This window comes from Alteromonas alvinellae, from assembly GCF_902705805.1.
Window position 1 is genome coordinate 1 of the sequence record NZ_CACSIH010000200.1, and the last position, 57,485, is coordinate 57,485.

Annotated in this window: 56 protein-coding genes and 1 pseudogene (1 of these 57 running past the window's edge); 36 read left to right on the top strand and 21 right to left on the bottom strand. The window is 45.1% G+C overall.

The genetic code is table 11. The features are described from left to right. Window positions 1–121 precede the first annotated feature (121 nt). Complete coding sequence (gene orn / locus ACX5KA_RS14160) at window positions 122–667, bottom strand: oligoribonuclease (RefSeq protein ID WP_458731475.1); 546 nt, start codon at window positions 665–667, stop codon at window positions 122–124. 86 nt (window positions 668–753) lie between these two features. On the opposite strand from orn, the gene rsgA reads away from it, so the two are divergent. The 4 genes from rsgA (at window position 754) to ACX5KA_RS14180 (ending at window position 4,597) form a co-directional block, all read left to right on the top strand. Further along, window positions 754–1,797: a small ribosomal subunit biogenesis GTPase RsgA gene (gene rsgA, locus ACX5KA_RS14165; RefSeq protein WP_039219288.1), complete on the top strand. Its 1,044-nt coding sequence runs from the start codon at window positions 754–756 to the stop codon at window positions 1,795–1,797. A gap of 248 nt (window positions 1,798–2,045) precedes the next feature. Next, window positions 2,046–2,993: an archaetidylserine decarboxylase gene (gene asd, locus ACX5KA_RS14170; protein ID WP_039219285.1), complete on the top strand. Its 948-nt coding sequence runs from the start codon at window positions 2,046–2,048 to the stop codon at window positions 2,991–2,993. Window positions 2,994–2,996: 3 nt separating this feature from the next. Beyond that, window positions 2,997–3,872, top strand: a complete 876-nt coding sequence (locus ACX5KA_RS14175) for a DMT family transporter (protein ID WP_039219283.1) — start codon at window positions 2,997–2,999, stop codon at window positions 3,870–3,872. Window positions 3,873–3,904: 32 nt separating this feature from the next. Beyond that, a complete protein-coding gene (locus tag ACX5KA_RS14180; RefSeq protein WP_039219282.1) occupies window positions 3,905–4,597 on the top strand; it encodes a glycerophosphodiester phosphodiesterase in 693 nt (230 codons plus the stop codon). Between the two features lie 118 nt (window positions 4,598–4,715). Here ACX5KA_RS14180 and ACX5KA_RS14185 read toward each other — a convergent pair whose 3' ends face one another. The 3 genes from ACX5KA_RS14185 to ACX5KA_RS14195 form a co-directional block, all read right to left on the bottom strand. Further along, window positions 4,716–5,144 (bottom strand): MerC domain-containing protein, encoded by a 429-nt coding sequence (locus tag ACX5KA_RS14185; protein WP_014948073.1) that lies wholly within the window; start codon window positions 5,142–5,144, stop codon window positions 4,716–4,718. 156 nt (window positions 5,145–5,300) lie between these two features. Then, the gene (locus ACX5KA_RS14190; protein WP_458731476.1) at window positions 5,301–6,209 is read right to left on the bottom strand and encodes a divergent polysaccharide deacetylase family protein; all 909 of its coding nucleotides are present in this window, start codon (window positions 6,207–6,209) and stop codon (window positions 5,301–5,303) included. Window positions 6,210–6,389: 180 nt separating this feature from the next. Next, window positions 6,390–7,553: a murein hydrolase activator EnvC family protein gene (locus ACX5KA_RS14195; RefSeq protein WP_039219277.1), complete on the bottom strand. Its 1,164-nt coding sequence runs from the start codon at window positions 7,551–7,553 to the stop codon at window positions 6,390–6,392. 253 nt (window positions 7,554–7,806) lie between these two features. Between ACX5KA_RS14195 and ACX5KA_RS14200 the strand changes: the two genes are divergently transcribed. The 4 genes from ACX5KA_RS14200 to gpsA all read left to right on the top strand — a co-directional run bounded on the left by ACX5KA_RS14200 (window position 7,807) and on the right by gpsA (window position 10,119). Then, complete coding sequence (locus tag ACX5KA_RS14200; protein ID WP_287498394.1) at window positions 7,807–8,232, top strand: rhodanese-like domain-containing protein; 426 nt, start codon at window positions 7,807–7,809, stop codon at window positions 8,230–8,232. Between the two features lie 12 nt (window positions 8,233–8,244). Continuing rightward, a complete protein-coding gene (grxC, locus tag ACX5KA_RS14205) occupies window positions 8,245–8,505 on the top strand; it encodes a glutaredoxin 3 (protein WP_014948069.1) in 261 nt (86 codons plus the stop codon). Between the two features lie 62 nt (window positions 8,506–8,567). Continuing rightward, window positions 8,568–9,077, top strand: a complete 510-nt coding sequence (gene secB, locus ACX5KA_RS14210) for a protein-export chaperone SecB (RefSeq protein ID WP_014948068.1) — start codon at window positions 8,568–8,570, stop codon at window positions 9,075–9,077. Between the two features lie 10 nt (window positions 9,078–9,087). Beyond that, window positions 9,088–10,119 (top strand): NAD(P)H-dependent glycerol-3-phosphate dehydrogenase, encoded by a 1,032-nt coding sequence (gpsA, locus tag ACX5KA_RS14215; RefSeq protein ID WP_052235437.1) that lies wholly within the window; start codon window positions 9,088–9,090, stop codon window positions 10,117–10,119. A 90-nt stretch (window positions 10,120–10,209) separates the two neighbouring features. Here the strand turns inward: gpsA and ACX5KA_RS14220 are convergent, their stop codons facing one another. The 5 genes from ACX5KA_RS14220 to ACX5KA_RS14240 all read right to left on the bottom strand — a co-directional run bounded on the left by ACX5KA_RS14220 (window position 10,210) and on the right by ACX5KA_RS14240 (window position 14,459). Beyond that, entirely contained in the window at window positions 10,210–10,602 is a 393-nt protein-coding gene (locus ACX5KA_RS14220; protein WP_039219269.1) for a hypothetical protein, read from the bottom strand. A 168-nt stretch (window positions 10,603–10,770) separates the two neighbouring features. Continuing rightward, a complete protein-coding gene (trmL, locus tag ACX5KA_RS14225; RefSeq protein WP_039219267.1) occupies window positions 10,771–11,235 on the bottom strand; it encodes a tRNA (uridine(34)/cytosine(34)/5-carboxymethylaminomethyluridine(34)-2'-O)-methyltransferase TrmL in 465 nt (154 codons plus the stop codon). An 81-nt stretch (window positions 11,236–11,316) separates the two neighbouring features. Beyond that, entirely contained in the window at window positions 11,317–12,297 is a 981-nt protein-coding gene (locus tag ACX5KA_RS14230) for an alpha/beta fold hydrolase (protein WP_458731477.1), read from the bottom strand. A 57-nt stretch (window positions 12,298–12,354) separates the two neighbouring features. After that, window positions 12,355–13,716, bottom strand: coding sequence for an ATP-binding protein (locus ACX5KA_RS14235; RefSeq protein WP_039219263.1), 1,362 nt, complete (start codon window positions 13,714–13,716; stop codon window positions 12,355–12,357). Then, window positions 13,716–14,459, bottom strand: coding sequence for a response regulator (locus ACX5KA_RS14240; protein ID WP_458731478.1), 744 nt, complete (start codon window positions 14,457–14,459; stop codon window positions 13,716–13,718). Before ACX5KA_RS14240 ends, ACX5KA_RS14235 begins: the two co-directional genes overlap by 1 nt. A gap of 211 nt (window positions 14,460–14,670) precedes the next feature. On the opposite strand from ACX5KA_RS14240, the gene ACX5KA_RS14245 reads away from it, so the two are divergent. Further along, window positions 14,671–15,501, top strand: coding sequence for a Spy/CpxP family protein refolding chaperone (locus tag ACX5KA_RS14245; RefSeq protein ID WP_039219261.1), 831 nt, complete (start codon window positions 14,671–14,673; stop codon window positions 15,499–15,501). A gap of 87 nt (window positions 15,502–15,588) precedes the next feature. Here ACX5KA_RS14245 and ACX5KA_RS14250 read toward each other — a convergent pair whose 3' ends face one another. Then, a complete protein-coding gene (locus ACX5KA_RS14250) occupies window positions 15,589–15,999 on the bottom strand; it encodes a methylglyoxal synthase (protein ID WP_458731479.1) in 411 nt (136 codons plus the stop codon). Window positions 16,000–16,420: 421 nt separating this feature from the next. Here ACX5KA_RS14250 and ACX5KA_RS14255 point away from each other — a divergent pair, with 421 nt between their 5' ends. The 8 genes from ACX5KA_RS14255 to ACX5KA_RS14290 all read left to right on the top strand — a co-directional run bounded on the left by ACX5KA_RS14255 (window position 16,421) and on the right by ACX5KA_RS14290 (window position 24,499). Continuing rightward, window positions 16,421–16,546, top strand: coding sequence for a hypothetical protein (locus tag ACX5KA_RS14255; protein WP_276203235.1), 126 nt, complete (start codon window positions 16,421–16,423; stop codon window positions 16,544–16,546). Between the two features lie 107 nt (window positions 16,547–16,653). Beyond that, window positions 16,654–17,667: an N-acetyl-gamma-glutamyl-phosphate reductase gene (argC, locus tag ACX5KA_RS14260; protein WP_458731480.1), complete on the top strand. Its 1,014-nt coding sequence runs from the start codon at window positions 16,654–16,656 to the stop codon at window positions 17,665–17,667. Continuing rightward, window positions 17,664–18,509: an acetylglutamate kinase gene (gene argB, locus ACX5KA_RS14265; protein ID WP_458731481.1), complete on the top strand. Its 846-nt coding sequence runs from the start codon at window positions 17,664–17,666 to the stop codon at window positions 18,507–18,509. The genes argC and argB overlap by 4 nt, the downstream gene beginning before the upstream one ends. After that, entirely contained in the window at window positions 18,506–19,417 is a 912-nt protein-coding gene (locus ACX5KA_RS14270; protein WP_423078790.1) for an ornithine carbamoyltransferase, read from the top strand. The genes argB and ACX5KA_RS14270 overlap by 4 nt, the downstream gene beginning before the upstream one ends. A gap of 37 nt (window positions 19,418–19,454) precedes the next feature. Further along, the gene (locus ACX5KA_RS14275) at window positions 19,455–20,666 is read left to right on the top strand and encodes an argininosuccinate synthase (RefSeq protein ID WP_458731482.1); all 1,212 of its coding nucleotides are present in this window, start codon (window positions 19,455–19,457) and stop codon (window positions 20,664–20,666) included. 53 nt (window positions 20,667–20,719) lie between these two features. Further along, window positions 20,720–22,102, top strand: coding sequence for an argininosuccinate lyase (argH, locus tag ACX5KA_RS14280; RefSeq protein WP_014948049.1), 1,383 nt, complete (start codon window positions 20,720–20,722; stop codon window positions 22,100–22,102). 18 nt (window positions 22,103–22,120) lie between these two features. Next, window positions 22,121–23,431 (top strand): amino-acid N-acetyltransferase, encoded by a 1,311-nt coding sequence (gene argA, locus ACX5KA_RS14285; protein WP_039219249.1) that lies wholly within the window; start codon window positions 22,121–22,123, stop codon window positions 23,429–23,431. A 171-nt stretch (window positions 23,432–23,602) separates the two neighbouring features. Next, window positions 23,603–24,499 carry an alpha/beta hydrolase family protein gene (locus tag ACX5KA_RS14290; RefSeq protein ID WP_458731483.1) on the top strand — a complete coding sequence of 299 codons (897 nt, stop codon included), beginning with the start codon at window positions 23,603–23,605 and terminating at the stop codon, window positions 24,497–24,499. Between the two features lie 65 nt (window positions 24,500–24,564). On the opposite strand, the gene ACX5KA_RS14295 is transcribed toward ACX5KA_RS14290, so the two are convergent. Next, window positions 24,565–25,515 carry a DUF2855 family protein gene (locus ACX5KA_RS14295; RefSeq protein WP_458731484.1) on the bottom strand — a complete coding sequence of 317 codons (951 nt, stop codon included), beginning with the start codon at window positions 25,513–25,515 and terminating at the stop codon, window positions 24,565–24,567. A 14-nt stretch (window positions 25,516–25,529) separates the two neighbouring features. Continuing rightward, window positions 25,530–26,193: pseudogene (locus ACX5KA_RS14300) on the bottom strand (NAD(P)-binding protein); the annotation flags it as partial. 124 nt (window positions 26,194–26,317) lie between these two features. Between ACX5KA_RS14300 and ACX5KA_RS14305 the strand changes: the two are divergent. Next, entirely contained in the window at window positions 26,318–26,896 is a 579-nt protein-coding gene (locus tag ACX5KA_RS14305; RefSeq protein ID WP_039219244.1) for a TetR/AcrR family transcriptional regulator, read from the top strand. 50 nt (window positions 26,897–26,946) lie between these two features. On the opposite strand, the gene ACX5KA_RS14310 is transcribed toward ACX5KA_RS14305, so the two are convergent. Further along, window positions 26,947–28,422: a catalase gene (locus ACX5KA_RS14310; RefSeq protein ID WP_458731485.1), complete on the bottom strand. Its 1,476-nt coding sequence runs from the start codon at window positions 28,420–28,422 to the stop codon at window positions 26,947–26,949. Window positions 28,423–28,931: 509 nt separating this feature from the next. Here ACX5KA_RS14310 and ACX5KA_RS14315 point away from each other — a divergent pair. Further along, window positions 28,932–29,459, top strand: coding sequence for a hypothetical protein (locus ACX5KA_RS14315; RefSeq protein ID WP_458731486.1), 528 nt, complete (start codon window positions 28,932–28,934; stop codon window positions 29,457–29,459). A gap of 47 nt (window positions 29,460–29,506) precedes the next feature. Here the strand turns inward: ACX5KA_RS14315 and yghU are convergent, their stop codons facing one another. The 4 genes from yghU to ACX5KA_RS14335 form a co-directional block, all read right to left on the bottom strand. Beyond that, window positions 29,507–30,364, bottom strand: a complete 858-nt coding sequence (gene yghU, locus ACX5KA_RS14320) for a glutathione-dependent disulfide-bond oxidoreductase (protein ID WP_458731487.1) — start codon at window positions 30,362–30,364, stop codon at window positions 29,507–29,509. A 280-nt stretch (window positions 30,365–30,644) separates the two neighbouring features. Beyond that, a complete protein-coding gene (locus tag ACX5KA_RS14325) occupies window positions 30,645–30,902 on the bottom strand; it encodes a hypothetical protein (protein ID WP_039217612.1) in 258 nt (85 codons plus the stop codon). Window positions 30,903–31,212: 310 nt separating this feature from the next. Continuing rightward, the gene (locus tag ACX5KA_RS14330) at window positions 31,213–32,904 is read right to left on the bottom strand and encodes an NAD-dependent malic enzyme (RefSeq protein WP_039217614.1); all 1,692 of its coding nucleotides are present in this window, start codon (window positions 32,902–32,904) and stop codon (window positions 31,213–31,215) included. 78 nt (window positions 32,905–32,982) lie between these two features. Further along, window positions 32,983–35,646 (bottom strand): penicillin-binding protein 1A, encoded by a 2,664-nt coding sequence (locus ACX5KA_RS14335; RefSeq protein ID WP_458731488.1) that lies wholly within the window; start codon window positions 35,644–35,646, stop codon window positions 32,983–32,985. A 136-nt stretch (window positions 35,647–35,782) separates the two neighbouring features. Between ACX5KA_RS14335 and pilM the strand changes: the two genes are divergently transcribed. From pilM to ACX5KA_RS14380, 9 genes are all read left to right on the top strand, one after another. Further along, the gene (gene pilM / locus ACX5KA_RS14340; RefSeq protein WP_039217774.1) at window positions 35,783–36,850 is read left to right on the top strand and encodes a type IV pilus assembly protein PilM; all 1,068 of its coding nucleotides are present in this window, start codon (window positions 35,783–35,785) and stop codon (window positions 36,848–36,850) included. Beyond that, window positions 36,838–37,416 carry a PilN domain-containing protein gene (locus ACX5KA_RS14345; RefSeq protein ID WP_039217624.1) on the top strand — a complete coding sequence of 193 codons (579 nt, stop codon included), beginning with the start codon at window positions 36,838–36,840 and terminating at the stop codon, window positions 37,414–37,416. Before pilM ends, ACX5KA_RS14345 begins: the two co-directional genes overlap by 13 nt. Window positions 37,417–37,418: 2 nt before the next feature. Then, window positions 37,419–38,030, top strand: a complete 612-nt coding sequence (locus ACX5KA_RS14350; protein WP_039217627.1) for a type IV pilus inner membrane component PilO — start codon at window positions 37,419–37,421, stop codon at window positions 38,028–38,030. Further along, window positions 38,027–38,554: a pilus assembly protein PilP gene (locus tag ACX5KA_RS14355; protein WP_039217629.1), complete on the top strand. Its 528-nt coding sequence runs from the start codon at window positions 38,027–38,029 to the stop codon at window positions 38,552–38,554. Before ACX5KA_RS14350 ends, ACX5KA_RS14355 begins: the two co-directional genes overlap by 4 nt. Window positions 38,555–38,556: 2 nt before the next feature. Next, the gene (locus ACX5KA_RS14360) at window positions 38,557–40,332 is read left to right on the top strand and encodes a type IV pilus secretin PilQ (RefSeq protein WP_458731489.1); all 1,776 of its coding nucleotides are present in this window, start codon (window positions 38,557–38,559) and stop codon (window positions 40,330–40,332) included. Between the two features lie 268 nt (window positions 40,333–40,600). Further along, the gene (gene aroK / locus ACX5KA_RS14365; RefSeq protein WP_025256800.1) at window positions 40,601–41,116 is read left to right on the top strand and encodes a shikimate kinase AroK; all 516 of its coding nucleotides are present in this window, start codon (window positions 40,601–40,603) and stop codon (window positions 41,114–41,116) included. A gap of 30 nt (window positions 41,117–41,146) precedes the next feature. Then, window positions 41,147–42,214 (top strand): 3-dehydroquinate synthase, encoded by a 1,068-nt coding sequence (gene aroB / locus ACX5KA_RS14370; RefSeq protein ID WP_039217637.1) that lies wholly within the window; start codon window positions 41,147–41,149, stop codon window positions 42,212–42,214. A 120-nt stretch (window positions 42,215–42,334) separates the two neighbouring features. After that, window positions 42,335–43,810 (top strand): SPOR domain-containing protein, encoded by a 1,476-nt coding sequence (locus ACX5KA_RS14375; RefSeq protein WP_039217641.1) that lies wholly within the window; start codon window positions 42,335–42,337, stop codon window positions 43,808–43,810. Between the two features lie 226 nt (window positions 43,811–44,036). Further along, window positions 44,037–44,897 (top strand): Dam family site-specific DNA-(adenine-N6)-methyltransferase, encoded by an 861-nt coding sequence (locus ACX5KA_RS14380; RefSeq protein WP_039217643.1) that lies wholly within the window; start codon window positions 44,037–44,039, stop codon window positions 44,895–44,897. Window positions 44,898–45,013: 116 nt separating this feature from the next. On the opposite strand, the gene ACX5KA_RS14385 is transcribed toward ACX5KA_RS14380, so the two are convergent. From ACX5KA_RS14385 to ACX5KA_RS14395, 3 genes are all read right to left on the bottom strand, one after another. Continuing rightward, entirely contained in the window at window positions 45,014–45,205 is a 192-nt protein-coding gene (locus tag ACX5KA_RS14385) for a DUF2970 domain-containing protein (protein WP_039217645.1), read from the bottom strand. A gap of 10 nt (window positions 45,206–45,215) precedes the next feature. Beyond that, on the bottom strand, window positions 45,216–45,524 hold the full coding sequence (locus ACX5KA_RS14390) for a hypothetical protein (RefSeq protein WP_039217648.1): 309 nt from the start codon (window positions 45,522–45,524) through the stop codon (window positions 45,216–45,218). Between the two features lie 169 nt (window positions 45,525–45,693). Beyond that, the gene (locus ACX5KA_RS14395; protein ID WP_084081757.1) at window positions 45,694–46,521 is read right to left on the bottom strand and encodes a TorF family putative porin; all 828 of its coding nucleotides are present in this window, start codon (window positions 46,519–46,521) and stop codon (window positions 45,694–45,696) included. A 305-nt stretch (window positions 46,522–46,826) separates the two neighbouring features. Between ACX5KA_RS14395 and rpe the strand changes: the two genes are divergently transcribed. The 8 genes from rpe (at window position 46,827) to ACX5KA_RS14435 (ending at window position 55,896) form a co-directional block, all read left to right on the top strand. Continuing rightward, the gene (gene rpe, locus ACX5KA_RS14400; RefSeq protein ID WP_039217653.1) at window positions 46,827–47,504 is read left to right on the top strand and encodes a ribulose-phosphate 3-epimerase; all 678 of its coding nucleotides are present in this window, start codon (window positions 46,827–46,829) and stop codon (window positions 47,502–47,504) included. Between the two features lie 37 nt (window positions 47,505–47,541). Next, window positions 47,542–48,549: a tryptophan--tRNA ligase gene (gene trpS / locus ACX5KA_RS14405; RefSeq protein WP_039217656.1), complete on the top strand. Its 1,008-nt coding sequence runs from the start codon at window positions 47,542–47,544 to the stop codon at window positions 48,547–48,549. Window positions 48,550–48,651: 102 nt separating this feature from the next. Continuing rightward, a complete protein-coding gene (locus tag ACX5KA_RS14410) occupies window positions 48,652–49,236 on the top strand; it encodes an anthranilate synthase component II (protein WP_039217659.1) in 585 nt (194 codons plus the stop codon). Between the two features lie 290 nt (window positions 49,237–49,526). Continuing rightward, window positions 49,527–50,693: an HDOD domain-containing protein gene (locus ACX5KA_RS14415; protein WP_458731490.1), complete on the top strand. Its 1,167-nt coding sequence runs from the start codon at window positions 49,527–49,529 to the stop codon at window positions 50,691–50,693. A 529-nt stretch (window positions 50,694–51,222) separates the two neighbouring features. Beyond that, the gene (locus ACX5KA_RS14420) at window positions 51,223–52,431 is read left to right on the top strand and encodes an aspartate aminotransferase family protein (protein WP_039217665.1); all 1,209 of its coding nucleotides are present in this window, start codon (window positions 51,223–51,225) and stop codon (window positions 52,429–52,431) included. Window positions 52,432–52,451: 20 nt separating this feature from the next. Then, on the top strand, window positions 52,452–53,489 hold the full coding sequence (gene astA / locus ACX5KA_RS14425; protein WP_458731491.1) for an arginine N-succinyltransferase: 1,038 nt from the start codon (window positions 52,452–52,454) through the stop codon (window positions 53,487–53,489). A gap of 13 nt (window positions 53,490–53,502) precedes the next feature. Continuing rightward, window positions 53,503–54,972, top strand: coding sequence for a succinylglutamate-semialdehyde dehydrogenase (gene astD, locus ACX5KA_RS14430; protein ID WP_458731492.1), 1,470 nt, complete (start codon window positions 53,503–53,505; stop codon window positions 54,970–54,972). A gap of 117 nt (window positions 54,973–55,089) precedes the next feature. Next, window positions 55,090–55,896, top strand: a complete 807-nt coding sequence (locus ACX5KA_RS14435) for a 2-oxoadipate dioxygenase/decarboxylase family protein (protein ID WP_458731493.1) — start codon at window positions 55,090–55,092, stop codon at window positions 55,894–55,896. A 64-nt stretch (window positions 55,897–55,960) separates the two neighbouring features. On the opposite strand, the gene ACX5KA_RS14440 is transcribed toward ACX5KA_RS14435, so the two are convergent. Next, window positions 55,961–57,485, bottom strand: partial view of a putative bifunctional diguanylate cyclase/phosphodiesterase gene (locus ACX5KA_RS14440; RefSeq protein ID WP_458731494.1) — the 3' portion only. The gene runs 644 nt beyond the window's last position; 1,525 of the gene's 2,169 nt are visible here — the last part of the coding sequence; its start codon lies off the right edge, out of view; it ends in the stop codon at window positions 55,961–55,963.

Genomic DNA, 57,485 nt, shown 5'->3' on the forward strand with positions numbered 1-57,485 from the left:
ACCAACTGAGCTATTCCCGCAACAAAAGAGGTACTTCGTTTGAAGTGGTGCGCATTTTACAAAAATTTTGGGGTAACGCAACCTTTAATTCTACTTTTTTTGCACCTCAATGTTTGAATGCCTAAATCGTAAACACTTTCTCTCGATAATAGCGCATTTCTTCAATAGACTCGCGAATATCATCTAGCGCTAGATGTACGCCTTTCTTTTCGAAACCGTCTAAAACTTCAGGCTTCCAGCGGCGCGTTAGCTCTTTTATTGTACTTACATCAATATTTCTATAGTGGAAGTAAGCTTCAAGCTCGGGCATGTACTTAACCATGAATCGTCTATCTTGCCCAATGGTGTTTCCACACAGTGGTGATTTACCTGCATCTACCCACTGCTCTAAAAAGGCAATAGTCTGCGCTGATGCTTCTTCAACACTTATTTTACTTTCTCGGCAACGTGCAGTTAATCCACTTTCACCGTGAACTCGTGTACACCACTGGTCCATATTATTTAACACGTCATCACTTTGATGTACCGCTATTACAGGGCCTTCAGCCAAAATATTCAGCTGTGCATCGGTAACAATGGTCGCTATTTCCATTACTACACAGGTTTCAGGATCTAACCCTGTCATTTCCATGTCTATCCAAACAAGGTTACTGTCGTGTTTACTCATTACTTTCCTCTTTGCGCTACAGACATGGCAACCATGCCCTACAAACGGTATTATTGACATAGTATACGTGAAACTAGAAAAGAATCGTGGCGAAAAAACCAAAACTTACACAACGACAGAAACGACAAGTTGCAGCAAACAGAAGCAAGCGCTTGCGTGAAAAGCACGCCTCAAAGGGCGCGGCGAACCTAGATGAAAGCACGCTAGAAAGCGGCACGGTAATTGGCCGTTTTGGTAAACACGCCGATGTTGAAGACACAAGCGGCGCAGTATCTCGCTGCCACATTCGCCGCACGGTAGACTCAGTAGTGTGTGGTGACAAAGTGTTTTTTAGTAAAGGGGATGACGCTGAGTCAGGTGTAAGCGGAGTCATCGAAATTGTAAAAGACAGACACTCTGTGCTTACTCGCCCAGATTATTACGACGGCATTAAGCCCATCGCCGCGAATATTGACCGCATTATTGTGGTTAGCGCTATATTACCTATCCTTTCACTGAATATTATCGACCGTTACCTTGTTGCCTGTGAAGACATAGGCATCACGCCGCTGATTGTCCTTAATAAAGTAGAATTGCTCAGTGAAGAGGAACGCGCAACCGTCACAGAGCAGCTTAAGACGTACGAAAACTTAGGCTACGAAGTGCTTTTCACCAGTTGCAAAACCGGTGAAGGAATTAGCAAACTCAATGAATACCTTAACGATAACATCAGCGTTTTCGTAGGGCAGTCCGGTGTAGGTAAATCGAGCCTTATAAACCAAGTTCTGCCAGACGCCGATGAATTAACCGGCGATATTTCAGATAACTCGGGACTAGGTCAACATACAACGACGGCGGCCAAATTGCTTCACTTGCCAGCCGGCGGTGATTTAATTGATTCCCCAGGAGTACGTGAATTTGGCTTGTGGCACATTCCTACCGAACGTATTACATGGGGCTTTATTGAGTTCAGAGATTATTTGGGCGGCTGCAAATTCAGAGACTGCAAGCACTTAAATGATCCGGGGTGCTTACTAAGAGAAGCTGTAGAAGAAGGAAAAATTAGCGCAGAACGCTTCGACAGCTACCATAGAATTTTAACCACCATGGAAGAGCAGCGCCCTAGTCACAGCCAGCCTCCCGGGGCATAACAACTGCCACTGGGTTTCAATCTCACTGGAGCGCTAAACTCGTTGGAGCGACCGAAGAAGTACACGCACTGCTTACGTGTAATAGCTGTCGCTTAATTGGCGATTTATTCTTTTGGTGTGAACCACGTGCTTATGCTTTTGTGTAAGCACTCATAACCCTAAAGTTGCTCTTAATACCACGACTTACGATACAATAACGCGATCTATGCAATGCGTTATTGCTTGCATAAAAGAAACGGAGATATTTTGTGTTAGATTGGCTTAAAGTTAATTTACAATACGTTACACCAAAGCACCTGCTTTCACGCCTTGTAGGCAAACTTGCTGAAGCAGAAATGGGTAGTGTTACGACATTTTTCATCAAGGCATTTATTAAGCAATACAACGTTGATATGTCAGAAGCGCTGCATGAGGAACCAGAGCATTATAGAAGCTTTAATAAGTTCTTCACCCGCCCGCTTAAACCTGAAGCGCGCACCATTGACGAAAACGATGATGTACTTATCCATGCTGTTGACGGTACGGTAAGTCAGTTTGGCGATATCCACAGCGACAGTATTTTTCAGGCGAAAGGCCATGACTTTAGCCTAACTACATTATTAGGTGGCAAGCCTGATGTAGCTGCGCCATTTAAAAATGGTAAGTTTGCTACCATTTACCTTGCCCCTCGTGATTATCACAGAATTCACATGCCTGTTGAGGGCACGCTTACTGATATGCTGTACGTGCCGGGCGAACTTTTTTCGGTAAATCCTCTTACAGCACAAAATATTCCAGGTCTGTTTGCACGTAACGAACGCGTTGTGGCGCTGTTCGACACGCCTGTAGGCAAAATGGCGATGGTGCTTGTGGGCGCTACCATAGTGGCAAGTATTGAGACAGTTTGGGCTGGCACGGTTACACCACCTGCGGGTAAAAACGTTCAGCACTGGTCTTATGAAAAAGACAGCGAAGCAGCAGTTTTCCTTGAAAAAGGTGCAGAGCTAGGCCGCTTTAAGCTAGGTTCGACTATTGTGGTGTGTTTCGAAAAAGACATGATTAATTTTGAAGACTTGGCACCTGGCATGGTCACTCGTCTTGGTGAACCTATGGCGCTTAAATCAACTGCACAAGCTTCTGTTGAAGATACACGAGCTGCGGATGAACCAACCGGCGATGATAAAAGCGAGACGAAATCAGAGGGCGCTGACAGCTAGTTTATGGATGCTGTTAAAAAAAGCCTGATCTCACTTCATTTCACGGTAATTTTACTTGGTGGTACAGCCCTTTTCTCTCGGCTTGTACCACTTAGTGCCAGTGATATCACTTTCGTTCGTTCAGTATTTGCCTGTATAGCGTTATTTGCCTTTCTGAAGCTGGCAAACAACAAAATAAAGCTGAACTCCAAAAAAGACTACGGCGTTGCCTTAGGCTTAGGCGTGCTGATGGCGCTGCACTGGGTCACTTATTTTGCCGCCATGCAATATGCAGGGGTGTCTGTTGGCATGATTGCCCTTTTTACCTTCCCCGTAATCACAGTGCTTATCGAGCCTTTCTTTGAGCGGGTAAGGCTGGTCTGGCAGGATATCGTATCTACCGTTACGGTGGTCGTTGGCGTTTATTTAATAGTGCCAGAGACATCACTGGAAAATGACATTACCCTTGGCGTTCTTATCGGTATTGCCTCCGCCATCTTGTATTCTTTTAGAAACCTTATTCATCGTAAGCACTTTAAGCACTACAGCGGTGCGCAGGCTATGGCGTGGCAAACCTTGGTTATAAGCATTCTAATGTTGCCGGTAGGCAGTGCAGCAATAACCTCAGCGTCTACCAGTTCTTGGCTAATGCTATTGCTTTTAGGTACCGTATTTACTGCGCTGCCTCATGCACTTATTGCTGCGAGCCTACGTCACCTTAGGGCAAAAACGTTTTCGCTCATAGCCTGCATGCAGCCTCTTTATGGCGTTTTCCTTGCTATTATTCTGCTTAACGAAAAACCTGGTTTAAGTGCGTTGTTAGGTGGAATTCTTATTACGTCAGCATCAGTTTATGAAACGCTCAACACGCATAAGTTGCATAATGCAAAAGATGATTAAGCCGTGTTGTGATCTTTAAGGAAAAAATGTCTATGCTCATTTTTGCTCATCGAGGTGCCAGTAAAGCCGCCCCAGAAAACACAGTAAAGGCATTTAAACTGGCTTTCGAACAACGTGCCGATGGCATTGAGTTTGATACCTATCAGCACGAAAGCGGCATTATTGTTTTTCACGATAGAACACTTACGCGCAGAGCACGGGAACCCGGCTATTTACTTGACGTGCCGTGGCAATCCCTTACAGAAATGGACATTGGGGATGGAGAGCACATACCGACCCTGACTGAGACACTGAATTGTGTTCCAAAAGACAAGTGGTGCAATATTGAGATAAAACACTTAACCGACGTAGACAGCTGGGTTAAAGACGTTAAAGCGGCGGTACAGCAAAGCGGCATTAATGCTCATAAGCTACTTATCTCTTCATTTAACCATCACTGGCTTCAAGCTATTGCGCTTAGGTGGCCCGAAGTGAAGATCGGCGCCTTATCTGCAAGCTACGAGCTTGACTGTACGGCAAGCGCTCGGGCGCTTAACGCTTATTCCGTAAACATTGCTTTAGACGCCGTTGATAAGCAGTTTGTGCAAACGGCGCAGCAAGATGGCTTTAACGTATTCGTTTATACCGTGGATGAGCCTAGAGACATGCTAATGCTTAACGAGTGGGGAGTGACGGGCATATTCACTAACGTGCCTGATGTAGCGCTTAATGTGTTGTCGTATTAAACCCTACTTTTTCAATACGAAAAGTCTATAGAAAGCGTATCTGATACAGACTCACACTATAAAAAACGAGCTATTGGCTCGTTTTTTTGGAATGCTTTTCTTAATGCAGCTTAGTTGACTACTTAAATTCAGTTGAAAGGTGGTCTGAAAACACCGTATTCTTGCAGCACTTACATTGTCTACACAATCGCATATTCACCCAGTGGCCGGCTACAATTAGCGCTGCACCTATCGCGATGGTAAAGGGTTCGTAGTGATGCCCAAAAATATCTTTGTGCCAATAAATAGCGCCACCCGTAAACAGCAATGCAAGCGGGTAATATTTGCCATGATAGCGAATTGCACCGCTAACCAAGGCGACTGCACCTACAATTAGCGAAAAAGTTAATATCGTTCTCTCAAACCACACTTGTGCAAAAAAGCTAGAACCGATCAGCGGCAGCAGAGGCACCAAAACAGGTAGCGCGAGGCAATGCAACGCACACAAGCTCGACACCCAGATGCCAAGTTTGTCTAGTTTTGTTGGATTCTCGTCAATTGGAGTCATTACCCTAATTACCACCGTGAAAAAATGAGTTCGCGAATTATTCGTCAGAGACGTTATATTATAACAGACTCACAGAAATGAGAAACGTTCCCACATTAAATTTTGATCTTAACGAGATGAAAATGAACTAACTACTTATAAAATGGGGAAAAAAAGCTATTCGTTTGGCGCTGTGCCTAAGCGCTCAGCAACGCCTTTTTCTGCGGAGCTGTGCATTAGCCCACTGCTGTGTAAGGCATTTTCTTCGGTCATGCTTACCTTGCTATCCTTCACATCGGCGTTATTGAGCGAAGCCGTTAGATCGCGCTCTTTACCAAACTGCTTGGCCACTTTCGGCGCATGCGAAAAATAGTCGGCTACTGAGGTAAGGGTTAAACCTTCTTTTTCAAGTGAGGGTAAATGAGTTTTCAAGAAATTGACAGTTTCTGGGTGAGGATGACCAATCACCACAACGTGACCATTCTTTTTAGCAATACGTTTCATGTGGTTGAACTGCTTAAGTAAGAATGCAGGCTCAAGCTTATGGTCCAGAAACACCTGTCTGCTTGCGCTAGGCACACCTAACCGCTGTGCAATTTCTTCACCTTTTGTGAGTACCGTGGTTCGGCTATCCACAAAAAATAAGCCTTGGCGTTTCACCTCTTTTAAGAGCGCTTCCATTCCTTTCTGCTGCCCCGTGAACGCACTTCCCATATGATTATTCACACCAACCGCGTTCGGCACGCTCTTCATTGCCTTTCGCAAATTGTAAGTAATGGCACCTGCGAACATGTCAGTGGTTAACCCAAGGGGCCCCATGTCCTTTCCACTTTGCGCCTGCATAGGCATATGCAGCATAACAGCCCTGCCTTCTTGCTCAGCGCGGAGCGCAATTTCAGAAGCCAGCGGCGTTTGCGGAAGTATAGAAAAGGTAATTTCTTTAGGGAGAGAAAAAGCAGCGACATCGGACGGCCTGTATCCCAGGTCATCTAATATTATAATTATGTCTGACTTTGCTTTTACTTGAAGGCTAATTAGCCCGCATAAAACAAAGATTATACAAGGCATTAGCAGACGCAAAAGCATCTAAGTCACATCCGTTTTTCATCATTATTATTAAGCGCACTGTGTGAATGAATTCACGTTAACTTTAAGCATACCAACAACGAAAGTTCTTTCAACAAAACTAAGTCTTTATTCGCCGATTGTGACTTTAAATGTCAACATATAAGGCCACTATGAAAACCTTATTGTGGCTGAGACGAATTAATCCAGCCAGGGTTTCGGATTTAGCGCTTTGCCTTTGTGACGAATTTCAAAGTAAAGGTTAGGATATTCCTGACCACCACTTCGGCCCACAAGGGCAATACGTTCACCTTGCCTGACATCATCGCCAGCTTGCTTGAGTAACGCTTGGTTGTGACCGTAAACACTCATATACCCTTCGCCATGATCGACAATAGCGACCAGACCAAATCCGCGCAACCAATCGGCATACAACACTTTTCCAGGCGCAATGCTGTTTACAGGGTCGCCCTCAGCACCATCTATCACAATACCTTTCCAAGACACTTGCCCTTGGCGGCGACTACCAAACAAATGACGTATTCTGCCTTTTACAGGTGCAGGAAGCTTACCTTTAAGTTTAGCAAGGCCATTCATGCTAAATTCAGCAGCGCGAGCCGCACGTTCGGCAGCGATACGCGCCGCTTCAATCGCACCTTTTAATGCTTTTTCGTCGGCTTGCAAAGACGCAATACGCTGGTTTTCAGAGGCTATGGTTTTGTTTATTTTCTTAAGCGTTGCTTTTCTATCGTCCTGACGGGTTATAAGTACTGCTCGCTGACCTTCTTGCTCATCTTTCAATGCGGCAAGTGACAAGGCTTTTTCGCTAAGCTCTGCGTTAACTTCTTCAAGCCTAGCAACATTTCCCCTAAAGCTCTCAATCTCTTTTTGGCGCGCTTTAGCCACGTATTGATAATAGGTAATGACACGCTCGAACGTTCGCGCGTCATCTTGGTAAAACAGCATTTTCGCGTAGTCGTAATGCCCCGCCATAAATGCACTTTTAAGCTGGCTCGATAAAAGTGACTGCTGTTTACGGATAGCGGTTTTAAGCCCTTCTTGTTCTTCTTCGAGCTTCGCTTGTTCTTGCTCAATGTTTTTAAGTGACTGTCGGGTGCTGGATAGTGCTTTCGCCACTTTAGCGATTTCGAGTTCAGAGGCCTTCAGCACATTTTCTAATTCCTGTGCACTGGCTCTATTGTTCTCTAATACTTGCTGTCGAGCGCGCAGTTCGGCCTGTAACTCAGCTAATTTTTCTTTTTGACTATTCGCACCGCCTTCTTGTGCAATAGCACTACTTCCAATCGGCATAATTGCAAGGGCAACTATACACCCAATGATTGAAAGAAATAATCGTACTGACATACGTGCGCCTAGAACCTTAACTTTTTCATTGATGACTTAATGTGTTTCATCGTTGCTGTTAACAACGTTTTCCAGTGTATCTGACGCTCCTCCATATGCCCAGTGCAATTTGTTCGTAATATCAATCATCTAAAGTATTTAGCGCAAACCCGCTATGACTGACATCAATCATACTGAAAGGTAAGCTGGTTTCTCGCCCATTTTTCTATATACTTTGCACTCTTTTCATGGTCTGTAGACAGGGTTAGAGGTAATGGATCAACTAATTGAATTTGCTAGCAACAACGTTATTCTTGCTGGTATTTGGGTTGCGCTGGTTGCCATGTTGATATTTAGCTATATCAGTGCATGGACATCTTCAGTAAAAGAATTAAGCACACACGAAGCAACGGTTTTGATGAATAAAGACGATGCGATAGTGCTAGATACACGCCCTGCGAAAGAGTTTAAAGCTGGCCATATTTTGGGTGCCAGACAAATTAAACCTGAAGAGTTGCGTGAGAAAAACTTCAAGAAACTTGAAAACAGTAAAGACAAACCCATTATCGTAGTATGCGCTATGGGTAATCAGGCTCGTGGTACAGCAAATGCGATGCTTAAAGATGGCTTCGCGAATGTGAGTGTATTAAAAGGCGGAATGAACGCGTGGCAAAGTGCCAGCCTTCCCGTTTCTAAATAACAGGTAACCTTTATGAGCAAAGTAGAACTTTACACCAAGGGCCACTGCCCTTATTGCCACCGTGCAAAAGCATTGCTAACGCAAAAAGGTGTAGAATTTATTGAATACCCAATAGATGTTAAGCCTGAACTGCGCGACGAGATGATTGAACGCGCAAACGGCGGCTGGACTGTTCCGCAAATTTTCATTGACGATCAGCACGTTGGTGGCTGTGACGATATGATGGCTTTGGAAGCACAAAGCAAACTAAATCCAATGTTGGGTTTGGCGTAAAGCGTCAGCGCATACAGCAACGCACTACATTAAATTAAAACGACAATTAAATAGGAAATACCATGGCTGACGAAAATCAGACAAATAACGGCGAAGCAGCGGGCGCACAAGCGCAACAGAGTGCTCAGTTCAATATTCAGCGTATCTACACAAAAGACATTTCTTTTGAGTCTCCAAACGCGCCAGCTATTTTCACTAAAGAGTGGAAGCCTGAAATTAAACTAGACATCGACACTAGCACTAACAAGCTAGAAGAAAATGTATTTGAAGTTGTACTTTCAGTTACCGTTACGGCAACGCTTGGTGAAGAAACTGCATTCCTTTGTGAAGTGCAACAAGCGGGTATCTTCGCTATTGGCGAAATGCCAGACCAAAACAAAGCGCACACGCTGGGCTCGTTCTGCCCGAACATGCTTTTCCCATATGCGCGTGAAACCATTTCTAATTTGGTTAACCGTGGAACATTCCCTCCACTTAACCTAGCGCCTGTAAACTTCGACGCTATCTTTGCAGCTTACGTGCAAAAACGTGCACAGCAAGCGCAGGGCGAAGCGCCAAAAATGGACGCCTAATTAGGTGAACATGAAAGGCGTGGACATGAAGTCGAATTCGGTTTCAGCGTCTGTTTCGGTATTAGGGGCGGGGTCTTACGGCACCGCCCTTGCTTTTTGTCTTGCCAGAAATGGCAACCCCACACTGCTTTGGGGCCGTGATGAAAAGCACATTGCCGAAATGGAAGCGAACCGAGAGAATGCTCGTTATCTTCCCGGCGCAACATTTCCAGATGCCCTAGTGGTAAATGCCAACTTAGAAGAAGTGGTTGCTGCCAGCCGAGATATTTTAGTGGTTGTACCTAGCCATGCATTTGCGGCTATGCTTCAAAGCTTAAAACCATTGCTTAAACCGCATCAACGTATTATTTGGGCGACCAAAGGACTTGAACCAAAAACTGGCCGTCTGCTTCGCGATGTGGCAGAGGAAATACTGGGTACCGACTATCCCCTAGCCGTTTTATCAGGCCCTACCTTTGCTAAAGAAATGGTAGCGGGCTTGCCTACCGCAATTTCGCTGTCTTCCACTGACGATACGCTGAGTGACGAATTTGCAGCAAAGCTGCATTGCGCAAAGTCGTTCAGAGTGTACAAAAACTCAGACTTTACTGGCGTTCAGCTTGGTGGTGCGGTTAAAAACGTTATCGCTATAGGCGCGGGCTTAGCCGATGGCCTTGGCTTTGGTGCAAACGCGCGAACGGCGCTGATCACCCGAGGTTTAGCAGAGCTTACCCGTTTGGGCGTGAAGCTGGGTGCAAATCCAGAAACCTTTATGGGTATGGCGGGTCTTGGCGATTTAGTTTTAACTTGTACAGACAATCAATCGCGCAATCGTCGCTTTGGGCTAGCTTTGGGTCAAGGCAAGAGTGTCGATGTTGCTATTGACGAAATCGGACAAGTGGTTGAGGGATATCGCAACACTGAAGAAGTGCATATATTGTCGAAAAAAGTAGGCGTTGAAATGCCTATTTGTGAACAAATTTATGCTGTGCTTTATCACGGAAAATCCCCTAAAGAGGCGGCCTTAGCTTTGCTTGGTCGAGACCTCAAAAAAGAAGCCTAGTGAATATTTGATGGTTTTTGCTTAGTAGTAAAAACCATCAGCCTCTTAACGCCCCACTATTCCTATCTTTTCCAGCTTATCAACCTGAACTTAGCGGCCTTCCCTTACCACGATCACTTTAGCGTTGTCGTGATATCTAGCGTGACTGCGCTTGTGGTGCTTCACTTTTTTCACCTTTTTGTAGGGTGAATCGACAACCAAATAGCGATTTCCATGCTTGCGATAGTAATGATTATTAGCAACGTAATAACGATGATTGTCGATAACCTCTACCCTATGTGCACCTGGCAAGACGTTAACGTACAGGCCAATTTCAGGAACGTTTATGGCTACATCAATAATCGGACGAGCAGGTTGCGTAATAATAGTGACCCTTTCATTCGCCCCGCTATTCGAGTGAGAATGATGACCTGAATGGGCGCTTGCTTGCCCTGCGATCATTAAGCAAACGCCGGTGATCATACTCAGGGTAATACGTTTCATAATGCTTCTCCAAACTCATTCGTGCATGTTCACAGGCTATATTAATGAGTGAAGCTGAACGAAACCTGACTCAGGCAGGCTTTACAGTGTCTTTACACCAGGCGCTAAAAAGCCCACAACGGGGCTTTGTAAAAATGAATGTCTTCGGGCTGCTGATACCACCTTTTGCTATCTCGCTCCTTCGTAGCCAAATTGACGCCAGCTTTCATACACAAAGACAGACACGGCATTAGATAGGTTCATACTGCGACTGTCTGGCAACATAGGAATGCGAACACGCTGCTCGGGAGGAAGCGATTGAATATAATCGTCGGGTAAGCCACGGGTTTCAGGACCAAATATGAGTGCATCGCCTTTTTGATACGAGACATCACTATGAAACGCTTTGCCTTTTGTTGTGCATGCGAACACTCGGTTTGGTTTTGCATCTTCAAGGTAGGCTTCTAAGTTTGCATGGCGCTTAACGTGGGCAAATTCATGATAATCTAAACCTGCACGTCGTACTCGCTTGTCGTCCCACTCAAAACCCAAGGGCTCGATTAGATGTAGTGTGAACCCACTGTTAGCGCATAAGCGGATGATATTGCCCGTATTAGGGGGGATCTCTGGTTGATAAAGTACGACATCAAGCATGTTTTTTAAACGACCTTCACTATTAATAACCGGCGTATTCTACAACGAAACACTGTAACTCATCACCTATGCTTAGGCTTTTTAAGACGTATGAGTGCAAGCAGTCAAGAAGTCGAGAATTGTCGAAAGAGAGCGCTCGCGAATGTCGTCTGACTCGGTGAATAATTCATGATAAGCCCTTGGTATAATTTCAAGCTCAGCATTTGGCATTAGGCGCGCCACCCGCCGTTGACGTTTATTATCTATTATAGCGTCATCGTCGGCGCTTAAAACTATTGCTGGAGTAGTGATTGCTCCCGCACTATCTTCAATCCTATTCATGGCCTGATGGGCTGCGGCCAACCACTCAGTAGTTACGCCCCCAAGCTGGATCTCTTGCTCTTCATCATATAACTCGCGAAACAACGCATAGCGGGTCTTACTGTGGGTAAGCTTGTTCAACGAAAAAGGAAACGCAATATACGGTGTTTGACCGAAAAAATACCCTGCGTCTGCTTTTTTCATTCTATTTACCGCTAGGCCGGTTCGGATTAGGCCATTCGCCAACCAATTAGGCAAGGAAGGTTTAATACCGAACATGGGAGAAGCCAGCACAGCTTTGGAGAACAAGCTGGGCAAACGCAACAGTGTAAGTGCTCCGATAGCGCCGCCCATTGAGTGGCAAACCAGCTGTAACGGGCCTTGCTGTAGCGGTTTCACTATTGTTTCTACGAACATGACGAAGTCGTCAACATAGTCATCAAAATCCGCGACATATCCGTGTTGAGGATCACGTGTCATTCTGTCAGACAAGCCTTGCCCGCGGTGATCAAGAATAAAAACGGCAAAACCGTTCTGATAAAGGTCGTAAATAAACTCTTTGTACTTTAAGTAGGACTCTATGCGACCCGAACAAATAACAATAGTGGCTTGCGGTGTTTCAGGAATACAGTAGGCGTAACGCACCTTTATATCATCTTTGCCGGTGAAGTACCCCTCTGTAACACTGTCCTGCCAAAAAGGATTAATGTGTGAGGCGAAGGTGCTGGCTAAATTGTTTTCTGATGTGAACGTCCAGTTCATAAATACCCTATTACAGTTAATAGGCGCTCTTGGTAAGGCTGCAGAGCATCGTCAAAGTTACGACTTTGGAAACGACAGGGTTACTCGCAGACCACCGCGCTTAACAGGTTCAGCTATAATTCGCCCATGATGCAACTCAACCGCTGCTTTTGCAATGGATAAACCTAGTCCAACGCCACCTGACTCTCGCTCTCTTGCAAGGGTAGCCCGATAAAACGGCGAAAATATACGTTCACATTCCTCTACCGTCAGCCCCTCACCGTCATCGGTAATATGAATACTCCATTGCTTTTCGTCTTCACTAAACGAAATATGCGTTAAAAGGCTGCTGTGACGAATGGCGTTGCGCAGAACATTTTCCACAGCGCGACAGAGCATCATACTGTCGATGAAAACGGTTTTTTTAGGTATATCATCAATTTTTAACTGTTTATTTTTATTTGCTGCTTCAAAATTCGCATCGGTAAAAACATCGTTAAGCACTAATGATAACATCTGTTTTTCCATCGTTGCTTGGCCAGCCTCGGCACGACTTAACGTTAGCAACTGACTTACCAGCGCTTCCATACGGTCAGCTTCTCGCTCTACCCGCGCTAAAGTTTCAGGGTCTACGTTTTGTTGATGGGCAAGACCAAGGGCCATTTGCAACCGTGCGAGCGGTGAGCGAAGTTCATGTGATACATCGGCTAATAAGCGCTTTTGCGCCCCCCACATAGACTCTAACTGCTCAGCCATTTTATTAAAGTCGCGCGAAAGCTGCCCTAGCTCGTCATGACGTTTAGCCGCTCGCTCAACCCGCGCCTGCCAGTCGCCATTTGCTATGCGTTTCGCTGAGCTTTGGATACGCAAGATAGGGTTGGTCAATGATTTCGCAAACAACCAGCTCAATAATATGGTGGTGATCAACGCAATACTAAAAAACAGTAAAACCGGTGGCGTTTGCTTTTCAGGCATTTCCAGTCTAACCGTAAAAAGCGCAAATCGAGTGCCGTTGCGCTCAAAGAAAACCGGGCCCAAGATTTTAAATGCCCCCCGCTTTACCGCAATGGGGGATGTTTGGTTGACCAGTCGAAGTAAATCTTCTTTATCATTTTCACGAAGCGGAGGACCCCCACCCGAAATAAGGCGGTTATCACTCATGTCGACAGCAACCATTCGACCTCTCCCTCCCCGAGAAAAGCGGTCAAGAGGCCCGTCCAGCGGTGCATTTTGGAAGCGACTGTTTTGCAAATGTTCCACTACTTGGTTTAGATCAGCTATTTCTCGCGGCTGTATTGCTACAATTTCCAATTCTTCAAAAAATAATCGGCTGCCCCAAATAGCCAATAAGGCGGTGACAATAAATGTAGCCCAAAACCAAAAGAACAAGCGGCCCATGATGGCCCGCGTAGGGCTTATACTGCGTAACAGTTTTACCATTAATGGCTTCCAACAATTAACATATACCCTACACCTCGAATGGTCTTGATCTTTTCATCTACTACTACAGCACCTATTTTTTTACGCAGGTTACTTACGTGCATATCTATACTTCTATCGAAAGCTTGTAGAGGCTTGCCCAAAATTTTTAAGCTTATCTCTTCTTTCGTTACTCGCTGAGCAGCATTAAGCATCAACAGGCGCAAAATTAAAAATTCCGTTGTTGTGAGTGTTAGCTCTACATCGTCCACTTTTGCCAGCTGGCTGCTTGGGCTTAAAAAGATGCCGTTCACAAACAAATCTTGCTCAACGGCTCCACCGGTTGATGACAAATTGTGACGGCGAACGATAGCTTTTATTCGCGCTACAAGCTCGCGGTGATTAAAAGGCTTAGGCAAGTAGTCATCAGCGCCCATCTCAAGACCCAAAATACGGTCATAGTCGTCGCCTCTTGCTGTAAGCATGAGTACTGGCGTGCTGTGGCTTGCTCGAAGCTTTTTCAATACGTCAAACCCATCCATTTTCGGCATCATGACATCAAGCAGTATTAAGTCGTAGTGACGCCCTGAAACCGCTTCAGATAAACCGTCTTCACCATCGTTACGCACTTGCACCTTATACCCCATACCCGATAGATACGTGGAAAGCATTTCTGTCAGCTCTAGGTCATCATCAACAACAAGGATAGACTGCAAATGAAAATCTGAATTCATGGTATTAAACTCTTTAACTGCTAGATTCATGAAAATGCCTGTAAATTGGATAAAACTCAACCGACGCATTCGGTGTAACTCGCCTCAAGCCGACAAACAACACTGGCAAAACGCGCTCTATATCTTTTCAGACCTTTACAATCTCAAATCGGCTTTACCTTTACATAAGCTTTACACTGCATTGACTGCTTTTTTAGCCGCGCACGCTACGATTAGCCTGTCCTAATAAAAGGAGACGACAATGAAAAAGTTATTAATTGCTAGTGTAGCAGTAGCAGCGATTGGCCTAGGTGGCCTTGCATTGGCGCAGCCAGCAGGACCTGGTATGCGTCACCACGAACCGGTTAAAGAAATTGTTGAACATCTTCGCGGCATCAGCTTAAGCGACGCCCAGCGCGAAGAGATAAAAACACTGTTAAGCGCATTTAAAGACGCTAACCCTCAGCCTTTATTTGGTGACATCGAAAAGCCTAGTTTTGACTTTGCAACTGCCACTGAAGCACAGATAAACACGTTTATTCAAACACAGATTGAAGAGCGCGAAGCCAGGCATTTCGCTTTTGCTCAACTACGTCACGACATATACAAGGTACTGGATGAAGAGCAACAAGCAACTCTCTTAGCGCGAGACGCTAAAAGAGATATAGATAGACAAGAACATCATGGTGCATTCGTAAAACAAGAAGTCCGTTTTGCTAAACGAATGGATGTTGAGGTGAGAGGCCCCAAACGCAAGCCTAAGGACTTTTTCTTTGAAGGCATTGAATTAAGCGACGCACAAATAGCAAGCCTTGCTGAGCTTCGAGAGTCGTTTAAAGAGACATCGAAAACAAATAGAGAGATGCTAGGCAATTTTAGAAACGCCCAGCGCGATTTGGTTCGCAGCCAGTCTTTCTCTAAAGACGCTTGGGACGCGCTTATAGCTCAATATAAAGATGGCCTTGTTAATGCCGGCGTGGAAAAAGCTAAACAGCATCTGGCCATGTTTCAAGTACTAACATCTGAGCAGCAAGCGCGAATAAAAGCCCTGCGAGAAGAAGAACGAAAGTTACATGAGCTATTTAAGCTTTAACGCGCAGCGCTTCTCACCCATCTTACCCACAGTAACGAGTGCTGGCTTCGGCCAGCCTTTTTTACCGCTAGTTGCTAGTTATACTCTCTAGAAGTTCGGTTTAACTGGCTTGTAATCAGGTGATAGGAAAAGCGGTGACGTAATTACCAAATCTGCCGTGGCTGGCGTACAGGCTACAGGTACATTCCATACTGAACACAACCGCAATAGTGCTTTTACATCGGGGTCGTGGGGCGCTGGATTCAATGGGTCCCAAAAGAAGAATAGCGCGTCTAGCTTGTTTTCCGCGATCAATGCGCCTATTTGCTGGTCCCCGCCAAGCGGGCCGCTTTTATAGCGTGTAACGTCTAATCCGGTTTCACTGGCAATTAAACCGCCTGTTGTTCCTGTTCCTACTAAATTACACTGCTTAAGCACGTCAATATGCTGCTTAACCCATGCCAGTAATTCGGGTTTCTTATGGTCATGCGCCACCAGCGCTAAAGTAAGTTTGCTCATTTTATTTTCCGAGTTTAATCCCAACATCCTATCTTTACAGTCTTCAGCTTAGGGCTGTAGCGACCTATCATTTACAACTGTCTCATTTTATACGCCGCTCGCGTTTTGCGACTAGGGCCTGTTTTTTTTTGCAAAAACCAACTCAATTTTTAGCCTTTTAAGTATCAACGCTACCAGAAATAAGTACGGCTACTGTATATCTGGAGCCAAAAATAAATATTCAGTTCTATTAATCTTATTGTCAACTTACTGTCACAACTATAAATATATCATTAACTGCTCTTTTTACTGCCTAAGCTGCACAAAAAGCAATAAAAATATTTATACATTTTTATTGCATAAAAATTCAGATTGGATACAATTATCTACGGTTAAGGCATCCAACCCTAAAATTTGGGTTGTAACATGATAGGAATTGATGATGACACAACCAACTCGCGTTGTTGGTTCAACCACTAGCAACGACAAAGAGTTTACCTCTCCCCTGGCTGGCTACACCTTGCATAGCGCACGACGATGCGTGTGCACATCTATGCTTATTCGGTAGCACACTTTTTACCTTTGTAATGTGGTCGCGGTTAGGCAAGGATTTACGCCCAACCAGTTTACAAAGGTAAAAAGTGATTTTTTCTCCTTTTATTGAATTTTTAAATTATGTATAGCGTTTCAATTATTGGTGCCAGTGGTTACACAGGGGCACAACTTGTTCAGTTGGTAATTCAACATCCTAAACTAGTGTTGGCGGGTACTTATGTATCTGAGAAAAGTAGCGACGCGGGTAAAAATATTGCACAACTTCACGGCAACTTGGCTCACGTTAATGCTACGCTCACGCCTATCTCAGAAGCTGCTTTAAAAGAAATGGCTGACGGTGTCGATTTTATCTTTCTTGCCACACCTCACGAAGCAAGCCACGACTGGATGCCTATCTTGTCCTCAGGCAAAGCAAAAGTGCTCGATTTATCGGGGGCCTTCAGACTTAAAGATACCGACGTTTTTGAACAGTTTTACGGCTTTCCACATACGCAAGAGCAAAGCTTGTCTCAAGCTGTTTACGGCCTTGCCGAGTGGCATGAAGCTCAAATTGCCTCTGCCGACGTTATCGCTGTGCCGGGTTGCTATCCCACTGCTAGCCTTAGTGCACTTAAACCTCTTGCTCACAATAATTTACTAGATGAAAGCGTACGCCCTGTAATTAACGCTGTTTCCGGTGTGTCGGGTGCAGGCAGGAAAGCTAGCCTAACCACCAGCTTCTTTGAAGTGAGCCTTCAGGCATACGGCGTGTTAGGTCATCGTCATACCCCTGAAATTGAAGCCTACTTGGGGACGCCTGTTATCTTTACGCCGCACTTAGGTAATTTTAAACGTGGGATATTGGCCACGGTAACCGTTAAGGTAAAAGCTGGTACCACCAGCGCGCAACTTGAACAAGCGTACACTGACGCCTATGCTGATAAACCCATTGTGCGTTTGCGCAAGAGTTTTCCAAAAATTGACGACGTTGCTCATACCCCATTTGTTGATCTTCATTGGAAGTTAGATGAAGCATCTGGATACGCAGTTATTACCGCTGCAATCGACAACGTAATGAAAGGTGCTGCCTCTCAGGCAATACAGTGCCTTAACATAATGACGAAACAACCAGTAGAGACAGGGTTAGTACTATGAGTGTTTCACCAATTGTAATTAAAGTTGGCGGTGCATTACTCGACGATACCGCCGCAATGACACGGTTATTTCTAAGCGTAAAAGACGTGCAGGCCACACGCCCCGTGGTAGTGGTTCACGGAGGCGGACCATTAGTGGAGACGCTTATGGCGAGTCTTGGTCTTCAAAGCACAAAAATTGATGGCCTTCGGGTTACGCCCGATGAACATATGCCTTATATCTGCGGAGCCCTCGCTGGCTCTGCCAACAAGCAGCTATGCGCAGCGGCTTTGGCTTCAGGCTTAACCCCTGTTGGTTTGTCGTTGTTAGACGGTAATATGGTGGTGTGTGAGCCTCTAGCTGACCAGTATGGTGCCGTGGGCGTGCCGTCGACAGCAGACGCATCATTTCTAAAAAGCGTATTAGCCCAGTCAACACTACCGGTAATCAGTTCTATTGGTTCAAGCCCACAAGGTAGATTGCTAAATGTAAATGCCGATCAAGCCGCAACAGTTATTGCTGAGCTTCTTAACGCTGAGCTTTTACTTCTTTCCAATGTTGACGGTGTGTTAGACGGTGACAAATTGCTAATTAGCGAACTTAGCGCTGCAAGCATATCGAAGTACGCAGACGAAGGCGTTATTACCGACGGGATGAAAGTAAAAGTGGATGCGGCACTCGCGTCTGCAGAGAATTTAGGCCGCGCAGTTTACATCGCGAGTTGGGCCGCCGACATCAACGACATTTTAAATAAGAAAACGGGCACGCAAATACTGCCCTCAGCGCTGACAAATACACCGTCAACAAACGCTGACTTACCCCACACCGACTTTACAAAAGGCAATGCCGGAGAAGTACAATGAAACAGGACCTACTAACCTTTGCAGACTGGACACCCGACGCAATGAAAAACTTGCTGCAATTGGCTGTAGAAATTAAACAAGCCCCAGCAAGTTACAGCAACGTGCTAGCGGGGAAATCAATTGTTGCCCTGTTTGAAAAGCCATCTTTGCGAACCCGCGTTAGCTTCGATATTGGTATTAACAAGCTTGGCGGCCACATGGTGTATTTAGATGTGCAGTCGGGCAAATTAGCAGGCCGTGAAGACGCAGTAGACACCGCCGCTAACCTTGCGTGTTGGGCTGACGCCATTGTTGCTCGCGTATTTTCTCACAGCACGCTGGAAACCTTTTCTAAGGCTGCAAATGTGCCCGTTATCAACGCATTGTGTGATAAATATCATCCATGCCAAGGCCTTGCAGATTACCTCACTATGTTTGAACGCTTCGGCAAAACCGAAGGTCTTACCATGGCTTATGTAGGCGACGGCAACAATGTAACTCACTCACTATTAATTGTTGGTGCGCTGCTAGGTTGCAACCAAGTTGTAGTCACGCCAGAGGGCCACGAAGCGGCACCTGAAATTGTGGCGCAAGCCAAAGCAATTGCCGAGAAAACGGGTGTATCGATTGTTGAAAGCACAGAGCTTAGTGCTGCTAACGGTGCAGACGTTATATATGCAGATACATGGCTTTCAATGGGTGACGAGACGCCACTTGAAGTGATTAAAGAAAAGTTCATGCCTTATCAGGTGAACGAAGCGTTGATGGAAGCAACCGGTGCTAGCTACGTTATGCACTGCCAACCTGCCCATCGCGATTTAGAAATTACGGGCTCGTTGATTGATAGCGATAAATCGCTATTAATGCAGCAAGCCGAAAATAGAATGCATGGCCAAAACGCCATTCTTACTCAATTACTTAACGCTTAAAAAGACGCCTAAAAAGACGCTTAGAAGGATTATTTAGATGCAAAAAGTTAAAAAAATCGTGCTGGCCTATTCAGGCGGGCTTGATACATCAGCCATCATTCCATGGCTTAAAGAAAACTATGGCTGTGAAGTTGTCGCGTTTGCAGCAGATGTGGGTCAAGGTGATGAAGAACTAGAAGGCCTTCATGAAAAAGCTATCGCATCTGGCGCAAGCGAATGCCACATTGTTGATTTGAAAGAAGAGTTCGTAAGCGAATATATCTTCCCAACTATCACTACCGGTGCGGTTTACGAAGGTGAATATCTACTGGGTACGTCAATGGCACGCCCTGTGATCGCCAAAGCGCAAGTAGAGATTGCCCGTAAAGTAGGTGCCGACGCACTATGCCACGGCTGTACGGGTAAAGGTAACGACCAGGTACGCTTTGAAAGTACCTTTGCTGCTCTAGCCCCAGACCTTACGGTTATTGCGCCATGGCGTGAGTGGGACATGGTAAGCCGTGAAGACCTATTGGCTTATCTAGCAGAGCGCAATATTCCAACCACGGCGTCAGCAACAAAAATTTACAGCCGCGATGCAAACGCATGGCACATTTCACACGAAGGTGGCGAGCTTGAAGATCCATGGCAAGAGCCTACCAAGCAAGTGTGGACCATGACCGTTGACCCTGAAGATGCACCAGACACACCTGAGCGTGTAACCCTGTCGTTCAACGAAGGTAAACTTACCCACGTTGATGGTGAAGCACTATCGCCTTATCAAGCGCTAGTTAAACTTAATACTGTAGCTGCGGCGCATGGCGTTGGACGTATCGACATTGTTGAAAACCGCCTTGTTGGTATGAAGTCACGTGGCTGTTATGAAACGCCAGGAGGCACCGTACTGCTTAAAGCGTATAAAGCCCTAGAAACTATGGTGCTAGATAAGGCTGCGCTTAAATACCGTGAGCAAATTGGCCTTGAGTTCTCACACGTGATGTACGACGGCCGTTGGTTCACCACCCTTAACGACGCGCTACTTGCTGGTGCTGCTTCTTTTGCGAAGAAAGTAACAGGCGATATCGTGGTTAAGCTATACAAAGGCCAAGCTACGGTAACACAGCGTCGTTCACCTAATAGTCTTTACTCTGAAGACTTTGCCACCTTTGGTGCTGATGATGTTTACGACCAGAAGCACGCTGAAGGCTTTATCCGCCTGTTCAGCCTTTCAAGTCGTATCGAAGCACTGAAAAAACAAGGTGAACAATAAGCTTTACCTACAATAGTAAAGCTTAAGTCAGAACAGCATTTAAGGAGCATCACATGGCGTTGTGGGGTGGCCGGTTTGAATCCGGTGCAAGTAGTATGTTTAAACAGGTTAACGACTCGCTGCCGTTTGACCAAGTTATGGCAAGCCAAGATATTCAAGGCTCTATCAGCTGGTCGCGTGCGCTGCAAAAAGCAGGCGTATTGACCGTTGACGAACAAGCCCAGCTTGAGTCTGCATTGAGCGAGTTAAAAGCGAAAGCTGATGCAGGTGAATTAGACTTTAACGCATCTAGCGAAGAAGACATTCACAGCTTTGTTGAAGCTGCGCTTATTGAAAAGCTTGGTGACATTGGTCGTAAACTTCATACTGGGCGTAGCCGAAACGATCAGGTTGCCACCGACTTTCGCTTGTGGGTACGTGAACATATTGCCTCACTTCGCGCTGATGTTTTAGGTGTAATAAAGTCGCTTCTTAATGCCGCTAGCCGTCATCAAGAAGCGATCATCCCAGGTTATACGCACTTACAGCGTGCACAGCCTATTCACTTTGCACACTGGTGCTTGGCTTACGTTGAAATGCTAAAGCGTGACTTAAGCCGTTTAGACGACTTAAAAGTTCGCATGAATCAGTGCCCTCTAGGCTCTGGCGCATTGGCAGGCACGACTTTCCCTGTAGACCGTCATGCCATTGCTGAAGAGCTGGGCTTTGATTCTCCATGCCTTAACAGCCTAGACGCTGTGTCGGACAGAGACTTTGTGCTAGAGCTTTTATTTGTAGCCAGCACTAGCATGATGCACTTGTCACGTCTTGCCGAAGATATGATTTTTTATAACTCTGGCGAAGCAGGATTCTTACAGCTTGGCGATAGCGTAACCTCTGGTTCGTCGCTTATGCCGCAGAAGAAAAACCCTGATGCGCTTGAATTAATGCGCGGCAAATGTGGCCGTGTGTTTGGCTCTTTGCAGGCGCTGTTAGTTACCATGAAGGGGCTTCCTCTTGCCTACAACAAAGACATGCAAGAAGACAAAGAAGGCGCTATCGATACGGTTAATCAGTGGCATATTTGTTTATGCATTGCCAGTGAAGTGCTTGACTCACTGCAGCTAAACGAAGAGCGCTGTCGCGTTGCAGCAACCCAAGGGTTCTCTAACGCCACTGAGCTTGCCGATTATCTGGTAGGTAAAGGTGTGCCGTTTAGAACAGGCCACGATATTGCAGGGCGCGTTGTGCTTCAAGCCATCGATAAAGGCTGCGCTATTGAAGATTTACCACTTAGCGACATGCAGGCTATTTGCGACAAAATTGAAGACGACGTATACCCGGTACTACAGCTAGAGTACGGCGTGAATCAACGCAATATCTTGGGCGGCACCAGCAAAGAAACCGTGACGAAAGCACTGTATCAAGAGCTGGAAGACTTGGATAAGCAAGGGTAGCGACAAGGAACTGCTTAGATGGTATTAGCGCATCATGACGGCATAAAACTGTTTCGCAGTTCACTGCCCTATATTAATGCTCACCAGGGAAAGACCTTCGTTTTGATGTTCGGTGGCGAAGCCATCGAACATCCTAATTTCCCAAATATTATTCACGACATTGCCCTGCTTAATAGCTTGGGCGTGCGCGTGGTCGTAGTGCACGGTGCCCGCCCGCAGATTGATCAGCGCGTAGCCCTTCGCAACATCGAAGGTCGCTTTGAAAGCGGTGTACGCATTACCGACAAACAAACCCTTGAGTGCGTTAAAGATGCCGCCGGCTCGGTACGCTCTCAGGTAGAAGCCCTACTGACTATGGGGCTACCAAACTCACCTATGCACGGCTCGCAAATACGCGTGTGCTCGGGCAACCTTGTGGTTGCCAAGCCAATGGGCGTGCGAGGCGGTGTTGATTTTGAAAACACCGGTTTAGTGCGTCGTATTGATACCACAGGCATTAATGATCATTTAAACGATGGTTCGATTGTGCTGCTATCGCCTATGGGCTATTCATCAACGGGAGAAGTGTTTAACTTGTCGCACGAAGATGTAGCTACGCAGGCGGCTATAGCCCTTAAAGCGGACAAACTTATCGTATTTTCGAACTTTGATGGCGTATATAACCGTGAAGGTCGTTTACTTCGCACCATTGAACGCCCTCAACTAGAGCAGTTGATCATGGCAGGCGACATTACCACCGAAGATACGGTGTTAAGCGCTCTTACCACCAGCGTTGCCGCAGGTGTGCCCCGAGCTCACTGCATCAGCTTTGAAAAGGATGGCGCATTACTTCAAGAATTGTTCACCCGCGACGGAACGGGCTCGCTAGTGATGGAACACCATTACGAACAATTACGTGCAGCGACCATCGAAGATGTGGGCGGTATCTTAAAGCTGATAAAACCGCTAGAAGAAAGCGGCGTGTTAGTGAAACGCTCTCGTGAACGTTTAGAAAATGAAATAAACCAGTTTATAGTGATAGTGCGCGACGGCATGATCATCGCCTGTGCAGCCTTGTATTTATACCCCGAAGACGGTTGTGCCGAGCTAGCTTGTGTGGCAACCCACCAGGACTATCGCGGCAAAAACCGTGGCGAACGGATTTTAGATGAAGTGCGCGCCCGTGCTAAAGAAGCCGGTATTAACAGCATTTTTGTACTGACCACAGTTACCGCACACTGGTTTTTAGAGCAAGGGTTTGAACCTGCTGACATAAGTGCGCTACCTGCCGTGAAGAAAGAGCTATATAACTTCCAGCGTAATTCTAAGGTATTTACCTTGGCGGTGTAGAAAATTTCCTTTTAGCGCGAATGCTATGGCTTACCATCCCAGCTAAGCAGTGGCATTTGCGCGTCACTTATCACTCAGCACTAACTATCAACAAAATAAATAGTCAGGATATTGCATTTTATTGGTGCAGAAGGTTTACTGGTTAGACCAGATGAGTTTTCGAGATCTTCAATGTCGAGCAAAACAAAGCAACACGACCCCCTAAAAAGTACGAGTGTTAAAGATATCACTGTTACTTGTGCTGATAGTACACCGCTTGCCGCTTCCCTTTACTCTCCTGTCCGCCCTGCTAAAGCAGGAGTCATGATTGGCCCCGCAACAGGTATAAAACGCCAATTCTATAGCGCATTTGCCACTTACTTGAGTGAGCAAGGGTTTGGCGTTATCACGTTCGATAACCGTGGCATTGGCGGGGCGGTAAAGGACAGTGTTAAACAAAGTGACGCTTCACTCGTAACCTGGGGCGAGCAAGATATGCCAGCGGTGCTCGAGACACTAAAGATTCACTTCCCCAATGTGCCCTATTTTCTTGTTGGTCATAGTGCGGGAGGTCAGCTACTGGGTTTAATGCACAACGTACATGACCTCACTGCTTTTTGTAATTTTGGCAGTTCATCAGGTAGCCTACGAAATATGCGTAAAAGCTATTTGCTTAAAGCGCATTTCTTTATGAATTTCTATATTCCCATGAGTAATTTATTGTTTGGCCATACGAAATCTCAGTGGGTAGGCATGGGAGAGCCACTGCCTAAAAAAGTGGCGCGCCAGTGGCAAAAATGGTGTAACGGGAAAGGATACGTAAAAACAGGGTTCGGCAGTGATGTAAACCAGCACCACTACGACACCATTCAGATACCTTCTAAGTGGTTACTCGCCAACGACGACGACATTGCTAATATTCACAACGTTCACGATATGATTAGCGTTTTCCCCAATATGGAAGCTGAGGTGGAGGAACTCGACCCACTGGCCCATAACGTTAAGGAAATCGGTCACATGAAGTTTTTCTCACGGAAATGTCAGCATCTATGGCCGAAAGTCACCGATTACTTTAACCAATACATGTGATATCACCTTCGAACGAGCGCTTATATCAAAGCGCTCGAACTCGATACGGGTGCTCTGGTTACACGCTAAACAAGTGTGTATATTCTTCCTTCATTTGAAGGAATGTGACCTTGTTGATGTTCGCTAAAGTCATCTTGTAGCGCGCTTAACCCTTCACGCTCTTTAACGTTTAGCCAACCGGCGCTCCACGCAATGGCTTTTGCTACAAACCCGCTACTTAACTTCTGGTACTCAGCGGCTCCAATCTCAGACATACGCTGCTGTATATGAGCAGGGGCAAAGAAGAACTCCTCATCGCTTGACGGTTCAATGTCCTGCCAGTGAGTAAGCCCTACGCTGATGTATCTTGTTAGGTGTTCACCAAGTCTATGTTTGATTGATGCTTTGACCTGAGCATTACCTGACATGTCTACCACAACGGTACCTTTCAGTTGCAACATGTCCAGCTGTTCATAACTAGTAACAGCGCTGTAAACATCTAACCCTTTGAGGGATGCGACACGCTTATCTGACGTGACGCCTACCGCGCTAATACCAGCTTCTTTTAACGCAAAAGCAAGCCCTAAGCTGGTTTTGCTTGAAGCACTAAGCACCAGTAACTGTTCTCGCGTTGAAGCGGGTATGGATTCGACCACTTCCGACAAACAATAGGACGTAGCATAAAGCGGCCACAACAACATCTGAAAATTTTCTTGCTCGTGCTGCTTAGTGCTTATTTCAGCGTCAGCGTGGGCCGCTAGTGAAGGAAGTGGTCGGTAGACATTATACCCTTGGGGCAACTTCAAACGATGAGGGCTACAGTCTATTAAATTGTTGTTTGTCACCGTAGTGTTAGCCATAACCAAATATTCAGCGGGCGGGAAATAACCAAGGAAACGACTTCCTACTCCTACCGCATCGTTGTTAGAGCTAATTACTTGACCCACGCCCCATACTGGAATAACACCCCAATTTTCATTACTGCTGGTGTTAATCGGTGGAAAAAACTGCCAATAACCAAGCTTGTCACCCACCATATAGTAGGTCAGGTTATTGGCAGTAAAACGCCCCGCTCTTCCAATTTGTCGAACATATCCTCGATGGAACTTGACGCAGCGATAGCTTCCATTTGGTTTGCTTGTGCCCCAATAGAATCAAAGAAGAAGTCACTCAAGGGCTGCGTATTCTTCCGGTTCAATAACCATGCATCTCGCGATACTACCCAGTGGATATTATTCGGGGCGACGTGATTTTCGAGTAGCCATAGGCAGGTATCAATACCCGTTTTACCCCCACCGACAACCACATAGTTGTCAAAGCCTTCAATCTTTTGAACCACAGTATTAACCGGCGTAAAGGCAACGTCGTCGCGGGTAATACTGAACTCGGTTTGAAGGCAAAAAGGTTTCGTTCATTACGGCATCGAAATACGCACTCACTTCTTGGCCTGAGGCTAATCCCATTAAGCCTTCATTCAATCCTGTTTTATCAATAACGCCACGATTTAACTCTTTTGAACACACGCCATAAAAAGCTGACGGCTGGTGAAGAGTAACGAAGGGATAAGCGTAGTTCCAATGCCCTCCGGGCTTCGCATTTTTATCTACAATCAAAATGTTAGCATTAGTTTCGTGAAGTAGTACATCAGTAAAAGCCATCCCCACCGCGCCAGCACCAACAATTAAATAATCGCAGGTTAATTGCTCAGTTTTCATATATAGTGTCCTTATGAATAACCTGCGGGCAGGCAGGTTAAGTGTTAAACCAAGAGATATAACGGCGTTATAAAACCACTTTACATAACGGTGTTATATTGCGCAACATGTAAATGATGTGTAAATGAAAAAAGATACGCGACAAAAGATCTTAGACGCTGCCTCAGCGCTGTTTTTGAAAGGCGGAACGAATGCACTTAGCGTGCGCGCCATTGCTGACGGTGCAGGTATGTCAACGATTGGCATCTATAGCCACTTCAAAGGTAAGCAGGGTATTTTAGATGCGCTCTACATCGAAGGTTTCGAACTAGTAGAGCGTGAAATGTTGGCAGCCGACGGCAATACCGCGGCAGAAAAAGTGATTAATGGCTGCGAGCGTATTTTAACGTTTTCAGAAACTCATGCGGCCCATTATCGACTAATTTTTGCTTCTAATTTGAAAGACTATACGCCATCAGATGAAGCTATCGAGGCAGGTGAAAAAGCCTTTATCACGCTAACTAAACTTACTGCTGCGTTAATTAAAAAAGACCTGTCTGTTGAAGAAAAGCAAGATGTAGCTATGCAGGTATGGGCGCTAAATCATGGTTATATTACGTTGAATCAGCACGAAATTAGCAACCGTATTACTTGGAACAATTGGAAAGAACGCGCACTTCAGGCCATTCGCTTGCACGTTTACGCCCTAGTCGCTACCCAGTAAAAAAAGGAGGCAGAGTATATTTTAATAATATACTCTGCCCCCCATGTTCTTTATTTGCTGGCTACCGCCTTTCTAACACGAGCACCGTAGTCGCTGTCGGCTAAATCGTATTGCACGAACATCGCTTCTTGCACGTCTTGCGTTGCTTGGCTTAGGCCGTCAGCAATATTGCTCACCAACTGCTGCTTTTGATCTTCACTCATGATGCGGTACAAGTCACCAGCCTGCGAGTAGTTATCTTCATCACGGTTATCATAAATATCTAACCATGCATCTTGCTCTAAAGGCATCGGTGGCTCTTGTACCTCTGGCATTTCAGCAGGCTCACCAATGCGAGCACGATTGTTTGGATAGAAGTTGGCTCCACTTCCTGCAAGTGCTGGGTTAATTCCCGCAAAGGCTCCATCTCGTTGATAATTGTGCACTGGACAACGCGGCGCGTTTACCGGTATTTGGTTGTAGTTTGCACCAATGCGGTATCTGTGCGCATCTTGATATCCAATTAGTCGCGCTTGAAGCATTCTGTCTGGCGACGCACCAATACCCGGTACCAAATTGCTCGGCGCGAACGCGGCTTGCTCAGTTTCTGCAAAGTAGTTATCAACATTGCGGTTTAGCTCCAACTGTCCTACTTCAATTAATGGGAAGTCGCTGTGCGGCCATACCTTGGTAAGATCAAACGGATTGATACGATAATTACGTGCTTCCTCTTCGGTCATAATCTGCACGTTCACTGTCCACGATGGAAAATCACCATTATCAATACTTTCGACCAAGTCTTGCTGAGCGCCATAAGCAGGCATCTTTGCCGCTTCTTCGCTAGTTAGCGTTTTAATACCTTGGTTAGTTTTAAAGTGCCATTTCACCCAATAGCGTTCGCCTGCGTTATTCCAGAAACTCAACGTATGAGAGCTATAGCCATTCACATGGCGATATGAAAGTGGAATACCGCGATCAGACATCAAGATTGTCGATTGATGTAGCGACTGTGGATTGTTCGCCCAAAACTCATAGACAGCTTGCGGGTCAGGCAAGTTAGTGCGTGGGTTCTTTTTCTGGCTGTGGATAAAGTCAGGAAACTTGATGCCATCTCGTAAGAAGAATACCGGAGTATTATTTCCTACCATGTCCCAGTTTCCCTGTTCGGTATAAAACTTCACCGAAAAACCACGAGGATCACGGGCATAGTCACTTGAATCCTGACCACCACCTACAGTAGAAAAGCGCAAAAATACGTCGGTTTTTTGCCCTTCTTTTTGCAAGAAGTCAGCAATCGTATAATCAGACAAACTTTTAGTTAGCGTAAAAGTACCATATGCTGCACTACCTCTAGCGTGAACTACGCGCTCTGGAATTCGCTCGCGGTTAAAGTGCGCAAGCTTCTCGAACAAATAGTGGTTGTCGAAAGTAACGGGGCCACGTGGTCCTGCAGTTCGACTTTGATTGTCATCAGCAACGGGCGCACCATTGCTAGATGTTAACGTGGTGGGATTTACAGCTTTACCTGAAAATGGACACTTACTCATTGCGAATTCCTTCTAATTCATTTCTCGCCCACTTTTCAGCTTTACTAATAGTCTCGCTAAATCTGGGCACTACGTGCGCAATTAACAACGTTTTGTTAATCACCTTTTTCGTTTAAAAAGATAATCGCTGATTCACATAAACAATTAAAGCGAACAAAATAGATAGTACTAATCGTGATTTCAAATCACACTAAAACGCCTTTTACTAGGTGAATGTTTTTGAATATCTGGTTTTGCTGCCGGGGCGTCGTAAGATGAGGGTAAGCATTGGTGCATTTCATCTGACTGGAAGGAGCGAAAGCTACTTATCGCTATTGTCTGGCATCTAAAATAAATGGTGAAATGTGAAAATTTCATGGGTTCTTCAGTTGACGCGTTCACTATTTTAGTTCGATAGAGGCTATAAAAAGATAGAGCAGAGCGAATTACTTTTTTGCAATGAAAGTCTAGCGGTGTGCTTTTTTCGTATAAGGAAAATAAGCATCCGCAATCTACCAGAGGCTTGCCTCATGACAAAGCCACTCATATTCATTACCGGTTTTATAATGATATGCATCATTGCCGTTGCGTCTTGGAATACCTTTGAAACACTTTGGCGTATTAACAGCAAGAACAGCGAGCTAAGTTTTATGGGCAGTTCAGGGTGGCAGTGGCATAACAAATCACAGGGGCTTCAAATTAAGCGAGTTGATGGCCATTTGCCAGCGCTGAGAAAAGTATCTAAGAGCAAAGAATATGCATCGCTCATTACCATTACAGAAAACGGCAGCTACCGGGGTTTTGTGTTTTTTGACCAAGACTGTGAAGAAGGTGCTGTTGTCTCAGAGCGGGTAGCTTACAGTGAGGCAGAACCAGCAAAAATTGAAGTATTACACTGTCTGCATGGCAAGCTGGTGTATATGAAAAGCTGGTCTACAGTGCCTAACGAAAGCTGGCGAGGCCGCGTAGGCAACTTTGAATTTAATGAGCCCCTGAATGAATGGGATTTCACACCACTTCAACAAGCTTATTTAAAAAGTGTGGCAGAGCTCATTTGAAAGTTGGGGGGTCAGAGTACTTTTTAAATGTACTCTGACCCCGTTAATTAGGTGTTGGCGAGTGCACCGTCGATATCTTTTGCGCTGTGGCGGTTTTCTAACTGACCATCGTCACCCCAGGTCTTATTGACAATACGGCCACGTTTAACGCCTTCTCGCTGCTCTAGTTGCTTAGCCCAGCGGACTAAATTGGTGTACTCGTGCACCTGAAGGAAAGTGGCTGCATCGTACAGATTTCCGAGCACTAAATTGCCGTACCACGGCCATATAGCCATGTCAGCGATACTGTACTCGCTACCTGCCATGAACTCATTGTTTGCTAAGTGCTTGTCTAGCACATCTAACTGACGCTTAGTTTCCATGGTAAAGCGGTTGATTGGATATTCCATTGGATATGGCGCATAGCTGTAGAAGTGCCCGAAACCACCGCCTAAGTAAGGCGCTGACCCCACCTGCCAGAACAGCCAGTTGAAACATTCCGCCTTTGCATGGGCGTCTTGCGGAATGAACTTACCGAATTTTTCCGCCAAGTAAACTAAGATTGACCCAGACTCGAACAGCTTGGTTTCTGGCGTCGTTGTCATGTCGACCATGGCAGGGATTTTACTATTAGGGTTAACGTCAACAAACCCAGAAGAAAACTGATCGCCCTCACCAATGTTTATTAGCCAAGCATCGTATTCAGCTTCACTTACGCCAGCAGCTAACAGCTCTTCTAGCATGATGGTAACTTTCTGACCGTTAGGCGTAGCTAACGAGTAAAGCTGCAGACCATGTTCGCCGTTGGGACGAGCCTTTTCATGGGTAGCGCCCGATACAGGACGATTGATACTGGCCCACTTGTTGCCATCATCTTCAGCCTGAGTCCAAACTTCTGGTGGTGTGTAGTTACTTTCTGTCGACATAGCAATTCCTTTAAATGACTTTATCGTTAAGGTTAGTGCAATACATAGCTACTAAGAACAGCTTTTAAAGACTTATAGCTCAACGGTGTCGACTAATAAACGGCGATATACGTTTATTGACATAAAAAAGCCGCGCTTTAGCTTTATCCAGAGCGCGGTTTTATGAATAAAAGGCGAGCAGTCCTTTGCCCGCAAACTGGTACTATCGATAGTTGCCATAATCTTTTGCCAGCGGTAACCGTGGCAGAATCGATAGTGTGTAAGAAGGATTAGCCGCGAATTACTTAACCTCGTAGTAGGCATCAATTAAGTCGGATTCATCCAGATAAGCAAACATTTCAATTTGCTCATCCACTGGGCTTTCTGAAACTGTACTAGCAGCCGTTTTAGCAGCTTTTTCATCTTGTGCTGCAACATCAACATTAGGTGCGTCGCAAGCTGAGAGTGTTGCAAGAGCGGCCATAACTAATGACGTAGAGAATGAGCGCTTAATAATTCGCGCGTAGAAAGGACTTACCTTGTTTTTTAACTTGGTCATCAATAACACCCCTTGCTCCTTGTTGTAACTATTAAGAGGTGTATCAATCATTGTGCCAATTAAAATTAATTCATTAATAACAGCGGGTTAGCGGAAAATTAACGTGAATATATATGAATAACACATAGGAAATGTTGCGCATAGGCAACACCATATTACATTTGGTTGGAGTTCAGCCGCGAAATGGATGAAGTTCGAGCAGTGAGACGGTGGCTTACTTCAGCTTTTGGGTTGTAAGTCATGGTGAAAGCGTTGTTCACAAGTACTAAAAAAGCAGGCTAAGCCTGCTTTTTTATAACGTTAACGGATACTAGATGCTTACCCGCTTGTAAGGGCGGTACTCTGCTTTCCAGAAGTTACGCTCAATGCTGGCGCGCAATGCGTCGTCAGACATCTCAAGCGCTAGCCCTTGCTCCATAGCAACTTTACCCACTTCAAAAGCAATCTCACGACTAATTTCAGCAATTGCAGCAAGTGGTGGCAATAGTGAGCCTTGCCCTGTGTTGACTAATGGCGACGCCGCCGCAAGAGCGTTACTTGCAGCCATTAGCATTTCATCACTAATGAGCTTCGCTTTTGAGGCGACAACACCAAGGCCGATACCAGGGAAAATATACGAGTTATTACACTGAGCAATAGGGATGATATTGCCATTGTACTCTACGGGCTTGAACGGACTACCAGTTGCGATAATTACCTCGCCATCTGTCCATTCAATTACTTGCTCGGGGCGCGCTTCAACTTGTCGTGAGGGGTTACTTAACGGGAAGATTATGGGCAATTCACAGCCTTGTTTCATGGCACGGATCACCTGCTCAGTAAACAAGCCTGGCTGACCAGAGACACCAATAAGTACATCTGGTTTCGCGCAATGCATCACATCCAACAGTGACGCGTAATCTCCACTGAATGTCCAATCAGCTAAATCTGCATTTCTCTGCTGAAGCTTTTGCTGAAAGTCGCGTAAACCTTCCATGCCCTCAGTCACCAAGCCAAAGCGGTCAATCATAAACACTTGTTTACGCGCTTGTTCATCAGTAAGGCCTTCAAACACCATTTGCTGAATAAGCATTTCGGCAATGCCACAGCCAGCTGACCCCGCACCCACAAACACGACCTTCATGTCACGCAGCTTTTGCTGCTTGGTTTTACAAGCCGCCAAAATAGTGCCAAGGGTAACGGCAGCAGTTCCTTGAATATCGTCGTTAAAACAACACACGTCGTTACGATAGCGATTTAATAACGGCATAGCGTTAGGCTGCGCAAAATCTTCAAACTGAATCATGACATCAGGCCAGCGTCGCTTCACAGCATTAATGAACATATCAACGAATTCGTCGTATTCTTCCTGTCCAATACGAGGATGGCGCGCCCCCATGTACATTGGGTCGTTTAGTAGCTTTTCGTTGTTAGTCCCTACATCTAACATTACGGGCAATGTGTATGCTGGGCTAATTCCACCACACGCGGTGTAAAGCGAAAGCTTACCAATGGGAATGCCCATCCCCCCGATACCTTGGTCTCCCAAGCCTAAAATACGCTCACCGTCAGTTACAACAATCACCTTCACTTTGCGCTTAGTCGCATTGCGAACAATGTCATCTAGCTGATGGCGCTCTTCATAAGATACGAATAAGCCTCGTGAACTGCGATAAATATCAGAAAACTGTTCACATGCATCACCGACTGTTGGGGTGTAGATGATAGGCATCATCTCATCGATGTGCTTTTGAATAAGACGATAAAATAAGGTTTCGTTGTTGTCTTGAATAGCACGTAAATAAATGTGCTTATTGAGTGATTCATCGAAGCTACTGTATTGCATATAGGCGCGTTCAACTTGCTCTTCAATAGTTTCGTACCGTGGAGGCACAAGACCAGTTAGGTTGAACGCAGCTCTCTCGCGCGCAGTGAAGGCGCTACCTTTATTAAGTAGGGGCGTTTCCAGCAGTGAAGGGCCGGCATGAGGAATATAAAGATATCGCTGTGAATCTTCTGACATTGGTTTTCCGATAATGTGTTCAGGGCAAATACATCGCCTTCGCCTGAAGCAGCACGCACACAGCGTGCTTTTTTATAATTAGAATATTTCTTCTGGCTCTGGCGCAGCAGTCGTATCCTGCGTGGCTGGATCTAACACTTCGTCATCGCGAACGTAAGTAGTTGGCTCAGTACCTTGCAGGAAATATTCGAATAGTGTCGTATGGTCTGTTCGTCTGGTCAACTTTCCACTGGTACGATCAATGCGAACACGCACTATATTCTCTGGTACGGGCATAGGCGTATGCGGTTTACTTTCAAGAGCGTGTTGCATAAATCTGATCCACGCTGGCTCCGCCGCTTTAGCGCCATCTTCAATGCCAATCATGGCGTTGCCTATCCAGTTAAACTTCTCAGGATCCTTATTAATCAAATTTTGATTACGCGTGGCACGTCCTAACTGACGCCCCATATTGTCGAACCCGACCCAAGTTGTTGCCACCAAATCTTTATGGAAGCCGCTAAACCAGGTATCTCGTGAATCATTCGTTGTACCTGTTTTGCCAGCAATATCGGTACGTTGGAGAATGTTACGAGCACGCCAACCGGTACCTAACCAATAGGTCTTCTTACTCCAATTCCCATTTGCTCTAACCGCTGTACGCATCATTTCTGCCACTAAGAAAGCGTTTTGAGCAGTAATAACCTGAGGCGCAATCACTTTTTCTGCAGCTTCGTCATCATCGACGTCGCCAAGTAAAATATCTTGATTTAGTTCAGCGGCAAGTAAGGCTTCAATATCGGCTTCTTCGTCTTCAGGTAGTATTTCTGGATCGCTTTGATTTTCACAACGATTGCACGCCCAAACTGGGTTTGCTTTCCAAAGCTCATCGCCGTTTTCATCAAGCACTTTGCTGATAAAATGAGGGTTTACTAAGTAGCCACCGTTCGCAATGACCGACATACCTCTTACCACTTCAAGCGGCGTGTGCGAACTCGAACCAAGAGACACGGTTTCATCCAGCGGGATATCATCTTTATTAAATCCAAAGCGCGTTAGATAATCAGCCGTTTCTCTAAGACCAACACCGCGGAGTAATCGAACCGATACCACGTTTTTCGATTTACCAAGGGCTTTACGCATTCTGATTGGACCGTCGTATTCAGCCGGCGAATTTTGAGGGCGCCAGGCGACACCTGTAGCGGCATTCCATTGGTTAATAGGCGCATCATTGATAATAGAGGCAAGGGTGTAACCACTGTCTAACGCTGCTGAATAAACGAAAGGTTTGATGTTTGAACCCACTTGGCGCTTAGCCTGGGTAGCTCTATTAAATTGGCTTTGGTAGAAGCTGTAACCGCCAACCACGGCTTCTACCGCGCCGTTTTTCGGGTTAAGTGCAATAAAGGCTCCGCTTACCTCGGGGATTTGCGAAATACGCCACAGCCCTTCTTGCTGCCTGATGTAGACAACCGCCCCTTCTTGAGTAACATCGGACGCGGTTTTAGGGTCACTGCCCTGCCTAAAATCCGTAATATAACGCCTCGCCCAGTCCAAGCCATCCCACTCTACTGTAATGGTTCTTCCGTCAACGGCAAGCACATCGATTGACTGTTCATTTACCTTTGTTACCACAGAAGGTAACAGAGGCTTGATGTGAGGGATTTCTTCAAGCACTCGTATAAGTGATTCATCATCCCACTCTTCACGAGATGTTCTATTGCTTACATCAAAACTTAACGAAAGCTGGGGAATGACGTCATCTTTACCTTCTTGCTTTGGAATATCCCATAGGTACCCCATCGCTCCTTTATAACCATGACGTTCATCGTAATCGTGAAGGTTTCTCACAACCGCTCGTTGCGCGGCTAGTTGAAGGTCAGACGTTGCTGTTGCGAATACTTGGTAGCCTCCAGTTTCCGCTTCTTCTTTTCCATAAATTTCGACCATTTCATTGTAAATGGTGTCAGCCAAATAAGGGGCATCAACTTCAATTTCGGCACCGTGCTTTTTGGCCGTAACTGGCGCATTGGCTGCTTCATCGAACTGCGCTTTAGTAATGTATTCTTCATCTAACATTCGAAGCAGCACAACACGTCGGCGCTCTACAGACCGCTGTGGCCCGCTGATTGGGTTTAGCACTGAAGGTGCCTTTGGAAGACCCGCGATAGTAGCAATTTGGGCTAAAGAAAGCTCGTTAAGCGGTTTGCCATAATACACCTGAGCCGCCGCACCGAAACCAAAAGCTCTATGACCTAACTCAATTTTATTGAGGTATAATTCGAGAATTTCTTGCTTAGAAAGCTCCTGCTCCATGTGCAATGCAATAAATATTTCTTTTATCTTACGAATATAGGTTTTTTCACGGCTCAGGAAAAAGCCTCGCGCCAGCTGCATAGTTAACGTGCTCGCTCCCTGACGTTTTTCGCCAGTTAAGACTAAACTTACTGCTGCACGCATTATACCAATGGGGTCGATACCGTGGTGTTCGTAGAATCGACTGTCTTCGGTAGCAAGTATGGCGTCAATTAATTCTTGTGGAACTTCCTCAAGTTTTACGGGGATCCGCCGTTTAACTCCATACTGCGAAATAAGTTTTCCGTCTTTGGTGTATATCTGCATAGGGGTTTGCAGCCTTACATCCTTAAGTACAGTAACGCTTGGCAGGTCAGGTTTGATATAAAAGTAAATACCTACCAGTGCTGCAAAACCAAGAAGGCCTGATAGAAAACTAAATAAAATAAGTGGTTTAATGTACTTCACTGTAACGGATACCAAGACATTTTGTTGAAATGACGTATATTCTATACGTATGTGTTATCTGTAGAACCATACGCACAATACTAATAGAGTAATATTGTACTTTAGAGCAACTACCTTTGAAACTGGACACTTGCAAATGAAATCGCTGTTTAAAAAAAAGCTGCCGCCCATTGTGGGCTTAGATATAGGCACGCGTCAAATAAAAGCGGTATGGCTAGAACAATCTAAAGACGGGTTCGTCCTTCAAGGGTATGCCTGCGAGCCGATCACTAAAATCGCTTTTTCAGAGCGAGATATCAAAGATTATGAATCGGTAAGCATTGCGCTGAAAAAAATTCGCAAATCTCTGAAGACAAAATTGAAGTTGGCGAATGTTGCGGTGGCAGGAACCTCAGTAATTAGCAAAATCGTATACATGGATCCTGAACAAAACGATTATGATCTTGAAAATCAAATAGAAATTGAAGCTGACAGTCTGATTCCCTATCCTCTTGAAGAAGTGTATTTAGATTTTGAAGAAATGGGGCCAAGTACTACCCATACTGGCAAAGTGAACGTTTTGCTGACCGCTGCTCATAAAGACTTAGTAGATAGCCGGTTGCTGCTTACTAGAGAAGCCAATTTCGAGCCTAAAATTGTTGATATGGAAAATTACGCCATTGGCAATGCGTTAGACTTTTTTCACCCCCCTCAGCCAGAAGATGAGCCACTTTGTTGCATTAATGTGGGTGCCTCGCTACTTCAAATATGCGTGATCAAAAATGGTGACGTAATTTATACAAAAGAGCATGCGTTTGGGCTTAACCAATTAATCAGTGATATTAGTGCCATCCATATGGTAGAACGAGAGGTGGCAGAGCGTCAGCTATTAGACGGCACGCTTTCAGGCAATTGGGTAGAAGATACCCTTCCCATCTTTGCTGCTAACCTTCAGCAGAACATCAACCGGGCGCTGCAGATGTATATGAGCACTCTACATGCACAACGCCCAAGTAAGATTCTATTAAGTGGTGGCGCAGCGACCATCGAACCATTGGTAGAGATTCTGAAACAAGACTTAGGCCTTGAAGTAGATTGCTTTAACCCGTTCAGCAATATGACGATAAACCCAAAACTCGATACGACTCGACTTAGCAAAATTGCACCACAGCTTGCAATTGCAGCGGGTCTGGCGAGCCGGAGCTTTACGCCATGGCACATGTAAATTTACTTCCGTGGCGAGAAAAACAGCGCCAACATCAAAAACAACAATACTTAGTTGGCTTGGTTGCCGTTGCTGCTATCGTAGGCTTAATTTTTTGGTTTATAGGGCAAGCTATCGACCAGCAGATTAATAACCAAAACTCACGTAACCAATATCTTGAACGCGAAATTGCTACTCTTGATGCACAGATCGGCGAAATCAAGAAACTAAAAGACAAAAAGAACGCTGTTGAACAACGTATGGCCTTAATTGAACAGCTTCAGGCCAGCCGTAATGTCGCGCCTATTGTGTTTGATGAACTCGCCAAATTGGTACCTCAAGGGGTGGCGTTTGAATCAATGACAAGAAGTAATAACAGCATCAAAATAGAAGGGATAAGCGACTCTAATAATCGCTTATCAGACTTTATGCGTGCCTTAGATAACTCTAAAGTATTTGTGGGCGCAGAACTCTCTACGATTAAGTCTGACAGTAGTGCGGCAAGAGCTATTAGTAACTTTACCCTTACATTTTCTATCGCGCCGAATGTTGCCCCCCTAAAAAGCGCTAGTAGTGAGGCGCCATAATTATGAAGTTTGACGTTTCGAAACTTAAAGAATTAAACGAACTCGATTTTGAGCAGATTGCTATTTGGCCGAATGAAGTTCGCATTGTCGTTGCTGCATTCGTCGCAATATTAGTAGGCGCCCTTAGCTATTATACGTTGGTAAGCCCAAAGCTCCCTATCAAGGATGCAGCTGAGTTGAAAGAACAAGAGCTTAAGCTGCAGTTTGAAGCGAAGTACCGTATCGCGGCGAATTTAGAAGCTTATGAAGCGCAGCTCGCGAAAATTAAAGAAGATTTTTCTTCCATGCTTAAGAGCTTACCCACCAGTAATGAAACGCCAGGTTTGCTTGACGACATCACTTATGTCGGCACATCGGCAGGCCTGACATTTGAACTACTTAACTGGCAACAAGAAGTACCGAAAGAATTCTATACTGAGCTACCTATAGAAATGGAAGTCAGTGGCGGATATCACAACTTTGGGGAATTCGTGTCTAAAGTGGCGGACTTACCTCGTATTGTTACGCTGCATGACTTTGATATTAAACGGCAAGCAAACGGGCTATCCCTTAAACTTCAAGCCAAAACCTATCGTTCTGAAAACTCCTCGGATTTTGAAGGAGATGAGCAATGATTCGTGTACTTATTTCTCTTTTGGCCTTGTTACTTATTGCGGGCTGCTCGCCAAAACTGAATGACCTTCAAGCCTACACGCAAAGTGTGAAATCGCGTGCGCAGCCTCAAATCGAGCCCTACCCAGAGTTTAAAACCCACCCGCCATTTAGTTATACTGCAAGCGCACTTAGAAGCCCGTTTGACCGCCCGCGCAACAATGCGGCCCCTGTAGCTAAAGCTCGCGTGGAAAACTGTCTACAGCCTAACTTTCAACGTCCAAAGGAAGCCTTGGAGGCTTATGGCTTAGATGCCCTCGCCCTTGCCGGCAATTTTGCGGTTAAAGAAGTGAAATGGGCGTTATTAAAAAGCAACGACGGAGTGTTACATAAAGCGAAAGTAGGGAGCCGTATCGGATTGTTTTATGGCAAAATTATGCAAATTGGCACCGACTCAATTACTATTGAACAACTATTACCTGATGGTGCAGGCTGCTGGCAAAGGAAAACAACAACAATGACTACAGCATCGAAGGCGGGAGAGTAAGCATGGCCGAACGATATATTTTCAACAAATCTCTCAATCGTAGAGCGCCTAGATGGTATTGGCTGGCCTTCGTTGTCGCTGCAATATTTTCATTCGCCTTTCTGGTTTCTCATCCTGTCAAAGCACAGGAACCACTACTGGTAGATCCTAACGCAAAGAGAAATGAAACGGCCCCAGCTACCACCATTACGAATATAGACTTTACCCAAGCGGCAAATAGCACTGCAATTACCTTAGTAGAATTTGTGGGCACAGCACCAAAGGTGCAGCTTATTGAATCTCAAGGAAAGGTGATACTCACACTCACCAATACTGCATTAGCTCAAGATCAGCTAGTAGAGCTAAGCGTGGCGGACTTCGGAACTATCGTTTCGACCATAGAAACCTTTGAAGACGAAAATGCCGCCCGTATTGAGATAAATTACTCAGGTCCAGTTACCGTCAAAAACACGGTGAAAGATAGCGTATTACGCGTAGCAATTTCACCAATGGACAGTGAACAGCAAGAAGCACTTGAGGCAGAGAAGAAATATACTGGCGACCCTATTTCTCTTGATTTTCAAGATGTACCTGTAAGACAGGTTTTGCAAATTATTGCGCAAGTAAATGGCTTTAACCTCGTTACGACTGACACAGTATCAGGCAATGTTACTATCAGTTTATCTGGCGTTCCTTGGGATCAAGCCTTAGATATGATCTTGCGCGTTAAAGGATTAGACAAGCGTTTAGAGGGCAATATCTTGTTGATTGCCCCTGCAGAAGAATTGTCTGCTCGTGAAACTCAAGCGTTGCAATCTAAAAAACAAGTCTCAGATTTAGCCCCTTTGCATACGGTAAATATTTCAGTTAACTACGCTAAAGCCTCTGCATTGGCTACTATTCTAAAATCTACCGAAGGCGGTATTCTTTCCGAGCGTGGCGGCGTTACGGTAGATGAGCGAACCAACACCCTACTTATACGTGATACATTAGCGTCGATTGACGAAGCAAGAAAAACTATCAACGCGTTAGATATTCCAGTTAAACAGGTACTGATTGAAAGCAGAATGGTCACAGTACTTGACAATGTTGACGAACAGTTAGGCGTGCGCTGGGGGTTCAGCGACCGCCAAGATGATAACGGCGTATCAGGCAGCCTCGAAGCAGCCGATACCATTGCCGGAGGCGTGGTGCCTAGCATTGATAATCGTCTTAATGTGAACCTTCCGGTAACCAGCGCTGCGGGAAGCATCGGCTTTCAAATAGCAAGCTTAGTAGACGGCACCATATTAGATCTTGAACTTTCTGCACTTGAGTCGGAAAACAAAGGGGAAATTATTGCAAGTCCTCGTATTACTGTGGCCAACCAACATGAAGCTTACATTGAACAGGGTACGGAAATACCCTATGTGCAGGCAACGTCAAGCGGCGCTACATCGGTTGAGTTTAAAAAAGCGGTTCTATCGCTCAAAGTTACTCCTCATATTACGCCAGATAATCGCATTATTCTGGACTTAGTGGTAACTCAAGATACGCGCGGCGAAACCGTGGCTACATCAACTGGTGATGCAGTTGCTATCGATACACAGGAAATTAAAACGCAGGTATTGGTTGAAAACGGCGAAACCATTGTGCTTGGTGGGATTTTCCAGCAGACAAGTTCTGATGGCGTATCCAAGGTACCTTTATTTGGTGACTTACCTGTTGTGGGTGCCTTATTTAGAAATACGTCACAACTTCAACAGAAGCGAGAGTTACTCATTTTTGTTACACCCAAAATTGTAACTGAACGTCCATAAGAACAGTTTTATCTTCAAAAAACGCGCATCTTAATGCGCTTTTTTTGTTTTTAGACCGTTTTTATCACTAAATTTACAGGTATACGCTATTTGTTAGTAACAAAACTTGCAACGCCTTACGTGAAACTGAGATAATCCCCGCCTCGAAATTTAAGCGAGGTTTAAGGAGTGGTGCTTATTGGAAACTAAATAGGCACGAGTCAATGGGTAGGCTGGTAAGGCAACAGTGCACTGCCCCTAACATGATTAAGTTGTGATATAAGCAAATATGGCTGAAAAACGTAATATCTTTTTAGTTGGCCCAATGGGTGCTGGCAAAAGTACTATCGGTAGACATCTGGCAGACGAACTTCACCTAGACTTTTTTGATTCGGATCAGGAAATTGAGCGCCGTACAGGTGCGGACATCGCCTGGATCTTCGACCTTGAAGGCGAAGATGGATTCCGTAAACGCGAAGAAACCGTCATTAACGATTTGACAGATAAGCAAGGTATTGTACTTGCCACTGGCGGCGGCTCTATTGTAACCAAAGCTGTGCGTAATCGTTTATCTGCCCGCGGCATCGTTGTTTACCTACAAACGACAATCGATAAGCAAGTTGCCCGTACACAACGCGACAAACGTCGCCCTTTACTGCAAAACGAAGATCCAGAGCAAGTACTTCGCGATCTTGCAGAAATGCGCAACCCGCTTTACGAAGAAGTTGCTGATTACATTGTTGATACAGACGACCAAAGTGCACGTGCTGTAGCAAATCAAATTATCAGTAAAATCGGTCTATAAATTAAATATGTATTAGGAGGTGCTACGCCAATGTCAACCTTAACTGTGGAACTTGGAGAACGTAGCTATCCTATACAGATAGAGGCTGGGCTGCTTTCGCAACCCGGTCTTTTTAGTGCCTACATAAAAGGCCCTCTGGCGGTTATCGTAACAAACGAGACCGTTGCGCCGCTTTACTTAGAAACCGCTAAAGCAGCATGTGGTGACGTTCAAGTTGAAACCATTATTTTGCCAGATGGCGAGCAGTACAAGAATTTAGAACAATTCGAAGTAGTCATGACCCGCCTTCTCGAACTAAATGCGGCAAGAGATACAACACTTATTGCCCTTGGCGGTGGTGTGATAGGAGACCTCACGGGCTTTGTCGCAGCAACTTACCAACGCGGTGTGCCTTTTATTCAAGTCCCTACTACCCTGCTTTCCCAGGTAGACTCATCGGTAGGTGGAAAAACCGCGGTAAACCACCCTCTAGGTAAAAACATGATTGGTGCTTTTTACCAACCTGTTTATGTTGCTATCGATACTGACTCGCTGGCGACACTACCGCCACGAGAATTTGCTGCTGGTATGGCAGAGGTTATTAAATACGGCATTATTTACGACGCACCGTTTTTTACGTGGCTTGAAGAAAACGTTAATGCACTTACGTCTCTTGATACTGAAATCCTTACCTACGCTATTTCTCGCTGCTGCGAAATAAAAGCAGATGTGGTTGCGAAAGACGAACGGGAAGGTGGACTGCGCGCTATTCTAAACCTTGGGCATACCTTTGGTCACGCTATTGAAGCTGAACAAGGCTACGGCAACTGGCTGCATGGCGAAGCGGTAGCCGCTGGTACTATAATTGCTTGTAAAGCTGCTGAAGCATTAACATGGTTTGAAGCGTCAGAAACACGACGCGTATCGTCGCTATTTGAAGCATTTGCACTGCCTATTGCAGGGCCTAGTAGCATGACGAAAGACGACTATGTTAAGCACATGAAACGCGATAAGAAAGTGGAAGCGGGCAGTATTCGATTTGTACTTCCTCAAGGCATTGGCAAAGCGGTTGTTACTAAAGACGTCACCGACGCCATCCTTACTGACATTCTCTCTTAGTCAATCGCGTTCACGACAAACTGGCAGCGTGCCCTTTCGTTATTCCCGAGACTTGGGAACTAGTAACAAGGTGCGTTGCTAGACTAGTTTTAAAGCAACGGTGAATAAGGGCAAACTCCCATGCAAAGTGAACTGCATGAACGTTTGGAATATCTGGTCAATTACTCCTCTCAGCTGATCTTTGTCAGCGGTGAGTCTATTGCTCAACAGCAAAAAACCCTTGAAGCCTTTGTCTTCCAACAGCACGACGATACCGAAATTGCGTATTTGACCGCGCAAGATAATATGGAGCCTTCTGACTATCGTAGACAGCTTTGCCGCCAGCTACTAGGTCAAGTAGTGGGAAGCTTTGTTCGCCCCCTCAATGAGTTACTTTCTGATCTGAATAGCCACGAAGGCCCAATTCTAATCGCTATCACCCAAGCCCATAATCTTCCTGATGCACTGTTACAAGAGCTATGGGATTTGGTGTTACAGAGTAGATTTGCTGGCAATAAACAACATTTGAACGTGCTTTTATTTGCCAATAATGAGTGGGCTGAGCGCGCCAAACAATGGCTTCCTGCGAAGAATACTGAAACTCCGCTTATTATTAGTAGCCAATCTGTCATTAGTGAGCAGCCAAATTTCGAGTCAGATCTCGACAAAATGATCGCGTCACGAAGAGAAGCGTTTCAGGCTCACTTAGAAAATAGACAACGTGAAAACACCAAGACATTCACTAACCCACTAAAAACAAAATGGTTTTATTTAGGGGTGGTTCTAGTCTTTCTGGTCACATTCTCAGGCCTTATTTATTGGCAATACGGTGAAAAACTGTCATCTATTTTTTCTCCTATTAGCCAGCAAACACTTGAACCTAAGGAAACTCAGGTTCAACCGGGTTCAGCCTATAATAAGCTAATTGCAGACGGCATTGCTGGTGAAGGCTTCAGTGGCGACGATGAAAAAAGCGGAGAAACCACAGCTGCTGAAATTCAAAATAACGTAAGCGTACAAACCGGTAATGTGGAAATTGTCTCAACACCGACTGCCACGCCTGAGTTACCGAACCAATCAACCCTTGATATGCCAGCTGAAAATGAAATAGCAGCCAATGACTCGCTGATTACTGATTGGGAAAGCGCAGTATCAACATTGCCTGATGCAGGTTCTTCGTCTAAAACAGAAGGCGATAATAGTAATATTACAGCAAGGGCACGAAGCAGTAATTCTTCCTTCGTCGATACTAGTTCAGGTGAAAAAACTGAACAAAGCGCTGATACGGCACTTAGCAGAGAAAATAGGAACCAAACATCACTGCAGCCAAATCAATGGATTAGTGCTAACGATTACGCCATTCAGATGCTAGCGATGAAAAGCGAATCGGTGCTCAATGCATTCTTGCGTGAAAACAATCTTGTAGGTCAAACCCGCATTTATAAAACCGAACGCTATGGTGGCGACTGGTTTGTCGTTGTTTTTCGAGAGGTTTTTTCCTCACTATCACAAGCACAACAGGTACGTGCGGCGCTACCTGAATATCCGGGCAAACAAAATGCGTTTATTAAGCGAGGAAATCAGGTCCTCTCTGAAATAGACAAAGCACAAAATTAAGCCACTTTTCTACACAAACTCTCTTTTAATTTTGATAATTTGCCAAAATTCCATTCTTGCGACACTTGTTGGTTGTCCGTTTTACTGATGAAAGTTACAATCTACCTTTAGTGTGGTGATATCTGATACTGATCAGCATAAAAGTATAAAGACGACCCTTTCCCTTGGAACGGCGGCGCACGGAAAAACCACCGTCTTCATTCCGTCTAGGTAGTAACGTTTAAGCATGATGCAGAAAAAAAACCGGGCCTTTTTAAAATGGGCCGGTGGCAAATACAGCTTGGTTGAGCATATTCAGGCCAGATTACCGCAAGCTAACAAACTTATAGAACCGTTTGTTGGAGCCGGCTCTGTATTTCTGAATACGCAATACAAACGTTACCTGCTTAATGACATAAACCCTGATCTCATTAATCTATACAACTTCTTAAAAGCGCAACCCGATGCGCTGATTAACGACGCTCGAACTTTTTTTGATGGGAGTCGCAATAAAGAAAAGATGTACTACGACTTGCGTGAGGAGTTCAACGCAACGAAGGATGAATACTACCGAGCTATTCTTTTTCTTTATTTAAATCGTCATGGTTACAATGGTTTATGTCGCTATAGTCTTCAAGGCCGTTTCAATGTGCCATTTGGGCGCTATAAAAAACCCTATTTCCCTGAAGACGAGATGTTTGTGTTTTCTGAAAAATCACAAAAGGCTACGTTTACGTGTCTACCATTTGAAAAAGTTTTTTCAAGAGCTAGGCGAGGCAATGTCATTTACTGTGATCCTCCATACGCACCTATTAGCAAAACAGCAGCGTTTACTAGCTACGCGGCGCGAAGCTTTGGGCAAGAGTCACAAGAGAAGCTGGCTGAGCTCGCTACCCGAGCGTCTAAAAAGCGTGGTATCCCAGTATTGATATCGAATCATGACCTACCGCTCACGCGCGCCTTATACCAGGGCGCAGACTTTAGTATGCTGTCGGTTAAGCGCTCAATAAGTCAAAATGGTGCGAAGCGGCAGCCTGTGGATGAAATACTTGCTTATTTTCCACCCGCCAAAGTCGTTCCCAAACGAAACACGCATAAAAAAAAATAGTTCAGCGCCCGTAAGCTTGATGACGAACATAAAACTGAAAGAAAGGTTAGAAAGCATTCATTCGCAATGCTGACGAGTCTGAGTTCATCTAGGTAGTGTATAGGTCTAGCTCGGGTTTAGCCTGCATACCATCTGACAAACATAAAAAGCGAAACGACGAATACCCCAACTAAAATAACGCCAATAATAGCAAAACTAATAAAGGTACCTTTAGTAAAGTCCCGTTCATAGTTTTTGTGGCTTTGCACGCCGAATAAGCTTGCTACTACACTACCTAGAACTGACCAGAAACCAGTACCAGATTGCATCACGCCGCCCCTATGAATCGTTTGAAGGTGAGGTGAAATCTCGATTACCATCGTCGCTATGAAGCAACTCTAGTAAGTCTAAAAAGTGGAATTGAAAAGACGGTGATTTACCTGCTATCCACGATAGCCAACTAACTTCTTCCACTCCCTCTTGATGACGGGCGCATTGATTTTGAATGTGGCTTGCTGGCAACTTGGGGTTAAATTCAGTAACAGGTTGGAATTCGCAAACAGACGAACGAGAGCTTGGCGGGTTTGTAACAGCCACACTAACCAGGGCGACGGCTCCACAAATCGCAAAAAAAGGAAGAACTTTCATCCTGAACACCCCTTACACTCGTCTAAAAAGTAGTCTCATTATAATCAAAAGTAGGTAACGAACAAGTTAAAAATGCGTTGCTTTAAAAATGAAAAGCCTAATATATATTAGGCTTTTATTACTCAACGTTTAAGTCAAGAGGCCTGTCCGTTGACCTCTCCCTATAATTTTAGAGTTCGAAATCTACTGAATAACCTACAGTGAATTTCAACTCGTCGTTATCTAATGCGTCAGCTCCAACATCATCTAGGTTAGTGCCGGTCACTGCAAAGCTAAAACCGTCTTTAGCAATAGTTACGCCGTAATCAGCATAGCTATCAGTACCGTCGCCAAAGTTAAACGCATCAACAAAGTCACCGCTGTGATAACCAGCGTGTAGAGTCAACTCAGTGCCGTTCAAAATCTCTGTAGTATAGTCAAGAGATGCGTAGTAAGCCTGGCCAAAGCCGAAATCTTGACCTTCTGCTTCGTCAGCTTCGGTGTGCGCTAGTAGGTAAACTGTTACGCTTACACCACCCATGCCAACTGAGCCGTAGATTTCTGCGAAATCAAATTCTGCTTCAGCGTCGTAGTTGTAGTACAGGTAACCGAAGTCATAAGCAATACCATCAGACTCGCCCGAGTAGCCAAAATATACGTCATGCTCGTATGAGTAAATATCATCTGATGCATAGCTTACGTTCGACGCCCATGTACCTGCATAAAAACCACTTTCGTGCGCATAGTCGATACCGCCTTGAACAGCAGCTTCGTTTACAGTTTGGGTTAGACCACGCCAAATGTAATTGCTGGTCGCGCCAGCATTCGCAGTAAATTCACCCTCTGCATAGCTAGGCATAGCAGTTAGTAAACACGCTGAAGAAATAGCAGCGGCAAGTAGAGTTCTTTTTGTAGATGTTTTCATGTGTGTTCTCCAGTCAAATTCAAACTTGTTGTAATTCGTTTTTTTCTGTCTGTGTTTTCTTTTTGGACTGGGTAACGCAAAGTTGATGCCCATTTATGGTTCATCAAAAAAGTCGACCGAAATAAATTTAAAACATTGAAAAATAATGACTTATTTAAGTGCAATCTCACATCCACAGTTTTTGGACGATCCAATAAACGAACAATAACGCACCAATAAAACGCAACCTCACCAAAGTTGGGCAGCACCGTAAACTAAGGTTACTGGTCTTAAATTTCTGTGAAATTAACCTTGTTGCGTCCTTTACATAGTAAAGAAGCGTGGTTTTGGGTAAACTTTCGCAACCTCAAAACGTAAGTGGCAACGCACCTTGTTGTTTTTGATTTAAAGGACATGTAATGAAACCATTTTTAATCGCCCCATCAATACTGTCTGCTGACTTCGCTAGGCTAGGTGAAGACGTAGAAAACGTGTTAGCCGCTGGCGCCGATGTGGTGCATTTCGATGTAATGGATAACCACTATGTGCCAAACCTTACGTTTGGGCCGATGATTTGCGAAGCGTTGAGAAAATACGGCATTACTGCACCTATCGATGTTCACCTTATGGTAAAGCCGGTAGATGACCTCATTGAGAAATTCGCTAATGCTGGCGCAAGCTATATTAGCTTTCATCCAGAAGCGTCAGAGCACATCGACCGCTCTCTTCAGCTTATTATTGATGCAGGCTGCAAACCGGGTTTGGTATTCAACCCGGCCACACCACTGCACTACCTTGACCACGTTATGGATAAACTGCACCACATTCTTATTATGTCGGTGAATCCAGGCTTTGGTGGTCAAAAATTTATACCTAGCACATTAGATAAGGTACGAGCAGTAAAACAGCGCGTACTAGAAAGCGGCTACGATATACGAATTGAAATTGACGGTGGTGTCAAAGTCGATAACATTCGCGAAATAGCAGAAGCGGGAGCAGACATGTTTGTGGCTGGTTCGGCGATTTTTTCTCAACCCGATTACAGTGATGTCATTGCACAAATGCGCGATGAGCTTTCATCGTTATCAAAAGCTTAATTTTTAACAGAATTTAACGTATTACAGGTAAAAAGAAATGAGTAATAAATCCGTTGTATTAAGTGGCTGTCAGCCTTCAGGACAACTTACCCTTGGAAACTACATGGGTGCACTTAAGCAGTGGGTTTCCATGCAGGACGATTACGACTGTCTATACATGATTGTCGATTTACATGCGATCACCGTAAGACAAGATCCGAAGCAACTTGCAGAAGCTTGTTTAGACGGCCTTTCTCTTTATCTAGCCTGCGGCATTGATCCGCAAAAGAGTACGCTATTTTTGCAATCTCACGTACCAGAGCATGCACAGTTGTCGTGGGTGTTAAATTGTTATGCCCAAATGGGCGAACTAAATCGCATGACGCAGTTTAAAGATAAGTCTGCGAAAAATGAGAACAACATAAACGTAGGCTTGTACAGCTACCCTGTACTTCAAGCAGCAGATATCTTGCTTTATCAAGCCGATAAAGTACCTGTGGGTGAAGATCAAAAACAGCACCTTGAGTTAACACGCGATATAGCAACGCGAGTAAACAACTTATACGGCGACGTATTCCGCTTACCAGACCCTTATATTCCAGAGTTCGGTGCGCGTATCATGAGCCTGCAAGAGCCAGAAAAGAAAATGTCTAAATCAGACAACAACCCAAATAACTTCATTGGTTTGCTGGAAGAGCCGAAAAAGCTGGCTAAGAAGATTAAGCGCGCGGTCACAGACTCTGACGAACAAGCCAACATTTACTTCAACCCGACAGAAAAACCAGGCGTATCAAACCTACTTACTTTACTTTCTCTCGCTACGGGTAAATCGGTAAAAGATCTAGAGCCTGAATATACCGATAAAATGTACGGTCACTTAAAAGGTGACGTAGCAGATGCGGTAGTTTCGTTACTTGAGCCTATTCAAACTCGCTATGCTGAAATTCGCGCAGATAGAGCATATCTAGATGACGTTATGCGCCAAGGCGCTGAAAAAGCATCAGCACGTGCGGCAGAAACGTTGGCAAAAGTTTACAAAGCCGTCGGCTTCATCCCAAAGCCATAAACCGTTGCTTTAGGGCTTAAAATACTAACAGCATGAAGCGTTGATAAAGCGCTTCATGTGTAAAACCCCCATACTTCAGAAATACCAAGGATTAGCACTGCTGTGTTGCTGTTAATTGATAACTTCGATTCGTTTACTCACAATCTTGCTCGCTATTTTACAGAGCTCGGCGCAGACGTCGAAGTTGTGCGAAACAATGCTCTCAGCATCGACGATATTTCGCATATAGCCCCTTCTCATCTTGTTATTTCGCCGGGACCTTGCACGCCTAACGAAGCAGGTATCAGTCTAGCTGCGATTAAACACTTTGCTGGCAAAATGCCAATACTGGGCGTTTGCTTGGGTCATCAAGCAATTGGCCAAGCATTCGGCGCTGAAGTGGTTGGCGCACAAGAAATTAAACACGGTAAAGTGTCAGTATTATCACACGGCAATACGGCCTTATTTAACGGGCTACCTAGTACGTTTAACGTAACTCGTTACCACTCCCTGGTCTTAAACCCTACCTCTTTACCGCCATCGCTACGTGTTGATGCTTGGTGTGAAACGGCTCAAGGCACGAAAGAAATTATGGCGGTTTCGCACATCCACTACCCGATTTGGGGGGTACAGTATCACCCGGAGTCACTACTTACCGAACACGGCCACAATGTGCTTGATGCCTTTCTTCGTGTTAAAACGGTTTAAGTTAGCGAGTTTAGTGCCGATACTTAAAATGCTTAAAGCTTACGCTTGAAGACCGGTAAAACTCGCAATTCACTGATTTTTCGTTTAACTTTTCATAAACTAATTTAGTCACTGTACTGAATTAACGTAATGTCGAGAACTGCATAAGCGATATCAAAAGTTGCCGAGCGAATAAAACACTTTCAAGTTGTAGCTATTATTTCCACCATTAGCATTGCGAAAGTTATAAGGCCCTGATGTACGATAATATAGCCGTTCACCAAAAAGTTATGAGCAGGAGTGCTTTTAAAATGACAATGGGGGCAACCACATCGCCCACGATAGATGATCGTTTCGAAAATATGGTCATATCACCCGAACGCGTTCTTGAAATGCTAGGAAAGCGCAAGGTGGGTCAAGTTAGCTTCGAACAGTCAGAGCAAGGAGACGCGCGCAGACTTTTACTCCACGTTGAGAAAGTTGCAATTGAAAATAAGCGCCTGCAAGAAAAAACCGAAGCCTCTTACCTGGAATCTGTGAGTCATCATCTTCACGAAATTTTGCTTGGTGAACTGACTGAGCAACTGAGTTATACCGACGAACTCGTTCAGAACGTGCTTAACTTACCTGAAAATATCGGCGAACTTTTAGATGCTCTATCGGTAAAAGCATGCTCGGTTTCAAAGTTAGAGCCTATAGCCGCCACCATGCCATGGCTTTATGACGAATTGATAGTTGTTGTAAATACGCCCCAATTCAGACGCAAAGATTCGCGAGGACGGATAATCGTCGTTGAGACGTTGCGCACTGCTTTAAGCTTTTTGGGAATAGAAAACTTGCGCACGCTGATACCTTCATTGATATTAAAGCGCGCTATGCCTCAAATTACTGATCCTTACCCGCTTATCAAGCAAAAGCTAACGCATTACTCAACAGGCGTTGCGCTTACTGCAAAACGCCTAGCTGCAATGAGTGACTTAAATAAGAATCAAGCCTACACGCTAGCAATGATAAGTAATTTAGGCCGCTGTGCTGTAACACGACTTTATTTCAAACTGTTCGATAAGATCCAACTGCATTTACTACAAGAGTGCCAGAAAGACAAAGAGCAAAAGCGTCATGAGGCTTTATTAAAAATTGCGCCGTCGGCCAACCATCTTATCGCTCTGCAACAAGAATTCGCTGATGCGGTGAGTGCAGACATCTTAGAATGGATGCACTTCACACGCCTCCCCATTGCACAGCCAATGCGAGACTGCGCCGATAAGCAGCCCAGTCAACCCAAAACCTTGAGTAAAATACTGCATCAAGCGCGAACTTACACACAAATAAGAATGCTACATCAGCTGAAACTCGTCGACATTAAAGAAGTAAAACCGCTTTTTTCTGAGCAGCGCTATCCTGCGGGTGCACTTGAGAAACTCAAAAGCATGGATATTTTCACTCTTCCGTTGGTAAAAAACGAGGATGAAAGATAGGCTCAGTTTGCTTTTTTTACTCATTTAGACCAAATTACGAGCATAAAAATAAGGCAAACCTTAAATATTTTGTGGATATTCATGCACTCGTTATGCACCTAGTCTAGCAGTCATATTAAATACACTGAATTATTGACTATTACTCAACGACTCGACTGGTTTTAGCGCTACTGAAAGGTAACTTGAGTATCGTCTACTACAGCACGAAAATTATCGTGAAGCATAACAAAACTCCCAAGCGGCGCTTTTCTTGGCGTAAAAAACGATTATTACTAATCGATATAGACCAGTAGTTAATAGTTATTCACTTTTCCTGCAAATTAAGCCACAGTCCTTATAAATAAAGGGCTACAGCCCTTTACATAGAAGACAAATGTTAAAAAAAATGGCATACTGTAAAACAAATCCGATTAGTTTTTACGCGTCCAGTTGATGCTTTTTGTCACTCGGAGTACGAACAAAACGTACTCGTTGATTCTACAAGCAAACTCACATTGTGTGATTGGCGCCCAACGCAGAGGTAACAAAGATGAACGTAACTCGCGCTACATTTGATGATGTAATGGTTCCTAACTATAACCCAGCAGGTATGGTACCTGTTCGAGGTGAAGGTTCGCGCGTATGGGATCAAGATGGAGCTGAGTACATCGACTTTGCAGGCGGTATTGCGGTAAACGTTTTAGGTCACTGCCATCCAGAATTAGTTAAAGCTCTCAATGAACAGGGCAGCAAGCTTTGGCACTTAAGCAACGTGTTCACTAACGAACCAGCCCTTCGTCTCGCTAAGAAACTTAACGATGCGACATTCTCTGACAAAGTTTACTTCGCAAACTCAGGCGCAGAAGCGAACGAAGCAGCATTGAAGCTAGCTCGTCGCTGGGCGCTGGACAAGCACGGTGAAGAAAAAAACCAAATCATCGCTTTCAACAAAGGTTTCCACGGCCGTACCTTCTTTACCGTAACAGTAGGTGGTCAAGCTGCTTACTCTGACGGTTTTGGTCCTAAGCCAGGCGCTGTTGACCACTGTGACTACAACGATTTAGCGGCCTTTGAAGCGCTAATTTCTGACAAAACCTGCGCGGTAATGATGGAACCGCTTCAGGGTGAAGGCGGTATTATTCCACCTGATGTAGATTTCGTAAAAGGCGTTCGCGAACTTTGTGACAAGCACAACGCATTACTTATTTTTGACGAAGTTCAGTCGGGTGTTGGTCGTACTGGTCACCTTTATGCCTACATGGGTCTTGGCGTAACACCTGATATCCTAACAACCGCAAAATCTCTTGGTGGCGGCTTTCCAATTGGTGCCATGCTTACCACAGCAGACATCGCTGCACACCTTAAGCCAGGTACCCACGGTAGTACTTACGGTGGTAACCCACTAGCCTGTGCTGTTGCGGAAAAAGCGTTAGATATCGTGAACCAACCAGAAGTGCTTGAAGGTGTACTTAAGAAAGAAGCCCTATTCCGTGAACTACTAGGTGCTATCAATGAAAAGTACAACGTATTTGAAGAAGTACGTGGTCAAGGCATGCTGTTAGGTTGTGCGTTAAATGAGAAATACCAAGGCCGTGCACGTGACTTCATGATGGCTGCAACGAAAGAGAACCTTATGTGTCTTGTTGCTGGCATGAACGTTATTCGTTTTGCACCTTCACTGGTTATTCCTGATGAAGACATCAAAGAAGGTCTTGCACGTTTTGAACGCGCCGTAGCTGCCGTTGTAAACGCCGAATAATTACAACACGAGTAGCGAACATGAATATCATTCGCCCTATCACGAAGGCCGACTATAACGCGCTTAAAGAAATCGCCGTTGAATCAGGTATTGGCTTTACGTCTTTACCTGTCAACGACGAGTTGCTGCAGCGTAAAATTGATCGTGCAGAAACTGCGTTTAACAAACCAAACGTAACCGAACCTGGCGATGAGTCATACTTGTTTGTAATGGAAGATACCACTACCGGACAGGTAGTGGGAACAACAGGTATTGAAGCGGCTGTTGGTATAGACGATGCGTTCTATCATTACCACCTAAGCAAAGTAGTGCACGCATCGCGCGAGCTTAACATTCACAACACGGTAGACATTCTAACTTTTTGTAATGACTACACCGGTGTTACTGAAATATGTACTCTGTTTCTTCGCGAACAAGCCCGTGGCGGCATAAACGGCCGCTTCCTTTCAAAGGTTCGATTCTTGTTCATGATGGAGCACCGTGAACGCTTCTCAGAGACAGTTATTGCTGAAATGCGCGGTGTGAGTGACGAAGAAGGACGCTCACCGTTTTGGGAGTGGTTGGAAACCCATTTCTTCTCTATGGATTTTCCTACTGCCGACTACTTAACTGGCATTGGTAATAAAGTGTTTATTGCTGAACTTATGCCTAAGTACCCAATATATGTAAATCTGCTTAGCAAAGAAGCGCAAGAAGTCATTGGCGAAGTCCATGACAAAACACGCCCTGCTCTTCAGCTTCTTGAAGAAGAAGGCTTTTCTTGCCGCGGCTACGTAGACATTTTCGACGCAGGCCCGACGGTAGAAGCAAACTTAAGCCACATCCGCACGGCTCAATCGAGTTTAAAACTGCCTGTAGTGATTGACGATAGCGCTGCTGCCCAAGGGCAAACGCACTACATCATTAATACATCAGTATCTGATTTTCGTGCAGTTGCCACCGAGATGACGGTAAGCGAAGAAAAGCAAGTTGCCGTACTATCTCTCCAAGCCGCTGCTGCATTGAATGTCAAAGAGGGAGAGCACGTTCGCTTCGCCCCCGTTACATTCAGAGATTAAAAGGACACCCACTATGCTACATACACATTTTATCAACGGTGAATGGGTTGCCGGACAAGGTCATGACTTAACGTCAGTTGATCCTGCAAAAAACGAAGTAATTTGGGAAGGTAAGTCTGCGACAGCCTCTCAAATTGATGACGCAATTAACGCTGCTCGTGCTGCACTTGTAGCATGGAGCATGAAAACCGTTGAAGAGCGTCTTGAAATTATTAAGGTTTATGGCACTAAGCTAGAAGAAGCTAAAGTACACCTTGCCAAAGTTATGGCTAAAGAAACGGGCAAGCCAGAGTGGGAAACTGCCACTGAAGTTGGTGCCATGATGGGCAAAATTGGTATTTCTGAAAAAGCCTATTTTGAACGCACGGGTAACGTCGAAAACCCAATGCCGGTAGGTAAAGCCTTCATTCGACACAAGCCTCACGGCGTTGTTGCTGTATTTGGCCCCTACAATTTCCCTGGCCACCTGCCAAACGGACACATTGTTCCAGCCCTTATTGCAGGTAACACAGTTGTGTTTAAACCAAGCGATTTAACGCCTATGGTTGCACAAGAAATGGTGAAGCTATGGGATGCTGCTGGCCTGCCAGCGGGTGTACTCAACCTAGTACAAGGTGAAGTTGAAACAGGTAAGGCATTGGCGTCGCATAACGACATCGACGGCCTTTTCTTTACGGGCAGTTCGCGTACTGGGAAAATCTTGCACGAGCAGTTCGCAGGTCACCCAGGTAAAATCTTGGCCCTTGAAATGGGTGGTAACAACCCGTTAATCGTAAAAGATGTAGCTGACGTTGATGCTGCCGTACATGACATCGTTCAGTCTGCTTTCATTACTTCCGGTCAGCGCTGTACGTGTGCACGTCGCCTATTCTTACCAGCCGATGCACAGGGTGATGCAATCCTTGCTCGCTTAATCGAAGTGACCAAGAATATTAAGGTGGGTGATTATGACGCTGAAGATCAACCATTTATGGGCGCAATGATCTCAAGCAATGCCGCTGCTCTTATGGTAAAAGCACAGCAAGAGCTTGAAAACCTTGGTGGTAAAGTACTAGTTCGCCTTGAACAAAAAGACGAGAACAAAGGTTTTGCTACCCCAGGCATTATTGATGTTACTGACATGCTTGCCTCACTGCCTGACGAAGAACACTTCGGTCCACTGCTAAAAGTGATCCGTTACAGCGATTTCGACGCTGCGATTGAAGAAGCTAATAACACTAGCTTTGGCTTGTCAGCAGGTCTTCTTGGCGACAACGAAGAAGATTATCGCTACTTCTTCGCACGCATTCGCGCGGGCATCGTAAACTGGAATAGACCTATCACGGGTGCTAGTAGTGCTGCGCCGTTTGGTGGTGTGGGCGACAGTGGTAACCACAGAGCAAGCGCGTTTTACGCAGCCGACTACTGTGCATACCCAGTTGCATCAGTTGAACTTGATAAAGTTACTATGCCAGGCAAATTAAGCCCTGGTTTGTCGATGTAACTTAAGTTTTTCACGTTATAAAAAGGCCGATGCAACTTTTGTGTCGGCCAGTTTAGTACCAACCCTATACGAACTATTCGTTTTAAAATAGTCAACGACAGAAAGGACCCTACTACCATGCATAGCAACATCGATACGTTGTTTAGCAACATGTGGGACGATTACGTTACCATCACTCCCTCAGCGCATAAAATTCATGCACTATTAGCGGGTGAAGAAAACACGAACGACATCGTTAACGACCATGTAGCTTTTCGAACTTTTGCTCTTGATAAAACCCGCTTAGACAAGCTTGCTGCGCACTTCTTAGCATTGGGTTATGAAGCTAAAGGCGACTATGACTTTGAAGCGAAAAAGCTTACTGCAAAGCATTTCGAGCACCCTGACGATACTAAACCAAAAGTATTTATTAGTGAGCTTCGTGTAAATGAGCTTTCTGAAACTGCTCAAGCAATTATCAAGAAGATGCTTGATCAAATGCCTGAGTCTGTAGTGGATGCAGATAACTTCTTGTACTCGGGTAAACATTGGGACGTTACTAAAGCAGAATACGACACACTGCTTAACGAATCAGAATACGCGGCGTGGATGGCGGCATGGGGCTTCCGTGCTAACCACTTTACGGTAAGTGTTAATCACTTAACCCGTACTGACGAGCTTACCGACGTAAACACATTGCTTAAAGAAGCAGGCTTTGTGCTGAACACCTCAGGTGGCGAAATTAAAGGTGGGCCAGACGTATTTTTAGCGCAATCATCAACGATGGCTGACCGTGCTGACGTAGCGTTTAGCGACGAGACTGTGGCAATTCCAAGCTGCTTCTACGAGTTTGCACAACGCTATGAAATGCCTGATGGCAAGCTTTACAAAGGCTTTGTTGCCGCATCGGCAGATAAAATCTTTGAAAGCACCAATGCTAAGTAACGAGTTTGCTTAGTCATTAAAAAAGCCCGATAGGGCTTTTTTTGTTTATGCTTAGCTGAAGACATTACCGATTAGGCTCAGTAGTATGCCTTGCCAAGAACTGATCGTAAGGCATTGGTTTATCGAAGTAAAACCCCTGCATTAGCTGAATATCGGCCTGCTCCATGAAAGGCAAATAAGACTCCAACTCTACGCCTTCAGCCACCACATCTATTTGCAAACTCTTTAACATGGCTATCAAACCATTAAATAGCGCATTGGCTTTGCTATCTTGGTGAATACCCTGAATTAAGCTTTTATCCACCTTAACCACTTCAAACTGGAAACTTCGCAAGTAGCTAAGAGATGAAAAGCCACTGCCAAAATCATCCAGAGACAGTCTAAACCCATGATCTCTCAACGTGTTTAATGCTCTAAGTGCTGATTTTTCATCGCGAATAAAGACCGACTCAGTGAGCTCTAGTTCAATAAATTCGGGAGACACATCATTATCCATACAGATAGACATTGCCTGATTTGGAAATTCTGGGTCAAGCATCTGATTAGCGCTGATATTCACAGACAAAGGAATGGCATCACCCTGCTGCGACTCCATTATTGAAATGTAATCACATGCCGCTTCCAGCGCTTGAAGGCCTATGGCACTGTCTAGCTTGTACTCTTCTGCTATAGGAATAAACACTGCTGGCGATACAACACCGTGCAAGCCTGAAATCCAGCGACACAGTACTTCACCGCCCTTTAACTCGCCGTTTAGATCGTATTTACCCTGAATATAGAAATCGAGAAGGTGGTTCTCTACCGTTCTGCGCAAGTCATTCACCATACTGACCTGCTGGGTCATGCTCTCATAGAGACCTGACTCGTAAATAAACGCCTGACCTTTACCCAGCTCTTTCGCACGGTACATTGCGGCGTCGGCACACTGCACCAGGCTTTCTAGGTTATCACTATGTTCTGGAAATTCAGCAATACCAATACTGGCAGACAGCCTAAGCTCCGACGTTTTTACGGTTATGGCGTCTTCTTCTATCTGGCTGATAAGCCGCTCAGAGCGTTCAGCAATTTCCTCAACATTCTGATTAGGCAATACGGCAATAAACTCATCACCACCCCACCTGCCGACTTCCCCTATCGGGCCGAATATGGCAGTAAGGAGCGCTCCTACGCGCTGAAGCTCAATATCCCCTCTTTCATGCCCTGCGTTATCGTTAATTGCTTTGAACCCGTCCAGATCAATAAAGACCAAAATAAAGTGCTGTTCTTTTTGTACTAACCCGGAGATGGACTCACGCAGCGAATTGCGATTGGAAAGGCCGGTTAACTCATCGTGCAATGCCAGTTGACGTAGTTTAGCTTCGTTGCGTTTTCTATCGCTGATGTCGCGCATTGTAGCAATTAAATAAGATGACGTTTGCTGGTAGGTCTCAAACAGAGCCACCGAGATATCGACAACCTTAATTTCGCCGTTTTGCGTCTTCACTTTCGACTCGAAGCGAATTTGTTTATCAAGCGCCAACTGCACTTTATCGACTTTCTCAGCAATGAATATTTGGTTGAAATCCAAACCAATGCATTGCTCTTTAAAA

Coding starts and splice junctions, on each gene's coding strand:
- aroK (WP_025256800.1), top strand. CDS start 40,601: ATGGCTGAAAAACGTAATATCTTTTTAGTTGGCCCAATGGGTGCTGGC.
- ACX5KA_RS14325 (WP_039217612.1), bottom strand. CDS start 30,902: ATGACCAAGTTAAAAAACAAGGTAAGTCCTTTCTACGCGCGAATTATT.
- argC (WP_458731480.1), top strand. CDS start 16,654: ATGTATAGCGTTTCAATTATTGGTGCCAGTGGTTACACAGGGGCACAA.
- ACX5KA_RS14420 (WP_039217665.1), top strand. CDS start 51,223: ATGAACGTAACTCGCGCTACATTTGATGATGTAATGGTTCCTAACTAT.
- ACX5KA_RS14295 (WP_458731484.1), bottom strand. CDS start 25,515: ATGGTGGGTGACAAGCTTGGTTATTGGCAGTTTTTTCCACCGATTAAC.
- ACX5KA_RS14190 (WP_458731476.1), bottom strand. CDS start 6,209: ATGCTTTTGCGTCTGCTAATGCCTTGTATAATCTTTGTTTTATGCGGG.
- ACX5KA_RS14270 (WP_423078790.1), top strand. CDS start 18,506: ATGAAACAGGACCTACTAACCTTTGCAGACTGGACACCCGACGCAATG.
- ACX5KA_RS14380 (WP_039217643.1), top strand. CDS start 44,037: ATGATGCAGAAAAAAAACCGGGCCTTTTTAAAATGGGCCGGTGGCAAA.
- ACX5KA_RS14195 (WP_039219277.1), bottom strand. CDS start 7,553: ATGTCAGTACGATTATTTCTTTCAATCATTGGGTGTATAGTTGCCCTT.
- argH (WP_014948049.1), top strand. CDS start 20,720: ATGGCGTTGTGGGGTGGCCGGTTTGAATCCGGTGCAAGTAGTATGTTT.
- ACX5KA_RS14250 (WP_458731479.1), bottom strand. CDS start 15,999: ATGAGCAAACTTACTTTAGCGCTGGTGGCGCATGACCATAAGAAACCC.
- ACX5KA_RS14305 (WP_039219244.1), top strand. CDS start 26,318: ATGAAAAAAGATACGCGACAAAAGATCTTAGACGCTGCCTCAGCGCTG.
- ACX5KA_RS14315 (WP_458731486.1), top strand. CDS start 28,932: ATGACAAAGCCACTCATATTCATTACCGGTTTTATAATGATATGCATC.
- ACX5KA_RS14175 (WP_039219283.1), top strand. CDS start 2,997: ATGGATGCTGTTAAAAAAAGCCTGATCTCACTTCATTTCACGGTAATT.
- aroB (WP_039217637.1), top strand. CDS start 41,147: ATGTCAACCTTAACTGTGGAACTTGGAGAACGTAGCTATCCTATACAG.
- ACX5KA_RS14310 (WP_458731485.1), bottom strand. CDS start 28,422: ATGAGTAAGTGTCCATTTTCAGGTAAAGCTGTAAATCCCACCACGTTA.
- ACX5KA_RS14240 (WP_458731478.1), bottom strand. CDS start 14,459: ATGAATCTAGCAGTTAAAGAGTTTAATACCATGAATTCAGATTTTCAT.
- ACX5KA_RS14350 (WP_039217627.1), top strand. CDS start 37,419: ATGAAGTTTGACGTTTCGAAACTTAAAGAATTAAACGAACTCGATTTT.
- gpsA (WP_052235437.1), top strand. CDS start 9,088: ATGAAAGGCGTGGACATGAAGTCGAATTCGGTTTCAGCGTCTGTTTCG.
- ACX5KA_RS14235 (WP_039219263.1), bottom strand. CDS start 13,716: ATGGTAAAACTGTTACGCAGTATAAGCCCTACGCGGGCCATCATGGGC.
- ACX5KA_RS14385 (WP_039217645.1), bottom strand. CDS start 45,205: ATGCAATCTGGTACTGGTTTCTGGTCAGTTCTAGGTAGTGTAGTAGCA.
- trmL (WP_039219267.1), bottom strand. CDS start 11,235: ATGCTTGATGTCGTACTTTATCAACCAGAGATCCCCCCTAATACGGGC.
- ACX5KA_RS14180 (WP_039219282.1), top strand. CDS start 3,905: ATGCTCATTTTTGCTCATCGAGGTGCCAGTAAAGCCGCCCCAGAAAAC.
- ACX5KA_RS14275 (WP_458731482.1), top strand. CDS start 19,455: ATGCAAAAAGTTAAAAAAATCGTGCTGGCCTATTCAGGCGGGCTTGAT.
- ACX5KA_RS14330 (WP_039217614.1), bottom strand. CDS start 32,904: ATGTCAGAAGATTCACAGCGATATCTTTATATTCCTCATGCCGGCCCT.
- rpe (WP_039217653.1), top strand. CDS start 46,827: ATGAAACCATTTTTAATCGCCCCATCAATACTGTCTGCTGACTTCGCT.
- ACX5KA_RS14355 (WP_039217629.1), top strand. CDS start 38,027: ATGATTCGTGTACTTATTTCTCTTTTGGCCTTGTTACTTATTGCGGGC.
- ACX5KA_RS14220 (WP_039219269.1), bottom strand. CDS start 10,602: ATGAAACGTATTACCCTGAGTATGATCACCGGCGTTTGCTTAATGATC.
- ACX5KA_RS14230 (WP_458731477.1), bottom strand. CDS start 12,297: ATGAACTGGACGTTCACATCAGAAAACAATTTAGCCAGCACCTTCGCC.
- ACX5KA_RS14245 (WP_039219261.1), top strand. CDS start 14,671: ATGAAAAAGTTATTAATTGCTAGTGTAGCAGTAGCAGCGATTGGCCTA.
- secB (WP_014948068.1), top strand. CDS start 8,568: ATGGCTGACGAAAATCAGACAAATAACGGCGAAGCAGCGGGCGCACAA.
- ACX5KA_RS14345 (WP_039217624.1), top strand. CDS start 36,838: ATGGCACATGTAAATTTACTTCCGTGGCGAGAAAAACAGCGCCAACAT.
- yghU (WP_458731487.1), bottom strand. CDS start 30,364: ATGTCGACAGAAAGTAACTACACACCACCAGAAGTTTGGACTCAGGCT.
- ACX5KA_RS14415 (WP_458731490.1), top strand. CDS start 49,527: ATGACAATGGGGGCAACCACATCGCCCACGATAGATGATCGTTTCGAA.
- ACX5KA_RS14390 (WP_039217648.1), bottom strand. CDS start 45,524: ATGAAAGTTCTTCCTTTTTTTGCGATTTGTGGAGCCGTCGCCCTGGTT.
- ACX5KA_RS14290 (WP_458731483.1), top strand. CDS start 23,603: ATGTCGAGCAAAACAAAGCAACACGACCCCCTAAAAAGTACGAGTGTT.
- argA (WP_039219249.1), top strand. CDS start 22,121: ATGGTATTAGCGCATCATGACGGCATAAAACTGTTTCGCAGTTCACTG.
- orn (WP_458731475.1), bottom strand. CDS start 667: ATGAGTAAACACGACAGTAACCTTGTTTGGATAGACATGGAAATGACA.
- astD (WP_458731492.1), top strand. CDS start 53,503: ATGCTACATACACATTTTATCAACGGTGAATGGGTTGCCGGACAAGGT.
- pilM (WP_039217774.1), top strand. CDS start 35,783: ATGAAATCGCTGTTTAAAAAAAAGCTGCCGCCCATTGTGGGCTTAGAT.
- ACX5KA_RS14375 (WP_039217641.1), top strand. CDS start 42,335: ATGCAAAGTGAACTGCATGAACGTTTGGAATATCTGGTCAATTACTCC.
- ACX5KA_RS14255 (WP_276203235.1), top strand. CDS start 16,421: ATGACACAACCAACTCGCGTTGTTGGTTCAACCACTAGCAACGACAAA.
- ACX5KA_RS14435 (WP_458731493.1), top strand. CDS start 55,090: ATGCATAGCAACATCGATACGTTGTTTAGCAACATGTGGGACGATTAC.
- astA (WP_458731491.1), top strand. CDS start 52,452: ATGAATATCATTCGCCCTATCACGAAGGCCGACTATAACGCGCTTAAA.
- grxC (WP_014948069.1), top strand. CDS start 8,245: ATGAGCAAAGTAGAACTTTACACCAAGGGCCACTGCCCTTATTGCCAC.
- ACX5KA_RS14360 (WP_458731489.1), top strand. CDS start 38,557: ATGGCCGAACGATATATTTTCAACAAATCTCTCAATCGTAGAGCGCCT.
- trpS (WP_039217656.1), top strand. CDS start 47,542: ATGAGTAATAAATCCGTTGTATTAAGTGGCTGTCAGCCTTCAGGACAA.
- ACX5KA_RS14200 (WP_287498394.1), top strand. CDS start 7,807: ATGGATCAACTAATTGAATTTGCTAGCAACAACGTTATTCTTGCTGGT.
- ACX5KA_RS14395 (WP_084081757.1), bottom strand. CDS start 46,521: ATGGGCATCAACTTTGCGTTACCCAGTCCAAAAAGAAAACACAGACAG.
- argB (WP_458731481.1), top strand. CDS start 17,664: ATGAGTGTTTCACCAATTGTAATTAAAGTTGGCGGTGCATTACTCGAC.
- ACX5KA_RS14185 (WP_014948073.1), bottom strand. CDS start 5,144: ATGACTCCAATTGACGAGAATCCAACAAAACTAGACAAACTTGGCATC.